The organism is Flavobacterium sp. CF136, from assembly GCF_000282055.1.
Classification (GTDB): Bacteria; Bacteroidota; Bacteroidia; order Flavobacteriales; family Flavobacteriaceae; genus Flavobacterium.
The window spans coordinates 57672-99251 of sequence record NZ_AKJZ01000107.1; the positions used below are offsets into that span (position 1 = coordinate 57672).

Annotated in this window: 33 protein-coding genes (1 of these 33 cut by a window edge); 16 read left to right on the top strand and 17 right to left on the bottom strand. The window is 31.5% G+C overall.

Annotated elements, in window-relative coordinates; all coding sequences use genetic code 11:
* The 3 genes from PMI10_RS20945 to PMI10_RS20955 all read left to right on the top strand — a co-directional run.
* Positions 1-1130: the 3' portion of a glucose-1-phosphate adenylyltransferase gene (locus PMI10_RS20945; RefSeq protein ID WP_007811578.1), read on the top strand. It extends 151 nt beyond the left edge of the window; only the last 1130 of its 1281 coding nucleotides appear in the window; its start codon lies beyond the left edge, outside the window; its stop codon occupies positions 1128-1130.
* Positions 1131-1271: 141 nt separating this feature from the next.
* Positions 1272-3179, top strand: a complete 1908-nt coding sequence (gene glgB, locus PMI10_RS20950; RefSeq protein WP_007811580.1) for a 1,4-alpha-glucan branching protein GlgB — start codon at positions 1272-1274, stop codon at positions 3177-3179.
* Positions 3180-3377: 198 nt separating this feature from the next.
* The gene (locus PMI10_RS20955; protein ID WP_007811582.1) at positions 3378-5777 is read left to right on the top strand and encodes a glycoside hydrolase family 31 protein; all 2400 of its coding nucleotides are present in this window, start codon (positions 3378-3380) and stop codon (positions 5775-5777) included.
* An 85-nt stretch (positions 5778-5862) separates the two neighbouring features.
* Here PMI10_RS20955 and PMI10_RS20960 read toward each other — a convergent pair whose 3' ends face one another.
* Positions 5863-6903, bottom strand: a complete 1041-nt coding sequence (locus PMI10_RS20960) for an agmatine deiminase family protein (protein WP_007811584.1) — start codon at positions 6901-6903, stop codon at positions 5863-5865.
* A gap of 343 nt (positions 6904-7246) precedes the next feature.
* On the opposite strand from PMI10_RS20960, the gene PMI10_RS20965 reads away from it, so the two are divergent.
* Entirely contained in the window at positions 7247-8509 is a 1263-nt protein-coding gene (locus PMI10_RS20965; RefSeq protein WP_007811587.1) for an OmpA family protein, read from the top strand.
* Between the two features lie 75 nt (positions 8510-8584).
* Here the strand turns inward: PMI10_RS20965 and PMI10_RS20970 are convergent, their stop codons facing one another.
* The 4 genes from PMI10_RS20970 to PMI10_RS20985 all read right to left on the bottom strand — a co-directional run bounded on the left by PMI10_RS20970 (position 8585) and on the right by PMI10_RS20985 (position 11856).
* Positions 8585-9472 (bottom strand): carbon-nitrogen hydrolase, encoded by an 888-nt coding sequence (locus PMI10_RS20970; protein WP_007811589.1) that lies wholly within the window; start codon positions 9470-9472, stop codon positions 8585-8587.
* Positions 9473-9629: 157 nt separating this feature from the next.
* Positions 9630-10691, bottom strand: a complete 1062-nt coding sequence (locus tag PMI10_RS20975; protein ID WP_007811591.1) for a hypothetical protein — start codon at positions 10689-10691, stop codon at positions 9630-9632.
* Complete coding sequence (locus PMI10_RS20980; RefSeq protein ID WP_007811594.1) at positions 10675-11211, bottom strand: hypothetical protein; 537 nt, start codon at positions 11209-11211, stop codon at positions 10675-10677. The genes PMI10_RS20975 and PMI10_RS20980 overlap by 17 nt, the downstream gene beginning before the upstream one ends.
* A 90-nt stretch (positions 11212-11301) precedes the next feature.
* The gene (locus PMI10_RS20985) at positions 11302-11856 is read right to left on the bottom strand and encodes an RNA polymerase sigma factor (RefSeq protein WP_007811596.1); all 555 of its coding nucleotides are present in this window, start codon (positions 11854-11856) and stop codon (positions 11302-11304) included.
* A gap of 269 nt (positions 11857-12125) precedes the next feature.
* Here PMI10_RS20985 and PMI10_RS20990 point away from each other — a divergent pair, with 269 nt between their 5' ends.
* The 4 genes from PMI10_RS20990 to PMI10_RS21005 all read left to right on the top strand — a co-directional run bounded on the left by PMI10_RS20990 (position 12126) and on the right by PMI10_RS21005 (position 17003).
* A complete protein-coding gene (locus PMI10_RS20990; RefSeq protein ID WP_007811598.1) occupies positions 12126-12818 on the top strand; it encodes a hypothetical protein in 693 nt (230 codons plus the stop codon).
* A 255-nt stretch (positions 12819-13073) separates the two neighbouring features.
* Positions 13074-15527 (top strand): endopeptidase La, encoded by a 2454-nt coding sequence (lon, locus tag PMI10_RS20995; RefSeq protein WP_007811600.1) that lies wholly within the window; start codon positions 13074-13076, stop codon positions 15525-15527.
* Between the two features lie 102 nt (positions 15528-15629).
* Positions 15630-16502 (top strand): helix-turn-helix domain-containing protein, encoded by an 873-nt coding sequence (locus PMI10_RS21000; protein WP_007811602.1) that lies wholly within the window; start codon positions 15630-15632, stop codon positions 16500-16502.
* Between the two features lie 78 nt (positions 16503-16580).
* Entirely contained in the window at positions 16581-17003 is a 423-nt protein-coding gene (locus PMI10_RS21005; RefSeq protein WP_007811604.1) for an SRPBCC family protein, read from the top strand.
* A 63-nt stretch (positions 17004-17066) separates the two neighbouring features.
* On the opposite strand, the gene recQ is transcribed toward PMI10_RS21005, so the two are convergent.
* The 5 genes from recQ to aroB form a co-directional block, all read right to left on the bottom strand.
* The gene (recQ, locus tag PMI10_RS21010) at positions 17067-19178 is read right to left on the bottom strand and encodes a DNA helicase RecQ (protein WP_007811605.1); all 2112 of its coding nucleotides are present in this window, start codon (positions 19176-19178) and stop codon (positions 17067-17069) included.
* Between the two features lie 154 nt (positions 19179-19332).
* Entirely contained in the window at positions 19333-19743 is a 411-nt protein-coding gene (locus tag PMI10_RS21015) for a hypothetical protein (RefSeq protein ID WP_007811607.1), read from the bottom strand.
* Positions 19744-19750: 7 nt separating this feature from the next.
* Positions 19751-20719 (bottom strand): deoxyhypusine synthase family protein, encoded by a 969-nt coding sequence (locus PMI10_RS21020; protein WP_007811609.1) that lies wholly within the window; start codon positions 20717-20719, stop codon positions 19751-19753.
* A gap of 109 nt (positions 20720-20828) precedes the next feature.
* Positions 20829-22232: a decarboxylase gene (locus PMI10_RS21025; protein WP_007811612.1), complete on the bottom strand. Its 1404-nt coding sequence runs from the start codon at positions 22230-22232 to the stop codon at positions 20829-20831.
* 296 nt (positions 22233-22528) lie between these two features.
* Positions 22529-23596, bottom strand: a complete 1068-nt coding sequence (gene aroB, locus PMI10_RS21035) for a 3-dehydroquinate synthase (RefSeq protein ID WP_007811614.1) — start codon at positions 23594-23596, stop codon at positions 22529-22531.
* 304 nt (positions 23597-23900) lie between these two features.
* On the opposite strand from aroB, the gene PMI10_RS21040 reads away from it, so the two are divergent.
* Positions 23901-25070 (top strand): proline dehydrogenase family protein, encoded by a 1170-nt coding sequence (locus tag PMI10_RS21040; protein ID WP_007811619.1) that lies wholly within the window; start codon positions 23901-23903, stop codon positions 25068-25070.
* Positions 25071-25191: 121 nt separating this feature from the next.
* Here PMI10_RS21040 and purU read toward each other — a convergent pair whose 3' ends face one another.
* The 4 genes from purU to PMI10_RS21060 form a co-directional block, all read right to left on the bottom strand.
* On the bottom strand, positions 25192-26046 hold the full coding sequence (gene purU / locus PMI10_RS21045) for a formyltetrahydrofolate deformylase (protein ID WP_007811620.1): 855 nt from the start codon (positions 26044-26046) through the stop codon (positions 25192-25194).
* Positions 26047-26072: 26 nt separating this feature from the next.
* Positions 26073-26792, bottom strand: coding sequence for a DUF4197 domain-containing protein (locus PMI10_RS21050; RefSeq protein ID WP_007811622.1), 720 nt, complete (start codon positions 26790-26792; stop codon positions 26073-26075).
* A 231-nt stretch (positions 26793-27023) separates the two neighbouring features.
* On the bottom strand, positions 27024-27647 hold the full coding sequence (locus PMI10_RS21055; protein ID WP_007811623.1) for a hypothetical protein: 624 nt from the start codon (positions 27645-27647) through the stop codon (positions 27024-27026).
* A gap of 169 nt (positions 27648-27816) precedes the next feature.
* Entirely contained in the window at positions 27817-28926 is a 1110-nt protein-coding gene (locus PMI10_RS21060) for a pectate lyase family protein (RefSeq protein ID WP_007811625.1), read from the bottom strand.
* Between the two features lie 222 nt (positions 28927-29148).
* Between PMI10_RS21060 and PMI10_RS21065 the strand changes: the two genes are divergently transcribed.
* From PMI10_RS21065 to PMI10_RS21095, 7 genes are all read left to right on the top strand, one after another.
* Entirely contained in the window at positions 29149-29718 is a 570-nt protein-coding gene (locus PMI10_RS21065) for a Crp/Fnr family transcriptional regulator (protein WP_007811626.1), read from the top strand.
* Positions 29719-30117: 399 nt separating this feature from the next.
* The gene (locus tag PMI10_RS21070) at positions 30118-33558 is read left to right on the top strand and encodes a methylmalonyl-CoA mutase family protein (RefSeq protein ID WP_007811628.1); all 3441 of its coding nucleotides are present in this window, start codon (positions 30118-30120) and stop codon (positions 33556-33558) included.
* A 215-nt stretch (positions 33559-33773) separates the two neighbouring features.
* Entirely contained in the window at positions 33774-35021 is a 1248-nt protein-coding gene (locus tag PMI10_RS21075; RefSeq protein ID WP_007811631.1) for a hypothetical protein, read from the top strand.
* Positions 35022-35023: 2 nt separating this feature from the next.
* Positions 35024-36040, top strand: coding sequence for a hypothetical protein (locus PMI10_RS21080; RefSeq protein ID WP_007811633.1), 1017 nt, complete (start codon positions 35024-35026; stop codon positions 36038-36040).
* Positions 36041-36043: 3 nt separating this feature from the next.
* Positions 36044-37942, top strand: a complete 1899-nt coding sequence (locus tag PMI10_RS21085) for a hypothetical protein (RefSeq protein ID WP_007811634.1) — start codon at positions 36044-36046, stop codon at positions 37940-37942.
* Positions 37943-37946: 4 nt separating this feature from the next.
* Positions 37947-38480: a CinA family protein gene (locus tag PMI10_RS21090; protein ID WP_007811636.1), complete on the top strand. Its 534-nt coding sequence runs from the start codon at positions 37947-37949 to the stop codon at positions 38478-38480.
* A 301-nt stretch (positions 38481-38781) separates the two neighbouring features.
* Positions 38782-39324: a type ISP restriction/modification enzyme gene (locus PMI10_RS21095; protein WP_007811637.1), complete on the top strand. Its 543-nt coding sequence runs from the start codon at positions 38782-38784 to the stop codon at positions 39322-39324.
* 79 nt (positions 39325-39403) lie between these two features.
* Here PMI10_RS21095 and PMI10_RS21100 read toward each other — a convergent pair whose 3' ends face one another.
* From PMI10_RS21100 to PMI10_RS21110, 3 genes are all read right to left on the bottom strand, one after another.
* Complete coding sequence (locus tag PMI10_RS21100) at positions 39404-39790, bottom strand: T9SS type A sorting domain-containing protein (protein WP_007811639.1); 387 nt, start codon at positions 39788-39790, stop codon at positions 39404-39406.
* 384 nt (positions 39791-40174) lie between these two features.
* On the bottom strand, positions 40175-40585 hold the full coding sequence (locus PMI10_RS21105; protein ID WP_007811642.1) for a T9SS type A sorting domain-containing protein: 411 nt from the start codon (positions 40583-40585) through the stop codon (positions 40175-40177).
* A 397-nt stretch (positions 40586-40982) separates the two neighbouring features.
* A complete protein-coding gene (locus PMI10_RS21110) occupies positions 40983-41393 on the bottom strand; it encodes a T9SS type A sorting domain-containing protein (protein WP_007811645.1) in 411 nt (136 codons plus the stop codon).
* Positions 41394-41580 lie beyond the last annotated feature (187 nt).

A 41580-nucleotide genomic window follows, 5' to 3' on the forward strand; every position in this document is an offset into this window, starting at 1 on the left:
ATTCGGATATTTTTAAAATATTTGTGCTTACCCAGTTTAACTCGGCTTCGTTAAATGCACACATTAAAAACACATTTAATTTCAGTATTTTTAGCCAGTCATTTGTCGATATCTTAGCAGCCGAACAAACTCCTGATAATCCAACATGGTTTCAGGGAACTGCGGATGCTGTTCGCCAATGTATGTCACATTTCTTAAAGCATGATTTTGAATATGCCTTAATTTTATCCGGTGATCAATTGTATCAAATGGATTTTAACGAAATGCTGGAAGCTCATATTGCGGCAGATGCAGCCATTTCTATAGCTACTTTACCTGTAAATGCAAAAGATGCCCCGGAATTTGGAATTCTTAAAACCAATCATGAAAACTGCATTGAAGCTTTTATAGAAAAACCGGATGCGTCGCTTTTACCTGAATGGGAATCTGAAGTAAGTGAACAAATGCAGGCCAAAGGAAAAAAATATCTGGCCTCAATGGGAATTTATATTTTCAATCGTCAATTATTGATAGATTTAATGGCTAATCCGGATACTAAGGATTTTGGAAAAGAAATTATTCCGCAAGCCGTTGGAAAACATAAAATTTTAAGTTACCAATATGAAGGATATTGGACAGATATTGGAAACATAGATTCCTTTTTCGAGGCAAATATTGGCTTGACAGCAGATATACCGGAATTTAATTTGTTTGATAATGAGAATAAGATTTTTACACGTCCGAGATTATTGCCTCCTTCAAAATTCAGAAACTCAAATATCAACCAATCTCTGATTTCTGAAGGCTGTATCATTAATGCCCAGGAAATTAAAAGTTCTGTAATTGGTATCCGATCGAGAATTGGTGAAGGAACAGTTATTCAGCATTCTTATGTCATGGGGAATGATTTTTATCAGGATCTGGATGAAATGAATCAGGATACCGCCAACAATAAAATACATGTTGGAATAGGAAATAATTGTTTTATAAAAAATGCTTTGGTTGATAAAAATGTACGAATAGGAAACAATGTTCATGTTAACGGAGGCAAACATTTGGAGAATTTTACCAATGATTTGTACACTATAAAAGACGGTATTGTTGTGATTAAAAAAGGAGCTGTGCTTCCGGATAATTTCAGAATAGATTAATGTTTTAGGCCCTAGTAATTAGTTTTTAGTGATTAGTAAAGAGTGTTACTTTGTACTAAATACTAACTACTAATAACTACGTATCAAAATCAAAAAAACTAATTACTAAGTACTAGGTACTAATTACTAAGAACTCAATATATGTCCAACGTTATTACGCATTCTCTATTTACTGATTTTGATATCGATTTATTCAAAGCAGGGAAACACTTTAAATTATACGAAAAGCTAGGTGCTCATTTGGTAGAAGTTAATGGAGTGAAAGGCGTTTATTTTGCCGTTTGGGCCCCCACAGCCCAATCTGTTTCGGTTGTTGGAGATTTTAATTACTGGACACAGGGAGAGCATTTGCTTCAGGTACGCTGGGATTCTTCCGGAATTTGGGAAGGATTTATTCCAAATTTAATCAAAGGAGCAATTTATAAATATAAAATTCAGTCCAATATCAACGGAATTGTAACTGAAAAGGCCGATCCCTTTTCTTTATATTGTGAAAAACCGCCTCATACAGCTTCTGTAGTCTGGGATTTGGATTATAATTGGAAAGACGATAAATGGATGCAATCACGTCAGGAAAACAATGCTTTGGATAAACCTTATTCGGTTTACGAAGTACATTTAGGTTCCTGGAAACGTGGCGATCACAATCGGTTTTTAACTTATTTGGAACTTGCGGATGATTTGGTGGCTTATGTTAAGGAAACAGGATTCACACACGTAGAGTTTATGCCCATTATGGAGTATCCTTACGATCCGTCATGGGGATATCAGCTGGTTGGATATTTTGCGCCTACTTCACGTTTTGGAAAACCGCAGGATTTTATGGTGCTGGTAGATAAATTGCATCAGGCAGGTATTGGTGTGATTTTAGACTGGGTTCCATCACATTTTCCTGACGATGCACATGGTTTAGGATTTTTTGACGGGTCACATTTATACGAACATCCTGATCGCAGAAAAGGATATCACCCGGATTGGAAAAGCCTTGTTTTTAATTACGCCCGTAATGAAGTCCGCGCTTTTTTAATTAGTAATGCCGTTTTTTGGCTGCAGCATTATCATGTTGATGGTTTACGGGTTGATGCAGTAGCTTCTATGCTGTATTTGGATTATTCTAGAAATGAAGGCGAATGGGAACCTAATATTTATGGTGGAAGAGAAAATTTGGACACCATTAGTTTTCTTAAAGAATTCAATGAAGTTATTTATGCTAATTTTGATGGTGTTCAGACAATTGCAGAAGAGAGTACCTCTTTTCCTATGGTCTCCAGTCCAACCTTTGCCGGTGGTTTAGGTTTTGGAATGAAATGGATGATGGGATGGATGCACGATACTTTAAAATATTTTCAGAAAGAAACTGTTTATAGAAAATACCATCAAAATGATTTGACTTTTTCAATGACTTATGCTTTTACCGAAAATTTCATGCTGCCTTTTTCGCATGATGAAGTGGTGTACGGAAAACAATCAGTTTTGAATAAAATGCCTGGTGATGAATGGCAGAAATTTGCAAACTTAAGGTTGCTTTATGGCTATATGTTTACCCATCCGGGAACCAAATTATTATTTATGGGTTCTGAATTTGGTCAAAGTTCCGAATGGAATTTCGAGAATAGCCTGGATTGGCATTTATTGCAATACGACTATCATGCAGGGATTAAAAAAGTGATTACTGATTTGAATCAATTATATAAATCACATCCGGCTTTGTATGAAAAACAATTTAGTGGAGAAGGTTTCGAATGGATTAATTATTCAGATCATCAGAATGCTGTTTTATCTTATATCAGAAAAGGAATTAAACCGCAGGAGAATTTAATAATTGTCTGTAATTTTACTCCCATTATTCGTGAAAATTACAGAATTGGAATTCCTCAAAAAGGAATATTAAAAGAAATTTTTAATAGTGATTCTCAGCTTTATGGCGGAAGCGGAGTTGGTAATTCAGGGGTATTAAAAATTGAACCTTCACCGTATGATGGCAGCCATTTTTCCATCGAATTGATTCTGCCTCCTTTAAGTGTTACGGTTTATTCATTTGTGCAGTAAAAATTATTTTTTCAGGCGCTGTGATTTTATGATTTTTTCAGATATAAATTACCGAATTGTTTATTTTTTGACATGTAATTTATCACTCAGTCAAAAAAAACGTTTTCGTGAATAAACCTAATATTCATACAGGCTTACTTAGTTTTTTTGTATGTTTGGAACAGAAGAAGAGTTGGTTTAATTAATTCGTTAGCAAATATGATCGTAAATACACAATTAGAATATAAAGGAGATTTGTATCCGTCAAAAATTGTGTCGCATGAACACCATGGAGACTCCATTTTTTTTCATACGGACAATAAGGTAATCTTAAAAGTAACAATTCTAAGAGATAGTTTAATTCGGTTTCGATTTACTACCAAAGGCTATTTTAGTAATGACTTTTCGTATGCTATCGACAAAAGCCAATTACATGGATATAACTTTCTTGAACTTACAGAAGAAGAAACTTTTTTTCTGATCAGAACCAGTAAGGTCAAATGTAAAATTCAAAAAATAGATCTTCGTTTGTCAATTTTTGATTTGAATGACCAACTGATTTTGGAAGATGAACTTGGATTTCATTGGGAAGAAAGCTATGAATATGGAGGGAATATTGTAAAAATGAGTAAATCTTCTAAAGACGGAGAATGTTTTTACGGTCTTGGAGATAAAGCTACCCAAATGAATTTAAAAGGCAAAAGAGTTGAAAATTTTGCTACCGATCAATATGCCTATCAAAAAGATCAGGAACCATTATATAAAGTAGTTCCGTTTTATATTGGCTTACAAAATAAACAATCATACGGTATATTCTTTGACAATACATTTAGGACTTTTTTTGATTTTTGTCAGGAAAGAAGAAATGTTACAAGCTTTTGGGCTGAAGGCGGCGAAATGAATTATTATTTTGTTTATGGTCCTCAGATGCAGGATGTAGTCACCACTTATACAGATTTGACCGGAAAACCGGAACTGCCACCGCTTTGGGTTTTAGGATATCATCAATGTAAATGGAGTTATTATCCGGAGAGCAAAGTAAAAGAAATTACATCTAAATTCAGGGAATTAAAAATCCCATGTGATGCAATTTATTTGGATATCGATTATATGGAAGGGTTTCGATGTTTTACCTGGAACAAAGAATATTTTCCGGATCCAAAGAAAATGGTTGCAGAATTAGCCGAAGATGGATTCAAAACAATTGTAATTATAGATCCGGGAATTAAAATTGATAAAGAATATTCGGTTTATAAAGAAGCTTTAGAAAAAGATTATTTTTGTAAAAGAGCTGATGGACCTTATATGAAAGGGAAAGTCTGGCCAGGCGAATGTAATTTTCCTGATTATACAAATCCTGTTGTTCGTGAATGGTGGGCAGGATTATTTAAAGAATTAATCTCGGATATTGGTGTAAAAGGCGTTTGGAACGATATGAACGAACCTGCTGTTATGGAAGTCCCAAATAAAACTTTCCCAATGGATGTTCGTCATGATTATGATGGAAACCCTTGCAGTCACAGAAAAGCACACAATATTTACGGTACTCAAATGGCAAGGGCAACCTATCATGGTGTGAAAAGATTTGCTTACCCGAAACGTCCATTTGTAATTACGCGTTCCGCTTATTCAGGAGCGCAGCGGTATACATCATCCTGGACAGGAGATAATGTAGCAACGTGGGAACATTTGTGGATTGCCAATATCCAGGTACAGCGTATGAGTATTTCCGGAATGGGTTTTACAGGCTCTGATATTGGTGGATTTGCAGAACAGCCAACAGGGGAATTATATGCACGCTGGATTCAGTTAGGTGTTTTTCACCCTTTTTGCAGAACACATTCTTCCGGAGATCATGGCAATCAGGAGCCTTGGGCTTTTGATGAAGAAGTGATTAATATTACACGTAAATTTATTAATTTGCGTTATCAATTATTGCCTTATCTGTATACCATGTTCTGGCAATATATTGAAGAAGGAATTCCAATGTTAAAACCTTTGGTGTATTATGATCAGGATGATACCCAGACACATTATAGAAATGACGAATTTATATTCGGAAACCAAATATTAGTATGCCCGATACTTGAACCTAATTCTTTAGGCAGAAGAATGTATATTCCAAGAGGGGAATGGTATAACTATTGGACAAATGAATTTGTAACAGGAGGCAGGGAAGTCTGGATTGATACTAAATTTGATGAAATTCCGGTTTTTGTAAAAGCAGGTGCTGTAATTCCAAAATATCCTGTACAGCAATTTGTTGGGGAACTTGAATTTGATGAATTGACACTTGATTTATATTATAAAAACGGTAAGGAGAAATCTGTAGTTTATGAAGATGCCCAGGATGGATACGATTATAAAAAAGGGCGTTACAGCTTTTTATCTTTCAGGACTATCGGGAAAGAAAAAGAACTAATTGTTCAGTTACATAAAGAGGGTAAATATGATACATCTTACACTAAATATAAGATAAACTTAATAGGATTACCGTTTAAAGTTACTGAAATAGAAATTGATAATGAAAAAATTGAGTTTGATTCAGTTACTTTAGAAGCAAATCATTTCTTAATTGTTGATAAAGAGTTTAATGAACTTCATATTAGTGGAGAATAAGTTATGAGACATTTTTGATAAATAAAAAAACTTGTTAGTTTCTAACAAGTTTTTTTTATGCCTATTAAGGTTTTATTACAAAAAACTAAGCAGGAATCTGCTGGCTCAAACAATGTAAAGTTCCAAATCCCCAAATAAAATCGATGCAACTAATTCCGATTACTTCACGATCCGGGAAACATTCAGATAGAATATTCAAAGCAACTCTGTCGTTACTATCATTAAACGTCGGAACTAAAACACAATTATTCAAAATCAGGAAATTAGCATAACTCGCTGGTAATCTTAAATCTTCAAAATCAACACGTTTTGGCATTGGCAATGCAACAATTATTGGTGATTTTCCATCTTCTAATTTTGCATTTTGTAAACGTTTCAAATTATCCTGTAACGGTTTGTAGTTTGAATCGTTTTTATCAGTTTCTACAATTGTTACAATCGTATCTTCATTTACAAATCGGCATAAATCATCAATATGACCGTGAGTATCATCACCTTCAATTCCGTCTCCTAGCCAAATTACATTGGTAACACCAAGATATTCTTTAAAAACAGCTTCATAATCTTCTTTGGTAAAACCCGCATTTCTAACCTGAATTGTCGGATGCATCAAACATTCTTCAGAAGTCAGTAAAGTTCCTTTTCCGTTTACATCAATTGCTCCGCCTTCAACAATTACTGGCTTTCCTTTATACATCACCTGCGTTAAGGGAACATCAATAAAGTCAGCTATTTTACCCGGAACAAATTTATCTAGCTGATAGTTTTTATATTTTGCCCAACCATTAAAATTAAAATTCAAAGCTTCTCTTTTTGAACCATTTTTTACAATAATGGGCCCGGAATCACGCATCCAGCTTCTGTTTGTTTTGTGAATGATAAAAGAAACATTCGCAATATTTACTCTTGCTCTTTCGAGTATTTCTGTTACTTTTTCTTTTAATTTTTCATCTGCTACGACCAAAAAAACAGTTTCAAAAGAGGCTACTTTTTTAATAAATTCTACGAAAGCCCATTGAACAGCTTCATATTTTCCTGGCCAGTCATTACCATTATGTGGAAAACACAATACAATTCCTTGTTGTTTTTCCCATTCTGCAGGGAATCTTCTATTATTTGTTGACATAAAATGGTTCTAAATTTAAAAAGAGTACAAAGGTAATGATTCGTAAGGATTATAAAAACAAAAAGGCTTTTCCTACTGTAAAAACAGATGGTAACCCTGGAAATATTCCTAAAGGTGAAAAACTATAAAAATCTATCAGTCAGGTTTAAAACAATATAAAATAAGAAAATCAAAAAAGGAGTGAATGCTAGTTTTTAATGAAGTATTAATAACTATTTAGTATATTTTATGAAATAAAATGTTAAATATGGGAATTATGTAACACTAAATGCAACATGTTGTGACGCATGTAATATAATTTTGACATAAATTTTAAATAAAACCAAACATAAATTTAAACATCATGAAAAAGAAATTATTATTAGTATCATTTTTGATCGTATCGTTTGCTACCAGTGCTCAAGATATGACAACAGCTTCGGCAAAACCTTCAATTGACAAACCTGATTATAACAGATGGTCGATTGAACTAAATGGCGGTGTTAACAAACCAATGAGAACGATGACGGCAAGTTACGCCACTGCAACCCTTAATCCGTTTCACGCTGATTTAGGAGTAAGATATATGATTGATCCAAAATTTGGTTTTAAACTGGATTTTGGATATGATAAATTTCAGGAACGCGATAATACAGCTCCGTTTGAAAGTACATATTTAAGAACAAGTCTGCAAGGAGTAATCAATATGGGAAGAGCTTTGAACTTTGAAAACTGGACCGATACTTTTGGGTTACTGGTTCATGGTGGAGTTGGAGTTTCTCAACTAACATCTAAGAATGGTTTTGATGGAGAAGATTATATGGGTAATGGAATTCTTGGCCTGACCGGCCAAATTAAATTAAGCAATAGAGCTGTTCTGACTGGTGATCTTACAGGAATAGTTAACGGAAAACAAAACTGGAACTTCGACGGAATGAGTGTGGCCAGAACCGGTCCTTTTGATGGTGTTATATTAAATGCATCTGTTGGTTTGACATTTTATTTAGGTAAAAATGAAAAACATGCTGACTGGGTTGGTGAAACTGATAAATATGGGGAACTGGAAAGAAGAGTGGAGTTAGTTGAAAAAGGCCTTTTAGACACTGATAAAGATGGTGTAGCTGATTTGTATGACTTAGAACCAAATTCTATTACCGGAGTTGCTGTAAATACAAAAGGACAATCTATTGACAATAATCAAAATGGTGTACCGGATGAATTAGAAAGCTATCTGGAAAAAACATACGGACAAAACGGTAAAGGCGTTACAGATAGTACTGTTGAGGAACTTATTAACGAAGGATATGTAAATGTTTATTTTGATTTTAACTCATCAAAACCAACGAACGCTTCTTTATCCGGTGTTGACTTTTTGGTAAAATATTTGAAAAACAATCCATCTAAAAAGGCCGATATTATAGGGTATGCTGATGAAATTGGAAGTACAAGTTATAACCAAACGTTATCACAAAAAAGAGCTGAAGCAGTTAAAAATATTGTAATCAATGCCGGAATTGATGCTTCAAGATTGAATGTTAGCGGTAATGGAGAAGATGCTTCTGTTAACAAAAATTCAAAAGAAGCCCGTCAGATTGTAAGAAGAGTTACTTTTAAAGTAGTAGACTAATATTTTAAATAAAACTTATAAAAAAGCGGTCTCAAAATATTTTGAAACCGCTTTTTTATGATTTAAAATCCATAATTAGTCAATTGCTCTTTTGGTTATATCTCCAAAAGCATCAATTCTTCTATCTCTGAAGAAAGGCCAGTTCTGACGTACATTTTCCTGAAGATCCAAGTCAACTTCGGCAATTAAAATTTCTTCCTGATCATGAGATGCCTGCGCTAAAATTTCACCTTGAGGACCAGCAATAAACGAAGCTCCCCAAAACTGAATTCCGTCAGTTCCATCAATATATTGTTCTAAACCAATTCGGTTTGCTGCGGCAACGAAAACACCATTTGCAACAGCATGTCCTTTCATAACATTCATCCACGCACCATATTGGTTTTCACCGTATTGTTCTTTTTCTTTTGGATGCCATCCAATTGCTGTAGGATAAAATAATACTTCTGCACCTTTTAAAGCTGTAATACGAGCTGCTTCAGGATACCATTGATCCCAACAAATAAGAGTTCCGACTTTTCCTTTTTTAGTCTGTATTGCCTGAAAACCTAAATCACCTGGAGTGAAATAGAATTTTTCGTAAAAATGTGGATCATCCGGAATATGCATTTTACGGTATAAACCTGCTTCTGTTCCGTCCGTATCAATAATATAGGCACTATTATGATAAATTCCAGCCATTCTTTTTTCGAAAAAAGGAACAATAATAACCACTCCTAATTCTTTTGCCAGTTCGCTAAAAGCAATAAATGAAGTGCTGTAAAGTGGTTCTGCCAATGCAAAATTATCTACATCTTCACTTTGGCAAAAATAATGACTGCTATATAATTCAGGTAATAGGATAACTTCTGCACCTTTATTGGCAGCATCTTTTACCCAACTAATACATTTTTTAAGATTATTTTCGGCAACGTCGTTAAGATTCAACTGAACAACGGCTATTTTATATTTTCTTTTCGGCATGACATAAAATTTAGTGTGCAAAAATAGTAATTTTTTAGCCGAATGGCAAAGACAGCCGAAAGGTCTTATGAAATATATCTTTAGATCTAAAAACAAAAAAACACCAGTACTACAAACTGGTGTTTTAACTATTAAAAAAAGTAATAAAGTAAAATATTTATTGTTTTTTGGTTAAAGTTACATTGCCATAATTAGAATTGACCATGATTTTATTTTGCCCTTTCTTCTTATTGAATCCGCTTACTCTTTTCTTATTGCTTTTGTTTTCTGAAACCGAAATATCCAAAGAACCGTCTTTTTTTATATTTCCATATTTGGTATTAATATCAAAATCAAAAGCATAATTTGTATCATAGCCCAAGGAAACATCAGAATAACCAGAATTAATATTGACATTATTAGCATTTTCCGTTAAGGCTGCAATATTTATTTTGCTGTAATTGGTATCTATATTTATATTATTTGAAATTTCGGCAATATTGACAGTCAGGTAATTACCGGACCCTGAAAATGAGTTTATTTTTTGAAATTTAAAATTTCCGTAATTACAATCGTATTTAATATTTTGTCCTTCAGAAATAACCAAATCTGTGTAATTTGTATCTAAATTCAAATTTCCGGAATCATTTATTTTTAAGCCAGAATATCGAGCTTCAATTGTTCCGTTTTTAATGTAATCAATATTTGAATTTTGACAATATTCAATTTGAATTCGATTGTTCGACCCATTTAGTTTTCCAAGGGTAACTTTGCCATATTTACATGCGATATCAGTTGTTGATTCTAAATTTATTGCTGCAATATTTCCGTATTTATTGTTTAGTTTTACGGTTCCGTTTTTTGGGATTTTAATCACATAATTAATCTCAAAACAGTTACTGCTTCCTTTGCTTTTCAAAGATGAATTCCCAATTTTAGTAATAGCCGTAACCATAGACTTAAGAGCAGTAATATCAACATCAATACTATTTAGTTTTTCGTTTACCCAATTTTCGTTTCCACCGGTAACTTTTATGGTAATTTCAAGATCGATTTTATCTTCATCCCATGTTGAGACAGTGATATTTCCATATTTATTGTCAATATCAATTCCCGCATTCGAATTGACGATATAGGTTTTTTTGATGCTTTTTTGTTTTGAGATAAAAGTATCATCATTTGAAAACCCTAAAAAGGGAATCAGGATAAATAGGATGAGTATGTTATAATGTTTTTTCATGTGTAGTATTTTTTAAATTTTCGTTTTCTTCAATTCGTTTTAAAACCGTTTGTAAAAATGAAATACGGGTTTGGAGATTGTTGATCATAGCATAAATAATCTGCTTGTTTTCACCATTTTTTTCTAGCTCATTTATGATTTTCTGATAATCGGTATCAAAAACTTTCATTTGTTTAAGAGCGTCCTTTATGATTTGCTCGTTTTCAGGAGAACTTTTCCCTTTTAATTTAACCAGTTCATTATCAATTAATATGCTAAAAATAGAATCTGTTCTTTTGGTTTCTTTGGATGCAAATTTGTATTCCTTAGGTTTTTCATTATTGTAAAAAACTGATATTCCCAGCAACAGGACAATCGAAGCGGCAATTCCCAAAACAGCGTAATAATTTTTCTTAGGTCTCTTTTTATTATTTAATTTATTTAAGAAGTCAAGCTGATGATCAGAATTCATTTCCTGTACATCCCACTGATTTTCAAATTTTTCAAATAATTGATCTAAATTGTCATTTTCCTTTTTCATATATCCAAAATTTATTTTTCAAAGGTGATATATGGTATCGTCTTTTATTTATTACTGTTTGTTTGCACAAACAGATTTTTAGTGACGATTTCATACTTCCTCTAATTTTTTTCGCAAACTTTCTTTAGCTCTGCTTAATGTAGTCCTGCAATTGGCATAACTGATATTTAAGATTTCGCTAATCTCTTCCTGATCATAACCTTCAATATAAAAGAGTGTTAAAACCATTCGGTAACTATCTTTTAAACCTGAAATAGTATCTAAAACCTGTTTCACTTTAAGTGAATTTAAATCGATATTCTCAGAAAAAAGAGTATCGTTTTCTTCAATTTTATAAAGTGTTTTGTTCAGGTCTTCCATCTGAAAAGCATTATTCTTTTTATAAAAATCAATACTATAATTAATGATGATTTTTTTAAGCCATGCTCCAAATGCAACTTCCTGTTTATAATCGTTGATTTTTGTAAAAGCTTTCAAAAAACCTTCCTGCATGACGTCTTGTGCAAAATGTTCATCTTTTACAATTCTGTAAGCCACATTGTACATAGCTTTACAATAACGATTGTAAACTTCAAATTGTGCTTTTTGATTGTTTTCTTTACAAAGTTTGATTAACTCTTCGATATTTTGATTGGTTATGTTCAAGTAATGATTGCTGGTTTTATATAAATGACCTTCCTTTTTTTGATTTGTTACAGTTTTGATAAAATTAATTGTAATTTTTGGAATTGCAGTTTTCTAAGTTGATTAACAAGTATGTATTTTATGCATGAAAAAGATATGGCTGCATTTTTAACTAGTTGAGTATTAATGCTTGCTGTTGTTTTAATTAATTGGTTATTAAATTTGTTAAAAAAAGCATAAAACAAATCATTTTTTGTAGTATTTTCGCACACGAAAAATAAATTTAAGCTATGAAAAAATTAAACAAATGTGTATTTGTCCTGTTTTTAATAACAGGTTTTATGCTAACATCATGTAGTAGTGATGATTCAAATGAAAACACTGCTGAGGAGTCTACAGGAGATTACTGGCCAACTGCTGTTGGTAATCAATGGGTTTTAGACCAAAATGGATCTGAATCTGTAATGAAAATTGTTAGTTCAGAAAAAATAAATGATGATACTTATTTTAAGTTTGATCAATTTGCCGGAGTAGGTGAAGAAGTTTCAGGGGGAGCAACAGTTTCAATCAAAAAAGTTAAAGGTGATTACTATATAAAGTTAAATGATATTGTTTTCAACAGTGAAGGAATTACAGGTAAAATCACAGGATATGAATTTATTCTATTAAAAGATTATCTGGAAGCCAACCAAACTTGGACAGGAAGTTTTAGCCAGGAAACCTCATATAATATTCCTAATTTTCCTAATATTAAAATGACGTCAAAATATACAGGGACAATTTTAGAAAAAGGTGTAACAGCTACAATTAAAGGAGTTTCTTATAAAGACGTTATTAAGTTTAAAATTCATCAGGAATCTAAAGTTGAAGGTGAAGGTGCAGTTTCTGTTGATACAGAATATTGGGTTGCAAAAGATGTTGGAATTATTAGATCAAAAACTGGTGATTCAGTAAGTGAATTAACTTCATACATAAAAAAATAAAGTTTTTAAAATTAAGATTATGAAAAACCCGAAATCAATTTCGGGTTTTTTGTTTTTATAAAAGTTGTTAATAAACTCACGGTTTTGAACTGAATAAAATAAACTTTAAGTTTGTTTTGGCATAATGATTGTCTATTTTTATGACCTAACTTTCAAAGACAATTTTTAGCCTGATTTTATTTAAAACACAGCTTTCATAGTTTGTATTTGAGATTAGAACAAACATTTTAATGACAAAACGACTTATATATTATTATGTCAAACCATAAAATACTTACTATTGACAATCTGTCACTTCAGGAATTTGACTCGGAAGCAGAATTAATTCCATTATTAACTCCCGAAGACGAAGAGGAAATGAACAATGAAGAGCTTCCGCTTTCGTTACCAATTTTACCTTTACGAAATACCGTTTTATTTCCGGGTGTTGTTATTCCGATTTCTGCAGGAAGGGATAAATCAATAAAATTAATTAATGATGCAAATGCCGGCGGAAAAATTATCGGAGTTGTTTCACAGATTAATGAAGAAGATGAAGATCCGTCAAAAGATGATATTCATAAAATAGGAACTGTAGCAAGAATTCTGCGTGTTTTAAAAATGCCTGACGGAAATGTTACGGTTATTTTACAAGGAAAAAAGCGTTTCGAAATTGACGAAGTAGTTTCAGAAGAGCCCTATATTACGGCAACTATCAAAGAAGTCTCGGAAGAACGTCCTGATGAAAATGATACTGAGTTTACAGCTATTTTAGATTCTGTAAAAGAATTGGCTATTCAAATTATTAAGGAAAGTCCAAATATTCCGTCAGAAGCAACTTTTGCAATTAAAAATATTGAAAGCCAATCATTTTTGATCAATTTTGTTTCATCGAATATGAATTTATCGGTAAAAGAAAAACAAGGTTTGCTATCGATAAACGGATTAAAAGACAGAGCACTTGAAACCTTACGTTATATGAACGTAGAGCTGCAAAAATTAGAATTGAAAAATGACATTCAGTCAAAAGTTCGTTTTGATTTAGACCAGCAACAACGTGAATATTTTCTTCACCAGCAAATGAAAACCATTCAGGAAGAACTGGGCGGCGTTTCGCAGGAAGAAGAAATGGACGAGATGGGGCAGAAGGCAAAAACCAAAAAATGGGACGAAAAAACGCAGAAGCATTTCGAAAAAGAATTGTCTAAAATGCGCAGAATGAATCCGCAATCACCTGATTTTGGAATTCAGCGTAACTATTTGGAGTTATTTTTAGAATTGCCCTGGGGCGAATATTCTAAAGATAAATTTGATTTAAAATTCGCTCAGAAAATATTAGATAAAGATCATTTTGGACTTGAAGAAGTTAAGAAAAGAATGATTGAACATCTGGCAGTATTGAAACTTCGTAACGATATGAAGTCGCCAATTATTTGTTTGACAGGACCTCCGGGAGTTGGAAAAACATCTATTGGCCGTTCTGTTGCTGAGGCTTTAGGCCGTGAGTATGTTCGTATTTCATTAGGTGGTTTACGTGACGAAGCAGAGATTCGCGGGCACAGAAAAACGTATATTGGAGCCATGCCGGGACGAATTATTCAGAGTTTAAAAAAAGCAGGAACATCAAACCCGGTTTTTATTTTAGATGAAATTGATAAATTGTCAAACGGAAATAGCGGTGATCCATCTTCAGCCTTATTGGAAGTTTTAGATCCGGAGCAAAACAGTTCTTTCTATGATAATTTCCTTGAAATGGGGTATGATTTGTCTAAAGTGATGTTTATTGCAACTTCAAACAATATGTCAGCCATTCAACCGGCTTTGCGTGACAGAATGGAAGTAATTAAAATGTCAGGTTATACTATCGAAGAAAAAGTAGAAATTGCCAAAAGACATCTTTTCCCAAAACAATTGGAAGCACACGGATTGACTGCCAAAGATTTAACAATTGGTAAGAAACAGTTAGAGAAAATCGTTGAAGGTTACACACGCGAATCCGGTGTTCGCAATTTAGAAACTAAAATTGCCCAGGTAATTCGTAATGCTGCAAAAGCCGTTGCGATGGAAGAGGAATACAACAAAAAAGTTACTGACGAAGATATTATTACTGTTCTGGGAGTGCCAAGATTAGAGCGTGACAAATACGAAAATAACGATGTTGCCGGAGTAGTTACAGGTTTGGCCTGGACAAGTGTTGGTGGAGATATTTTGTTTATAGAATCGTTAATTTCTGAAGGAAAAGGCGCTTTGACCATTACCGGAAATCTTGGAAATGTCATGAAAGAATCAGCGACTATTGCTTTGGAATACATTAAAGCTAATGCTAAAAAATTAGGCTTAAGTGTAGAATTATTCCAAAAATACAATATCCATTTACACGTTCCGGAAGGGGCAACACCAAAAGACGGACCAAGTGCGGGTATTGCAATGCTGACTTCATTAGTATCATTATTGACTCAAAAGAAAGTAAAGAAAAGCTTAGCCATGACTGGTGAAATTACGCTTCGTGGAAAAGTATTGCCTGTTGGCGGAATTAAAGAGAAAATCTTAGCTGCGAAAAGAGCAAATATTAAAGAAATCATTTTGTGTTATGAAAACAAAAGTGATATCGATGAGATCAAAGCAGAATACCTGGAAGGCCTGACTTTTCACTATGTAAAAGAAATGAGTGAAGTTTTGGCTTTGGCTTTGACAGATCAGAATGTAAAAAATGCAAAAACATTGAAATAAAGTTTCAATAAGACTCCTGGGGTCTTGAATGTTTCAAATATAAATTCCAAATTTCAATCTGAATTATCAGTTTTGGAATTTGGAATTTTAAATTATAACAGAATGAAGGTAGTTCCTCAGCTTTTATATCAGCACAAAAGTGTTAGAAAAATTATGGTTAACGGTTTATCTTGCATCGTGCATAAAACCATGGATACCATAGATATCAATACAGATCATTATGTTTCTTCTCATGTTTTATCCGTTGTTTTAAAAGGTGAATTAAATATTGAAACCTATTATGATGAAGAGCGGTTTTATGCAACTCAGAATCAGTTGGTTTTTATACCAAAAGGAAGATATATGATTTCGGATATATTACCTGAAGACGGGGAATTTGAAGCTGTTTTTTATTTTTTTGAAGAAGAAATCATCAATGAATTTTTAGGAGAAATTAAACCCGTAACTTCTTTAAATTCAAAACCTTCCTTGCTTTTAAATTATTCGGAAAATATTAGAGCATTTACAGAATCTATCCTTAAAGTATACACTGAAAATACAAATAAAGAAGTTACAAAACTGAAACTTTTAGAATTACTGTATTTAATTTATAATTCATCGCAACAGAATCATTTAATTCAAATTTTACTATCGTTAAATACTAAAAAGAAAAGAAACCTTGAAGAATTAATATTGGAAAATTTTGATAAACCTTTATCTATTGAAGATTATGCCTTTTTAGCAGGAAGAAGTATCTCTTCTTTTAATAGGGATTTCCAAAGAAAATTTGGAATGCCTCCTAAAAAATGGATCATAAAGAAACGTCTTGAAAAAGCTATTGAACTTTTAACGAATACAAATTTAAATATTGAACAAATTTCGTTTGAAGCTGGGTATGAAAATGTTTCCTATTTCATTAATTTATTTGGGAAGCAATTTGGTATTTCTCCAAAACAGTTTCTTATTAAAAGGAGAACTGATAAACTTTTGAACTAATACTGATACTTTCGATTATAATCTAAATTTAGTTCTTTTTTGCAGTTTTATTTTTGCTCAAATTATAAAATTATAAAAATGAGTAAAGTAAAAGTTAGTAAGATATCAGAAACGACTGTAAATCTTAATGCACAAAAAGTTTGGGAAAAATTAGTTGATTTTGGAGGTACAGAAAAATTTGTACCGGATCTTATTGAAAAAGTTATTGTAGAAGGAAGTGGAATAGGAGCTGTTCGAACAATTTATATAAAAGGTGGAGATGTGATTATTGAAAAGCTAACATCAATTGATCGAAGCAAATTAGAGATGAAATTTATTATTTTATCGACACCAATGCCTGTGTTTAATTATGAAGGTGTTTTTACAGTTATTTCACAAGAAGAAAATAAATGTAACGTAAGATTTGAATCAATATACGAAGTTTCGGTTGAGCAAAAAGAAGAAATGAATAGCATAATTAAAAATTTTCAGGAAACTTTTTTATCAAATTTAGATAAATAGTACAATTATGAAAAACCCAAATTCCAATCTGAATTTTTAGATTGGAATTTGGATTTTTATTATCTATTGTTTCTGTTTCTCAAGTACAGTAAGACCAAACCGAATTTTATCATAACCCATTTTTTCCTCAAAATGATCAAAATAAGGTTTTAATGCATTTGGATTTTCAAGCTCTATTTGGGCTTTTTGCAATAGAGTCACTTCTTCATCAGAAATAAATTGACTGACATCTATATCAACTCCATCCAGATATAATTTTGCCAAATGCGAAATAACAGTTGAAAGACCAAGATTTCTTTTTGCTGCTATTTCTTCGATTGTATCTCCTTTTTCAAAAAGCTCTAAAGTAGTTTTATAAGTACTGCTTTCTTTTTTTGCTTTTGTATTTGTTTTTTTGCTTTTTTGAAATTCAATAATGGCATTTATAAATTCTGAACCATATTTTTCAAGCTTAGCTTTTCCAACTCCGTCAATAGCCAGAAATTCTTCATCGCTCATTGGTCGTAAAGTTTCCATTTGTCTTAAAGCGGCATCACTAAAAATCACATAGGCAGGAACTTCATCTTCCAGAGCAATTTCGTAGCGTAATTTTCGAAGGGTTTCAAAAAGAGAGTTTTTAGTGGCTTTAGCTTTTGCTTCTTTGATTTCGTTTTTATCAATTACTTTTTTAATAACGGTTGTTAATTTTACTTTTTCACCTTCAAACAAAACTTTTTTTGCAAAAGGAGTTAATAAAATTTTGTTGTGTTGATGAAAAGCAATTTCGCAATATCCTAAATTTATTAATTGAATAAGATATTGATTCCAGTCATACCATGAAATATCAGCACCAATTCCGTAGGTTTTTAGGTCTTGATAATTTTTTTCGTAGATATATGCGTTTTTTGAGCCTCTTAAAAAATCAACAATTACTGCCAGAGGTTCTGATTCCTGTAAACGAGTAATGGCAGACAATGCTTTTTGTGCCAAAATAGTCCCGTCAAAAAAGACTGGCGGTTTTTTGCAAATATCACAATTGCCACAATTTTCGGTCACCAACTCACCAAAATACGAGAGCAGGATTTTTCTTCGGCAACTCAGGGCATCGGCGTATTGTTTCATTCGGTCTAATTTTGCCAGCTGTACATCAGAGTTTAATCCTTCTGAAGCAAATTTCTGAAGCTGAATTACATCGGCATAACTTTCAAACAAAACAGTTTCTGCAGGTAAACCGTCACGTCCGGCACGGCCAATTTCCTGATAATAGCCTTCAATATTTTTTGGTAAATTATAATGGATAACCCAGCGAACGTTAGATTTATCGATTCCCATTCCGAAAGCAATTGTAGCACAAACTACCTGACAATCATCATTTATAAATTCATCTTGCGTTTTTGCACGAAGTTTATTTTCCAGACCAGCGTGATATGCTTTTGCTGTAATACCGCTTTTTTGTAATTTTTCAGCCAGTTCTTCAGTAGTTTTTCGACTTAAACAATAAATAATACCGGATTCATTGGGTTTGTTTTCTACAAAATCAATAATTTGTTTTACGCGATCGAGTGCCGGACGGACTTCTAAACTTAAGTTTTTACGATCGAATGAAGCTACAAATGTCTTTGGATTTTTTAAGTTTAATTGTTTTGTAATATCGGTACGTGTTGCTTTATCTGCCGTTGCGGTTAAAGCCAAAATAGGAGTAGAAGGAAAGCGGCTTTTTAAATATCCTAAATTGGTATAAGCCGGACGAAAATCGTGTCCCCACGAAGAAATACAATGTGCTTCGTCAATTGCAATCAGGCTGATTGTCAATTCATTGAAAATAACATCCAGATAAGATAAACTTTCAGGTGCAATATAAACGAGTTTAAAAGTATTCGATTTTAAATTCTCAATATAAAATTGTTGTTCTTCGCTGGATTGGCTGCTATTGATATAACATGCTGATATTCCATTAGCTTTTAAACTATCTACCTGATCTTTCATCAGAGCGATTAAGGGCGAAATAACAATTGTAATTCCCGGTAAAACCAATGCCGGCAACTGAAAACATATTGATTTTCCGCCTCCCGTTGGCATAATGGCCAATGTATCCTGACCAGAAAGAATTGTATTAATAATAGTCTCCTGATTGGGTCTGAATTTTTCAAACCCAAAATTTTCTTTTAGTTTGGCGTGTAGTATTTCTGAAGTCATTTGGCTTATATTTTTGTTTGCAAATGTAGAATAAATTATAATATTTTTCTTATAAATAAAAATTTATTTTTGAGTTTAACGCAGTAATGTATTTTGACTAATAAAAAAAAGGAACCCGAATAGAGTTCCTTTAGTATATTAAAAAGATGATAAATTAATCTTCGTCATCTTCATCGTCATCTTCGTCAGAAATATCATTTTTTTCATCATCGTCATCATCGTCTCCACCATCAACATCAGGTTTGTCCAGATTTTCGTCTTCCTCATCATCATCAATATCATCATCGATATCAAGACCTTTAACGGGTTCGATTGTATCAACATCAACGTCTACGTCGATATCATCATCTTCATCATAATTTTCAATTCTATCAGCAAGTTTAGTACTGATTTTTACTAAATAAATAGTGTCTTCAGTTTTTACTTCAACAGCTTCTATTAATTCGTTTTTAGCATTTCTAAAACGGATTACATCCGAATCATCATAACCATCAGGAAATTTTTCAACCAAAAGGTTCAAAATTTCATTGGTAAGTTTAGCGTAGTCTACTATAACTCTTTTCATAAATATTCTATAAATCTAATAAATAGGCAAAAATTAACGGAGCAACAATGGTAGCATCCGACTCAATAATAAATTTGGGAGTTTTTATATCTAATTTACCCCAGGTAATTTTTTCGTTTGGAACTGCTCCGGAATACGAACCATAACTGGTTGTTGAATCTGAAATTTGGCAGAAATAGCTCCAAAACGGAATATCATGCATTTCCATATCCTGATATAACATAGGTACGACACATATTGGAAAATCTCCTGCAATACCACCACCAATTTGGAAAAATCCAATACCGTTAGTGCTGTTTTTTGGGTACCAGTCGGCCAGAAATGTCATGTATTCAATTCCTGATTTCATAGTAGATGCTTTTAAATCTCCTTTGATTACATAGGAGGCAAAAATATTTCCCATAGTACTGTCTTCCCATCCCGGTACAATAATAGGTAAATTTTTCTCAGCAGCTGCATACATCCAGCTGTCTTTTAAATCAATTTCGTAATATTCTTCTAAAACACCTGATAATAGCATTTTATACATGAATTCATGAGGAAAATAACGTTCTCCTTTATCATCTGCATCCTTCCAGATTTTATAAATGTGTTTTTGTAAACGGCGAAATGCTTCATGTTCAGGAATACAGGTGTCGGTAACACGATTTAAACCTCTTTCAAGTAATGCCCATTCATCTTCCGGTGTTAAATCACGGTAATTTGGCACTCTCTCATAATGTGAGTGTGCTACTAAATTCATGATATCCTCTTCTAAATTAGCTCCTGTACATGAAATAATCTGTACTTTATCCTGTCTGATTATTTCAGCAAAAATTTTACCAATTTCTGCCGTACTCATTGCGCCAGCCATACTTACCATCATTTTAGCACCATTTGCTAATTGTTGTTCGTATGCTTTTGCAGCGTCAACCAGAGAAGCAGAATTAAAATGTAAATAATGTTTTTCAATAAACTGACTGATTGGTCCTTTCATTTTGTTTTTTTTGTTTTTTGTTTTTTTTTGAATTAAAAGTTTAACCTTTTAGATGTTACTGCAAATTAATGATTTTATAAATATTAAGTTTTTAATTTGCACTTTTTTTTTATGTTTTTTTTGTGTATCCTAAAATCTTTAATACGTCCTCAGATGTTTGTTGTTCTGAAAAAACTTCAGTTCCCAAAATTCCATTTTCATCACGATCAATCAAAATATGTTTAGGCTGTGGAATCAAACAGTGATGTAAACCTCCATATCCTCCAATTGTTTCCTGATAAGCTCCTGTATTAAAGAAACCAATATACAAAGGCTTTTCTTTGTTGTATTTAGGCAGATAAATGGCGTTCATATTTTGTTCCGAGTTGTAATAATCATCACTGTCACAAGTTAGTCCTCCTAATAAAACCCGTTCGTAAGTATCATTCCAACGGTTTACAGCCAGCATAATAAAGCGTTTGTTGATAGCCCAGGTATCCGGCAAAGTGGTAATGAATGAAGAATCAATCATGTTCCATTTTTCTCTGTCATTTTGTTGCTTTTGATACAAAATCTGATAGATAGCACCACCGCTTTCACCTACAGTAAATGATCCGAATTCAGTAAAAATATTTGGAACATCAACTTCAGCTTCGTCACATGCAATTTTAATCTGATTGATAATTTCATCAATCATATATTGGTAATCATATTCAAAAGCCAATGAATTTTTAATCGGGAATCCACCGCCAATGTTCAAACCATCAAGGGTTGGGCATTCTCTTTTAAGCGCAATGTATACTTTAATACATTTCACCAGCTCATTCCAATAATAGGCTGTATCATTAATTCCGGTATTGATAAAGAAGTGAAGCATTTTCAATTCTAATTTATCATTTTCCTGAATTTGTTTTTTGTAAAACGAAACGATGTTTTTATATCCAATACCTAATCTGGAGGTATAAAATTCAAATTTAGGTTCTTCCTCAGCAGCAATACGGATTCCAATTTTGAATTTTCCTTTAATTTCAGCCTGAAGCAGATCAAGTTCTTCGTAATTATCAATAATCGGAATTGTATTTTTATGTCCGTTATTGATTAATCTGGCAATATTGGTAATGTATTCATCTCTTTTAAAACCATTACAAATTACATAAGTACTTTTGTTGATTTTATCATTTTCGAGTAAATTCTCTACAATATTGATATCAAAAGCTGATGATGTTTCAACGTGAATATTATTTTTAAAAGCTTCATTCATAATGTATTCAAAATGAGAGCTTTTTGTGCAATAGCAATAGTAATATTTTGCTTCGTATTTGTTTTTTTCCATCGATTTTCTGAACCAGGCTTTTGCCTTGTTGATATTTTCAGAAATCTGTGGTAAATAGGTAAATTTTAATGGCGTACCATATTGTTCAACCAATTTCATCAAATCGATATTGTGAAACTGTAAGTTGTCTTTATTTAATTTAAATTCCTCTTGTGGAAAATAATATGTTTGATTGATTAGGTCAGAATATTTTGTATTCATTTAGTTTCAATATTTAGAGTTGTAATTTTTAATTTAGTAAACGCTGCTAAATCTTTAATTCAAACCCTGATATTGGCAAATACAATTTCCAGTTTTTCGTTTTCTGCCTTTAAACATAAAAAAACATCTAAACAAAATGGACTTTTACTATTATAAAAACGGTTCAGTATCCTTAATAGGGAACTATTGAGACGGTTTCTATAAGAACTGAAATGTCTTTGTTTGTTGTTTGTTTTCATTGTGGCAAATGTAAAAAATAATATATACCTAATGCAATGCTTTTAATTAAAAAAAGTTTAAGATTTATAATCCTGAAACGCATCCAGAATCAATTTATTTTCAACCAATTGGTTTATTTTTATTTTTCCGATGCCTTCAATCAATGCAAACTGAATCAAACCGTATTCGTTTTTTTTGTCGTGAACAAGTAATTCAAGGATAGGTTCAATGTCATTTTCTTCGAATTTCACATCATCATAAATACCCTGAATTGCAGTTTTAATTTCAGAATATTCTGCAGGCGTAATTAAGTTTTTGTGTAAAGAAATATAACTTTCCAGAATCATTCCGACAGCAATAGCTTCACCGTGTAACAAGGTTTTTTTAGACTCGCTTTCTAAAAAATAACTTTCAATGGCATGACCTAAAGTATGTCCGAAATTTAACGCTTTACGAATGTTTTTCTCCGTTGGGTCCTGTATAACAATCTCATTTTTGATTTCAACAGAACGATAAATCAATTCATCAAAATCAGCGTAATCAATAGATTCTAAATTTAAAAACTGTCTCCAATACGGAGCGTCATAAATTAAACCGTGTTTTAGCATCTCGGCAAGACCTGAACGCATTTCGCTTTGTGGTAAAGTTTCAAGATATTGAGTGTCAATTAAAACCATTTGAGGTACATTAATAACACCAATCTGGTTTTTAAGATTTCCTAAATCTACTCCGGTTTTTCCACCTACAGAAGCATCTACCATAGACAATAGAGTAGTAGGAATGTGAATAAAATCGACACCGCGTTTAAATGTTGAAGCGACAAATCCGCCAAGATCTGTTACTACGCCACCGCCAAGATTAATAACCAATGATTTTCTGTCGGCACCAAGTTCTGTAAGCACATTCCAGATTTGAATACAGGTTTCTATATTTTTATTGACTTCACCGGATTCAAATTCTATAATTTCAATAGTTAAATCGGTTTCCAGTAAAGGCAAAAATTTTGGTAAGCAATGCTCATTTGTTTCATTATCAACTATAATAAATATATTGGAATATTTGTTTTCTTTTAAATGATTGTTTAAAGCTTCGTATGCATTTTGGTTAAAATGTACTAGATAATTATTTGCTTGAATAGATTGCATAATTCTTCGGTTAATTGAATGCGCAAAATAAGGCATTTTTAACTAAATAATATTCAAATCCTGATTCTAATTTGTTTTAAAAATGAGTTTTTATAATCATTAAAAATAAATTTTGTTGATTAACTTTTAAGTGATTTGGTTTCTCTTTGAAGTTGTGAATTCTTCGTTTAATAATTTTCAGGCTGAGAGAATTCACTTAATTAATTTTGAATTGATATAATGATGTTATGAATTTTTAAAAATATCCTTCTTTTGTTAAATAATATTCAAAACACTCTTTATCTTTGCCCAAAAATTAAATTTAATGGAAAAAATATTCGACAACACTCAGGTTGCATTTTCGTTAAAAAGCGATACGGAACTTGACAGAGCTTATTTTCTTTTTAAAATGATTGACAGCCAACCCTTGGTGAGGATAGGAACAGCTGTTACAAATTTTGCTATAAAAGCAAATCTTCCTGTTGAAGGATTAATTCGTGCAACCGTTTTTGACCATTTTTGTGGTGGAGTAAACGAAGACGATTGTATTACAGTAGTTGACAAAATGTTTACTAAAGGTGTTTCATCTGTTTTGGATTATTCAGTTGAAGGAAAAGAAGAAGAAGAACAGTTTGATGCGGCTTTGGAAATGACATTAAAAACCATCGAATTTGCCAAAGAACGTCTGGCAATTCCGTTTGCAGTTTTTAAGCCAACCGGTTTTGGTCGTTTTGAATTGTATGAAAAATTAGGAGAAAAACAGACCTTAACTCCGGCAGAGCAAGAAGAGTGGGATAGAGTAGTAGCTCGTTTTGATCATGTTTGTAATGAAGCACATAAAAAAGATGTTGCTTTACTGATTGATGGTGAAGAAAGCTGGATGCAGGACGCAGCCGATGATTTGGTTATTGACATGATGCGTAAATACAATAAGGAAAAAGCGATTGTTTTCAATACATTGCAAATGTATCGTTGGGATCGTCTGGATTATCTTAAGAATCTTCATGAGGTTGCTAAAAATGAAGGCTTTTTCATCGGAATGAAATTGGTTCGTGGTGCCTACATGGAAAAAGAAAACAAAAGAGCAGAAGAGAAAAATTATGTTTCGCCAATTTGTGTTTCTAAAGAAGCTACTGATGAAAATTACGATGCAGCTGTACATTATATGTTAGAGCATTTGGATACGATGTCAATTTTTGCAGGAACTCACAACGAATTGAGTTCTTATAAATTGATGGAAATGATGGAGGAAAAAGGAATTGCCAAAAATAATAACAAGATTTGGTTTGGACAATTATATGGTATGAGTGATAATATTAGTTACAACTTGGCCGCAAACGGTTATAATGTAGCTAAATATTTGCCATTTGGCCCAGTAAAAGATGTGATGCCGTACCTGATTCGACGCGCTGAAGAAAATACTTCGGTTGCAGGACAAACCAGTCGCGAATTATCAATGATTAAAGCTGAACGCAAAAGAAGAAAAGGAAAATAATTTTTTTGGATGTGTGTCCTATAATAATGGATACAGATATCATTATAAAAATAATAATTAATAAGCCGTCTCATGATTTGAGACGGCTTATTTGATTTTGTAATTTTATTATTAGAATGACTTAAGAAAAAACTACTGTTTTATTGCTGTAAACCATTGTTTTACGTTCTGCATGAAGTTTGATTGCCCTTGCCAGAACGATGCGTTCCAAATCACGTCCTTTCATTATAAAGTCTTCAACGGAGTGAATATGGGAAACACGTGCAATATCCTGCTCAATAATCGGTCCTTCATCTAATTCTTCCGTAACATAATGACTTGTTGCACCAATAATTTTAACACCTCTTTTAAAAGCCGAATGGTACGGTTTTGCACCGGGAAAAGCAGGTAAAAAAGAATGATGGATATTGATAATTTTATTTTCGTAAAGCGAAATTAAACCAGGTGTGATAATTTGCATGTAACGCGCCAGAACTATAAAATTGATTTGAAATTTTTTCAGCAATTCAATTTGTTTGGCTTCACCTTCTTCTTTATTGTCTTTCGTAAAAGGGACACAATGAAACGGAATGTCAAAACGTTCTGCGATTGATCTTAAATCATTATGATTACTGATAATAACCGGAATCTCAACATTTAATTCCCCTGCGCTGTATCTTCCTAAAATATCAAAAAGACAATGATCATATTTAGAAACAAACAATGCCATTTTTGGTTTTTGTTCCTGATTGTATAAATCCCAGGACATATCAAAATCCGTTGCAATTGTCTGGTCAAAATCAGCTTTTAAACCTTCAATAGTAATTTTGTAATTTGTTAATTCACATTCTAATCGCATAAAAAATACATTTTGCTCCACATCAACATGCTGATCAATGTATGTGATATTTCCTTCTACTTTTGCGATAAAAGTGGTCACTGCGGCAATAATTCCTTTTTGGTCTTTGCAGTGAATAAGAATGGTTATTTTTTGCATTATAATATTTATAGTTTTGGTTGGTTTTATTTAGCGTCCTGCATTGCAAAAACACTTTTTAATAAAGGAGTTGTTCTGGCGCTAATATTGTTACGGATCTCTTTTTCTTCAACAGCAATCATTTTAAAAACGCCCAGCAAAGCCTGGTTGGTCGTATAATCAGTCAAATCCGGATTTACTTTTTTTACTAACGGAATCGTATTGTATTTGCCGATGATTTTTGTCCAGATCACATCAGCACCCACTTTTGAAAATGAATTTTTGATGACAGGATTAAATTTTCCGTATAAAGCAGTCGTAGTACTGTTTTGCAAATAACTCGTTGCAGCGCTGTCGTTTCCTAACAAAATATTTTTGGCATCTGTAAATGACATATTTTTAACAGCCGAAACAAAAATCGGAGTTGCTTCTTTTACTGCATCTTCAGCGGCACGGTTCAGCACTTTTATTCCTTCATCCGCAAGAGAACTCAAACCTATTTTTCTTAAAGTAGCATCTACTTTTTGTAATTCTGCCGGCATTAAAATTTTTACTGCTTCATTTTTATAAAAGCCGTCAACAGCAGTCAATTTACTTACTTGTTGCGTAATTCCTTTATTTAAAGCTTCTTTTAATCCAGAGGCAATATCAACACCGCCAAGACTTGGAATTTGCGAAGATAATTGTGGCAATTGATTTAGTGTTTGTTGTACCTGTGCACATGATGTAAGCGAAAATGTAACGGCTAATAGTAAAATCTTTTTCATTCGTTGGGGGTTTTTATAAGTTTCAAAAATACTACTTATTCAAAAATAAAGCCACAATTTTATTTCAGGAGCACAAACATTTTGTTTCATAATTAACTTTTGTCCCGCTGTTCATTAAATCTGCGCAGAAAAAGCGCAGGATATCATTGCCATCGGGGCTATTCTGGAAATTTCATTTTTTTTAAGATGCGAAGTTTTTTAGAAAAAAAATAAAGTTACTATTATGTAAAACTATTGGAAACTGCCTTCAATATTTTCTCTGTCAGTTTGTTTGATTTCAGTTTTTGTAAACGAATAAGTTGATTCTTCTGTCCATTTCCATTTTTTCGAATGTATCATATCTATACCAATTGCGCTATAAATAATTTTAATGGTGTTTTTATTAGTCGCCATTTTTAATTCAATAAACTGATCTCTAATTTTTGCTGAAGATTCGTTTTTTTTACAATCCTGTAAATCTTCCAGGACTTTTTTATCTTCTTTGAACCATTCTTTCAAAAACGACAAGTGCGTGTCAGAACATTGATAACCAAGGTTAAGAGCGGTAAGAAGTTTACACTTTAAATTGCTTTCATCAGTTTTTTTATCTCCATCCCAATAACACTCATTACCAATAAAAGTAACAATATAGCCTAACGCTGCACGCTGTTGATTTGTTAATGTTTTAATATAATTTTCATTCAGCTGAATAGTATTGTTTTTGTCCAGCCAAAGTATTTTAATGTAAGTGTTTTGTGTTGCTTTACTTTGATGTTCCTCATTTATTAATGTAGTTTTTTGATTATTTAAAGTTTGTGAGAAAAATGGAATGCTGAAACTTAGAAAAATTAATAGAAAAAGGAGTCGTAAATTCATGAGTGGATATGTAAAATTATAATGATAAAAGTACTTGTTATATTTTATTTTCTACATAGTTAATTTATTTATTGCGTAATTCTTTTCTTAAAGCATCATTTATAAATTGGCAGATAACAAAAAAGCTATCCAAATTAGGATAGCTTTTCTGTAAAATAATATTTTTTAATTAAAAAGAGCCACAAGTATTACCTGCAAATGTAGCACCTGCTCCAGCAGAAACGTCTGCCTTAACAGCTGATTTATCAAGTGTTACAATAGTGTATGGAGGTGTAAATGCAGTGTTTTTCCCAACCTGATTACCTGAAGTACCTGAAAAAAGATTGTCTATAGCTGATACAGCTGTTAAACCAGTCATTAAATCAATAGGGGTTTTTACATTTTCAAATGAATTTTTTTCTACACGGATATTAGCTTCAAAACCTGCTGCAATACATTTATTACTCACAGTACTGTTGAAATAACAGTTTATGATATGTACTTTTCCAAATCTAACTCTTGGCATTCTTTCTCTACAGCCAGGAGCCCACCAGCAACGTGCAAATGTAATTCTGAATGTTCCGCGATCTGCTGTAGCGCTGTCACTTGAACCAATTAAATTTGAAAATCTATGATCATCCGTACCTCCGGAACCTCCGGCTTTTGGAGTTTTCAAATAGCTGAATTTAGTATAAGAAAAAGTAATATAATCTGATTTGTTTTTTACATCAAAATTTCCATCAACACCATCTCTTGATTCACAGTGATCAACCCATACATTTTGGCAGTCATCTAAAGTTGCGTTATCCCAACCATCAGTATCATAGGCCCCCGGTCCTTCAAAAATCAGGTTTCTAATGATGATATTTTTACATCTTTTTACATATATAATACCTGAGTTTGCTTTAGTCTGATCATTAGATACTAATTTTGCACCACTGGTACCATATATTGTTTTTCCGGTTTGATCCTGAAAAGATATTCTTCCGCCTGAAGGTATAGTAATAGTACCGGAAACTTTAACAACTTTTACTGAAGTGTTTTCAATAGCTGCTTTTAATTGAGCATAAGTAGTTACAGCTGTTTCTGCAGACGTTCCTCCTCCGGTTGTTCCTCCGTTTTGTGATGCCCATCCCGGAACTTCAGAGCAAACCCCTACTCTTGAAGTAGAAACATTTTCAGTTGCTGAGAGAACAGCATTTTCAGCATTTTGTTCAGAAGCAACATCATCTGTATTGCAGCTTGAAAAGCCTAAAATAATTGTAAATAAAAAAATAGTTAGTTTGGTTTTAAAATTCATTAGTTAGTTTTTTTGTGGTTAATACTAAATTTTATAGCATTGCAAAGATGTTTGTTAATTTTCATAAAATTATTGAACTTGTTCAATAATAGTGCAATTAATTTGAATATTTAATTTTTTATGTTTATTTATTTTAAACATAACATAATTTTCATATTTTTGCGTAATCGATTACATTATTTAAATTGTTCAGAAAATCTTATTTTAGAAAATTAAAAAAACATGTACGAAGCACTAAGACAAAACATAGAAAGAAAAATTTCCCTGACTGATGAAGAGTGGGGGTGTATTCTTAGCAAAACAGAATTTATTAAATTAAAGAAAAATGAATTTTTGCAAATCCAGGATTCTAATAATTCTTATGAAGGTTTTATTTTGAAAGGAGCTTTTAAAACATATATTTTAAATGAAAATGGAACTGAAAGCGTTATTTTTTTTTCATTTGAGAATCAGTGGTTGTGTGATTTAGAAAGTTTTTATTATCAAAAGCTAACAAAATATAATATAAAAGCAATTGAGGACAGTGAAATATTAGTGATTAATAAATCAAAGAAAATGTTGTTATTCAAACAAGTTCCCAAATTGATTCACTTTCATATTTTAATGGTCGAAAGAGCTAATATTGCAATACAGGAAAGACTTTTAGATGTCTTAAACAAAACTTCTAAACAAAGGTATATTGAATTTGTAAAAAAATATCCTCAGAAAACTCAAAAAATAAACAATAAAAATTTATCTTCTTATCTGGGAGTATCCCATGAATTTTTATCAAAAATCAAAAAAAGCTTTTAAAACTTTCAAGACTAAAAGTTTGAATTAAAAAAGAGCTATTAATTTTCTTTTAATTATGTTTCATTAAGTATAAAAAACTTCTTTCCATACTTAAAATAACCCGTTGGGTGTAATTAGTTTTTTTCGTCAATTCGAGTGCGAAACGTATAGAGAAGTTTGTTCCGTTTTTCTCTACAAAAAACACTCGAATTGACGTTTTTAATAATTACACCTAATCGGTTTAAAACAGAATATTTTATTATAAACTCCTTTTAATCTTATCATCAAAAAAATATTTTGAATGATAGGAATCAGTGTGTTTGCAAAAACAATTCTTTTTTTGTTAACATAAAGCTATAGTTATGATCAAATATTAAAATATTTTGTAAATTGCCCCTTTAAAATTATCATATTCATAAAATGGAACAACAAAAACCATATATTCCTAAAAATAAAGTAAGAATTGTTACTGCTGCTTCACTCTTTGACGGGCACGATGCAGCCATTAATATTATGCGCCGTATTATTCAGTCAACAGGGGTCGAAGTGATTCATTTGGGTCACGATCGCAGTGTTGAAGAAGTAGTGAATACCGCTATTCAGGAAGACGCAAATGCGATTGCCATGACATCGTATCAGGGAGGGCACAATGAATACTTTAAATATATGTATGATTTGCTCCATGAAAAAGGGGCGGGGCATATCAAGATTTTCGGCGGCGGCGGGGGAGTGATTCTGCCAAGCGAAATTTCAGAATTACAGGAATATGGCATTACCCGGATTTATTCGCCGGATGATGGGCGTTCTTTAGGTTTACAAGGAATGATTAACGATTTGGTAGAACAATCTGATTACCCGATTGGTGATAAACTAAACGGAGAAATCGATCATATAGAAAATAAAAATCCAACAGCAATTGCGCGTTTGATTTCCGCGGCAGAAAACTTTCCTGAGATTGCAAAACCTGTTTTCGATCAGATTCATAAAAATAATAATGATTCTAAAATTCCGGTTTTGGGAATCACCGGAACGGGCGGAGCCGGAAAATCATCTTTGGTAGATGAATTGGTTCGTCGTTTTTTAATTGATTTCCCGGAAAAAACAATCGGATTAATTTCTGTCGATCCTTCGAAAAGAAAAACCGGAGGAGCACTTTTGGGTGACAGAATCCGAATGAATGCTATTAATAATCCTCGGGTTTATATGCGTTCGCTGGCGACACGTCAGTCGAATTTGGCATTGTCAAAATATGTAGCAGAGGCGATTCAGGTTCTAAAAGCGGCAAAATACGATTTGATTATTTTGGAGACTTCCGGAATCGGACAATCAGATACCGAAATTATGGATCATTCTGATGTTTCTCTATATGTAATGACGCCTGAATTTGGTGCGGCAACACAATTGGAGAAAATTGATATGCTTGATTTTGCAGATTTAGTGGCTTTAAATAAATTTGATAAAAGAGGTGCTTTGGATGCAATTCGCGATGTAAAAAAACAATATCAGCGCAATCATAATTTATGGGACAAAAATCCTGATGAAATGCCTGTTTTCGGAACAATCGCTTCGCAGTTTAACGATCCGGGAATGAATACGCTTTACAAAGCAATTATGGATAAAATTGTCGAAAAAACAGATTCAAACCTGAATTCGACTTTTGAAATTACACGTGAAATGAGCGAGAAAATCTTCGTGATTCCACCACACAGAACACGTTATTTATCTGAAATTGCCGAGAATAACAGAAGTTATGATGAAAGCGCACTTTCACAGCAAAAAGTAGCGCAAAAATTATACGGAATTTTTAAAACCATCGAATCGGTTTCAGGTAAAATTCCACAGATTAATAAAGCAGGAATCGATGATGCAACTGTCCTCCCAAGCGGAATTCAGGAACATGACGAAAACAGAATCTTCTTAAACCTTTTACTGAATCAGTTTGATAAAGTAAAAATGGACTTAGATCCGTACAATTGGGAAATTATCCTGAATTGGGACGAAAAAGTAAATAAATACAAAAATCCGGTTTATACTTTTAAAGTTCGTGATAAAGAAATTAAAATTGCGACACATACCGAGAGTCTGTCACATATACAGATTCCGAAAATTGCTTTACCTAAATATGAGGCCTGGGGAGATATTTTACGTTGGAACCTGCAGGAAAATGTTCCGGGAGAATTTCCTTTTGCTTCGGGATTATATCCGTTTAAGCGTGAAGGCGAAGATCCGTCAAGAATGTTTGCTGGAGAAGGGGGACCGGAAAGAACCAACAAGCGTTTTCATTATGTGAGCGCTGGGTTGCCGGCAAAACGACTTTCAACCGCTTTTGACAGTGTGACTTTATACGGAAATGACCCGGATATTCGTCCGGATATTTATGGGAAAATTGGAAACGCAGGGGTTTCGATCTGTTGTTTGGACGATGCCAAAAAACTGTATTCAGGTTTTGATTTGGTTCATGCTTTAACTTCGGTAAGTATGACGATTAATGGACCGGCGCCAATGTTGTTGGGCTTTTTTATGAATGCAGCGATCGATCAGCAATGCGAATATTACATCAAAGCCAATGATTTAGAAAAAGAAGTTGAAGCTAAAATCAACAAAATATATACTGCAAAAGGTACTGAACGCCCTAAATACCAGGGCGATTTACCGGAAGGAAACAATGGCTTGGGGTTAATGCTTTTGGGAGTTACCGGTGAACAGGTTTTGCCTTTGGAAGTATATAATGATATAAAAGCCAAAACGTTATCGCAGGTACGCGGAACGGTTCAGGCCGATATTTTAAAAGAAGATCAGGCGCAAAATACCTGTATTTTCTCTACCGAATTTGCCTTGAGGCTGATGGGTGACGTTCAGGAATATTTTATTACCAAAAACGTTCGTAATTTTTATTCCGTTTCGATTTCAGGATACCATATTGCCGAGGCGGGGGCGAACCCAATTACGCAGTTGGCTTTCACACTTTCAAATGGTTTTACTTATGTGGAATATTACTTAAGCCGTGGAATGAGCATCAACGATTTTGGACCAAATTTATCGTTCTTTTTCTCTAATGGAGTAGATCCGGAATATTCGGTAATTGGTCGTGTGGCGCGTAAAATCTGGGCGAAAGCTATGAAAAACAAATACGGAGCCAACGAAAGAGCGCAAATGCTGAAATATCATATTCAGACTTCAGGGCGTTCGTTACATGCTCAGGAAATTGATTTTAATGATATCAGAACGACTTTGCAGGCTTTGTATGCGATTTATGACAACTGTAATTCATTGCACACGAATGCGTATGATGAAGCGATTACAACACCAACAGAAGAATCGGTACGTCGCGCGATGGCGATTCAGTTGATTATCAATAAAGAATTAGGTTTGGCGAAAAACGAAAATCCAATTCAGGGATCATTTATCATCGAAGAGTTAACTGATTTGGTAGAAGCAGCCGTTTTACAGGAATTTGACCGAATCACAGAACGTGGAGGCGTTTTGGGTACAATGGAAACGATGTACCAGCGTTCTAAAATCCAGGAAGAAAGCTTGTATTATGAAACCTTAAAACACAACGGAGATTTCCCGATTGTAGGTGTAAATACTTTTCTGAGTTCAAAAGGTTCTCCAACGGTAATTCCGGCTGAAGTTATTCGCGCTACCGAAGAAGAAAAACAATATCAGATTACGATGCTGGATAATTTACACCAATTCCATGAAGAAAAAGTGAACGAGCATTTAAACAAACTACAGGAAGCCGCCATTAACAACGAAAACTTATTCGAACATTTGATGGAAGCTACAAAAGTTTGTTCGCTGGGTCAGATTACTTCGGCATTGTTTGAAGTTGGTGGGCAATATAGAAGGAATATGTAGAAATTTTTTAGATTTTTATTTTTATTGAAAAAGCCTCTCAGAAATGAGAGGCTTTTTTGTGATATTTAAAAAAAAAATTAAATTTAAATTCATTTTTATTGTATGTTTGATAATATTAAGGGTGTAATGAAAACGAATTCTGTTTTGATCGTAGTAACTTTATTTATGATAATTTTAATAAATGATTGGAGTTGTTTTTTTAAATTATAGTAATTATGAATGAACCAATTGCATTAATAAAGGACGGTAAAAATTTTTCTTCATATTATTTTTATAATAATTTTTTGAAAAGTGTTTCTCAATACTATAGAGAAGATAAGAATCAAAATACAATTCAATTTAGTTTAATTGTTGAAGAAGATAATGAGATTGTAGGAAACAAATATTTCATTGATCCGATTACGTTACCTCTTTTAGTAAGCTTAGCAGAACAATTAAAAAAATACCATCGTTCAAGTTTACCTTTACTACTTTCTAATAATAAAGCAACTAAAAGTGTATTGTCATTTTTAGACAAAGCAGATTTTTTTCATTTAGTGGGAGAAAATTACAATCCAACTTATCCTATAGGTAAAGAAATATTTTCATTTGATAAAAGATATTTAGGAGACTTAAAAGTTAATAATCAAAGAGCTGAACATAAATTAAGAGGTTACTCAATTAATGAAGAGGATTTATCTAATAAAATTAAGGAATTTGATTCTTCAGAAAGACAAAGAGATTATTTAGTTGAATATTATACATATAAAGTTAAAGATCATTTCGGGATTCTACTTTTTTCCAATAATCAAACTCAAATATTGACTTTTGAATTTATAGATATTTTAGCAGAGCTTATAACTAACGGAGTTTTACATTCTGGCTCAGATGCATATACTTTAATGTTTTCCAATAAATTTAAAACTAGTTTTTCTATTTCAGATAGTGGTATAGGTCTTTATGCTTCATTAAGTAATAAAGATACATCTAATAACAACTATTATATTAAGTTTGAAATTTTCAAAGAATTAAAAAAATTGAATAAATTAAAAATTTCAGAACAAATTGAGAATTCATTATTAGCAATTTTTGAAACATTATACTATTCAATGTTAAAGGACAGAAAAGGACTTTTTGACTTGATGTGTAATGTAGTTATTAATTGTGAGGGATATTTTAGGTTGCATAATGAGAATGCTCAAATTATTATTTCTAATAGAATGTTAGAAGAATTAATTATTTTATTTGAGTCAAGAAAAAAAATTATTCAATTGCATGATAATTTATTATTTAAAAGAATCACTAAGGAAAATTTTGAAGAAGAGATCAAAAAAAACGCAATTGAAGTAAAAACTAAATTTATAAAACTAGCAGTTTCAATTTTTGAAAGATATCATATAGATACAAGATTTTCTTCGATAAGATTATTTGAAGTTAAATTTAGAGGTGTACATGTCGAAGTTGAAATTCCTAATGTAAAGTAGTTATGATAATATCTAAAATTGAAAAAGATGTGTTTTTGTACTATAATCTTCATGCTGAGCAAACTATTACCGGTACTTTTTTTAATGATTCTATATGTTCAGGAATTTTTGATGAACAATTAACTATATCTACACTTGAAGTCATAGATAAAGATTTAGATAAAATGGTGGGCATAGATTCTAAAATTGTAGTTTTAGATTTGATAAGATTAAAAGATGCTTCCAACAATTTAAAAGTGCTTTTATTTAATATTTCAACCAAATGTCAAGATTTAATATTCACAAATATTAAGTCGAATGTTTTTTCAAAATTAGATCTAGAATTGTCTAATAAGCACAATGTAAAGAATGGTAATGATTATTCGATATTATATTATTCACCAGAAACTAAAGAATATACAATAGAAAAAACAGATGATTTATTTGATTCTGAGTTTAAAAAAATTATAATAAAATACAATAAAGATAATATTCCAGAATATCATGAGTCTTCATCAGTATATCTTACTAAATATATAGATATAAAAGAAATGATATCTGTAGATAAGGCATTCTTTATATATGCATTATATCAATTAGCTTTAAAAATTAAAAGTAACTGGTTAGATCATTTAGCTATAGAAAGTGAGAGGCCAACTTTGATTTGTCAAAATCTTAACAGTTCATATATTGCATCAGTACTGTCTAGTTTTTTAAGACTTGATATTTTAATTTTAGATCATTTAGGTCCGGTAAATACAATGTATAGTAGTTTAAATAATAAAATAGAAGAAGAGAAGAGCTACATTATTGTTTCCGATGTTGTTTGTTTGGGTACAGAAGTAAAAATCGCAAAAAATATCATTACATTTTTAAAAGGTAAGGTCTTCGGTAATATAGCTATTGTTAAAATTAATACATTATTAGAAGATCATATGAAGAAAGAAGAAAAGAAAATGAAAACTTTATCCGTTTTTAATATTTCAAAAGATAATAACGATGGAATTGATTTTGAAATTAAAACAGCTTTTACATTGTAATTTATGAATAAAAAGGCTATAATACATTTATCAGATTTGCATATTTCTATTCATGAAACTTTGAAGGGAGTTCCTATAGATTGTAATTCTATATTAACAACTGACAAATTTAATGAATCTGTCAATAATTTTATTAAGGAGTTTTGTAAAACCATAAATGAAAAATTTAATGGCACTGAATTAATACTTGTAATATCAGGAGATATTACTGATAAATCAATTGTTGAAGAATATAGTACTGCTAAATATATAATAGAAGAAATTACCTCAAAATTAAATATACCAGAACATAAAATATTGATAGTTCCTGGTGATCATGATATTAATAGAGATGACTGTAGAAAAGCACATGAAAACGGCAAGCGAAATGAAGATAATAAGAAATCATTTGAGTATTTCGATGAGAAATTTGAAAAGTTCAAAAGTTTTTATGATAGTTTTTACAAAAGCGGCTTGACCATTTTTGATTCAAAAAAAAGTATTATTAATTATATTAAACTTGATGATGAAAAATTATTATTGATTGGATTGAATTCAAATTTTAAAATAGATTATGATGGGGGAAATGGTTTTTTTAATACCATTCAACTTGAATCTGAATTAGATGAAATTAATAAAACTTATTCAGAATATTCTAAAATTGCTGTTTTTCACCATAATATTTTTGCTTCTTATGAAAATAAAATGAAAGGTCAATGGGATGATGAACACAATAATAGGTTAGCAGTTTTTCGCGTTTTTGAAAAATATCCAATTAATTGTCTTTTTTATGGCAATGAGCATACTAGAAGTTCAGCAATATCAATAAGTCATAGAATAGCATATAGTGATTCTGGTACTTTTGCTAATTCAAAAAAAAACCCGATTTCTTCTTTTAAAGTCTATGAAATTTTATTTGACAAAAAGAGTTTAAAATTGAAAAATAACCTCTTTTTGTTGTTAGAAGGTGGGTTATCGGATTTAGAATTTAAATTTGGTAAATGGACTTTACAACTTCAATCAGAATTAGATGGTGAGTTAGATGAAATTTCTATACGGATTCCAGAAGAATCGGAAGAAGTAAAAGAAGACTTATCATTAGATAAAACTTTTGAAGAACCAAAATTAATAGTAGAAGCAAAAAAGCCAATTCCAGTAAATTATTTACCATTTAGTAATGAAAACGAAGACCATAAAAAACTTTTAAAAATTATTAAAACTAAAAATTTATTTCATTCAGGACATTTTCATTGGAGTGAAACTTCAAGAGCTCATAATTGGATAGATATTTCTCAAATATTGAATGATAGGAATAATTTATTAGATTCAAAAAAAATGATCTTAAATATTATTTCTAAAAACAAACTCGAATTTGATTTTATTATTGGTTTAGGTATTGAGGGAAATATTTTAGCAACCAGAACCTCTGTAATATATAATAAACCCTATACATTTCTACCATATTCATATCGATATGATGATCATTCTAAATTTGAAAAAAAATTAAATTTTCAAAATAATGGAATATATGATACTATATTAATTGTTACTGATGTGGTTCATGATGGCAGAACGATTCGAAAATTATTGCACAAAAAAAGAGAGGATGAAACTTATAAGTTTTTCCAAAAAGCAAAAAAAATTATTGTTGTTTCTTTATTTTTTACTGGAGAATTATCACTTGATAATACTGAATACCATATTTTATTAAATAGATCTGACAATAATGAATTTGATTCAGTAAATGACCATGTTGAAGATCGAATTCAATTCCACTTTGTCTCTCACATTAAGGTAGAAACTTGTCCATATACTAAAGAAAATTATAAGACTGATTGTATCATAGTTAGAGAAGGATTATCATGTATTCATAAATTTTATACTGAAAAACAAGAACCTGAAGAAATATTAAAAAGTAATTAAAAAAATGGAAATAGATTCAGCAGAAATTTTTAATCAAAAACTTAAAGAAAAAAAACTTACTATAGTTTGTGCAGAGAGTATAACAGCAGGTTTACTAGCGAGTACAATCGCTTCAATTCCTGGAGCTTCTGATGTTTTAAAAGGAAGTATTGTGACTTACAGCCGTGAATTAAAAACTAGTATTCTAAATGTTGATCCGAGAATAATAGACGATAATACTGCTGAGTCAATTCAAACTACTATTGAAATGGCTTATGGACTAACCAAAATATATCCAAGTGCGGATATTTTTGTTGCCGTAACTGGAGTAGCTTCTGCACCAAAGAATGGTTATAAACTTGATAAAGAAGTTGGTCAAATATACATTGCTGTTTATCATAAGAACAAAATGAATGAACTTGGTAAAATTATAGACCAAAACGATATAAAAAGAATTAGCGATATTGCAAAACAAAATAATGTCGAAAAAACAAAAAGAAATATTATAAGAGAACTAACTGTTCAAAGCATTTTTGACTTTATTCTTAGCGTTATTTAAAATCATTGCAGCCAATTTCTATTTTGTAAGAATAATTTTTTTAGAGAAAGATATTTAGTAGTCAACTATAGAAACTATTCAAGAAAAAAGCTACAATAAGAAAGTATTAATTGATTTTCAAACCGGAACAGGTGGAAACGGTTTAAAATATAAATATCACCAATCTTTTTTGATATACACAAGCGGTAAGCTCGATCTAGCAAAAGCTTTAAATTTAATCAACCAGACAAGAATCGCCAACATGAATCAAAAACTCAAATTACTCTAAAAGGAAACAACTGAAGAACTGTTTCTAAAATAATTGATAATTAAGACTTTGTTTGAAGTAGGAGGATATATAGAAGAAATAGTAGCATATATGACAATCCAACAATACCTAGAAAATATAAAAGGTTTAAATGTCACAAAAAACATAAGCAAAAATTCTAATCATACCGATTTAGATAACCCTGCTATGAAAATTTCATTAGAAAATAATAAATTCTATTTTAACCTTTCTGATTTAGAATTCACAAATGATCAGCAAAAAGCAGATAGAGGGGAAGCTATATTAAATTCAGAAATTATAAATCAAGTTGCAGATTGTTTAGGTTTACTATTTATAAATGAAAAAGAAACAGAAGGAAATGTTTGTTTTGTCAATAGTAATGAATTGCGTCCCGAATTCAGACAAAATTTTACAAGTATAGATTTATTAGATTATTGTTATGCAGTTTTGCATTCTACAATTAATGAATTTTCAGAAATTAATTCTGCCAGGATTCCAATTACATCAGATACTTCAGTTTTTTGGAAATTAGTGAATTACGGAAGTGAATTACGAAATAAAAATTCATTAAAATAAATCATATCCTTGGATTATAGCACAAAAAAAAGCAGCTCAATTAAAAGCTGCTTTTTATAATGGTGGCAAAATCAAATAATTAACGGCGAAACGCTGGACTTTCGTTTACTGAATCATCAATTTTAACTGTTTTTGATTTTTTGTTTGAAACAATAATTTCATGTTTTACAACTTTGTTGTTCTCCTGTACTTCTAAATAGTAAGTTCCGGCAGGATAAGCTTCTAAACTTAAAGTTTTTGAAGTTTCCGATTCGTTTACAGCAGATTCTCCTGTGTAAAGTAAATTATGGTTTTCGTCAAAAATTGAAAAATTTGATTTTTCAATGGTGTTTAATGTAAAACTCACTACTTTTCCATTTCCGGTTTTTATATACAAAATATAATCTCCTTTTTTGTTACTTGCATAAGTACTGATTGCTGTTAAAAATACAGCTGCAACTAAGACTAATTTAAAAATTTGTTTCATGTTTTTAATTTTAATTTTTAATTTCTGATACGTGGTGCGGCAAAACTACAAATACTTCGCAGAATTCAAAATTTTTCCGATACTAATTATTAACACTAAGTTGTTGAATTAAAAGGGTTTCAGTCATTTTTCCAGTATATATGCAGATTTATTGATGTGTTAGGTTAATTTTTCTGATATATTTTTAAAGTTTTAACAATCAGGTACTTATATTTTGTTAAGTATTGATTTGTTAATTTTTTTACAGCTCAATTTTTAGGCAATCAAAGTATAAAATAAAAAAACAGCTCAAGAACCACCAAGAGCTGTTTTTAAAACAATTAAGTTTTAAACTTTACTAACTATCTAACCTCATTTATACTGTATGATAACAATATAACTTTTTTAGCGTACTGCTACGCTTGAACTTTTTGCAGAACCTGCTTTATAAACTGATGAAATTGCTTTTGATGATAAAACAGTTGTATCATCAGTAATAGTAATTTCATGTCTTACTTTTTTAAGATTGTCTTCAACTTCTAATATGTAAGTTCCTGCAGGAAATTCTTCAAAGCTGAAAGTTTTTAAAATTCCGTCTTTACCTGAAGCATTTTCAGAATAAATTACAGTACCGTCTGTAGAATAGATAGTTAAGTAAGCTTTTTTTACATTGTTTAATGCGAAAGTTACTTCTTTATCTTTATTTTTTCCTTTCATTACATGAAGCGTAAAATCTTCATTCCCGTCAATTGCATATGTACTCATTCCTGTGAAAAGTACTGCACATACTAAACTTAATTTTAACGTCTTTTTCATAATTATAGTTTTAAATTTCTTATCTATTTCTATACTGCTAAATTACTTCAATAATAGACTCAGGGACACAACCCTATTTTCTAATTTATATGCTATATTCTCATTTACGAAACCGTTATAGGTTAAAATTTGAATTATACTAGGTGTTTTTGTTAATTTGATTATTATTTTTCAATGTTTTTGATCGTATTGAGAATATGAAAACCAATCAAAAGATTTTATTGATTACTCGTAATTTTTGTCAGAAAAAAAATAATTAATAATAATTAATCTGTAAAAAGCAGAAAACAAAAAAAACAGCTCGAGAACCACCAAGAGCTGTTTTGAAAACATTTAAGTTTTTAAACTTTACTAACTATCTAACCTCATTTTATACTGTATGCGAGTATAAACTTTTTTAGCGTACTGCTACGCTTGTATTTTTAGCAGAAGAACCTGCTTTGTAAACTAATGAAACTGTTTTTGGTGATAAAATTATATTGTCACCTTTAACAGTGATTTCATATTTTGTTGTTTTTACGCTATCTTCTATTTTTAAGAAATAAGTTCCTTCCGGAAATTGTTCAAATCTAAAAGTTTTTAGGATTCCATCTTTGCCTGAAGCATTTTCAGAATAAATTTGAGTTCCTTCATTATCATAGATCGATAAGGTTGCTTTTGTTACATTATTTAATGCAAAAGTAACTTCGTTACCACCATTTCCATTAATTACATGAAGAAATGAATCTCCATTACCTTCAATTGCATATGTATTGATTCCTGCAAAAAGCACTGCTACTACTAAACTTAATTTTAACATCTTTTTCATGGCTTTATTTTTTTAAATTATTGTTCTAATTCTATACTGCTAAATTACTTCAACAGGGGAGTAAAACACACAACTCTATTTTCTGATATATATGCTATATTCTCATTTACGAAACCGTTATAGGTTAAAATTTGAATTATATTAGGTGTTTTTGTTAATTTGATTATTATTTTTTAATGTTTTTAAT

What these genes read in the sequence shown, in the direction of transcription:
- PMI10_RS21075 (WP_007811631.1), top strand. Translation starts at nt 33,774, where the DNA reads ATGAATGAACCAATTGCATTAATAAAGGACGGTAAAAATTTTTCTTCA.
- PMI10_RS20980 (WP_007811594.1), bottom strand. Translation starts at nt 11,211, where the DNA reads ATGAAAAAGGAAAATGACAATTTAGATCAATTATTTGAAAAATTTGAA.
- PMI10_RS21085 (WP_007811634.1), top strand. Translation starts at nt 36,044, where the DNA reads ATGAATAAAAAGGCTATAATACATTTATCAGATTTGCATATTTCTATT.
- aroB (WP_007811614.1), bottom strand. Translation starts at nt 23,596, where the DNA reads ATGCAATCTATTCAAGCAAATAATTATCTAGTACATTTTAACCAAAAT.
- PMI10_RS20990 (WP_007811598.1), top strand. Translation starts at nt 12,126, where the DNA reads ATGAAAAAATTAAACAAATGTGTATTTGTCCTGTTTTTAATAACAGGT.
- PMI10_RS21015 (WP_007811607.1), bottom strand. Translation starts at nt 19,743, where the DNA reads ATGAAAAGAGTTATAGTAGACTACGCTAAACTTACCAATGAAATTTTG.
- glgB (WP_007811580.1), top strand. Translation starts at nt 1,272, where the DNA reads ATGTCCAACGTTATTACGCATTCTCTATTTACTGATTTTGATATCGAT.
- lon (WP_007811600.1), top strand. Translation starts at nt 13,074, where the DNA reads ATGTCAAACCATAAAATACTTACTATTGACAATCTGTCACTTCAGGAA.
- PMI10_RS20965 (WP_007811587.1), top strand. Translation starts at nt 7,247, where the DNA reads ATGAAAAAGAAATTATTATTAGTATCATTTTTGATCGTATCGTTTGCT.
- purU (WP_007811620.1), bottom strand. Translation starts at nt 26,046, where the DNA reads ATGCAAAAAATAACCATTCTTATTCACTGCAAAGACCAAAAAGGAATT.
- PMI10_RS20975 (WP_007811591.1), bottom strand. Translation starts at nt 10,691, where the DNA reads ATGAAAAAACATTATAACATACTCATCCTATTTATCCTGATTCCCTTT.
- PMI10_RS21110 (WP_007811645.1), bottom strand. Translation starts at nt 41,393, where the DNA reads ATGAAAAAGATGTTAAAATTAAGTTTAGTAGTAGCAGTGCTTTTTGCA.
- recQ (WP_007811605.1), bottom strand. Translation starts at nt 19,178, where the DNA reads ATGACTTCAGAAATACTACACGCCAAACTAAAAGAAAATTTTGGGTTT.
- PMI10_RS21090 (WP_007811636.1), top strand. Translation starts at nt 37,947, where the DNA reads ATGGAAATAGATTCAGCAGAAATTTTTAATCAAAAACTTAAAGAAAAA.
- PMI10_RS21020 (WP_007811609.1), bottom strand. Translation starts at nt 20,719, where the DNA reads ATGAAAGGACCAATCAGTCAGTTTATTGAAAAACATTATTTACATTTT.
- PMI10_RS21025 (WP_007811612.1), bottom strand. Translation starts at nt 22,232, where the DNA reads ATGAATACAAAATATTCTGACCTAATCAATCAAACATATTATTTTCCA.
- PMI10_RS20970 (WP_007811589.1), bottom strand. Translation starts at nt 9,472, where the DNA reads ATGCCGAAAAGAAAATATAAAATAGCCGTTGTTCAGTTGAATCTTAAC.
- PMI10_RS21080 (WP_007811633.1), top strand. Translation starts at nt 35,024, where the DNA reads ATGATAATATCTAAAATTGAAAAAGATGTGTTTTTGTACTATAATCTT.
- PMI10_RS21105 (WP_007811642.1), bottom strand. Translation starts at nt 40,585, where the DNA reads ATGAAAAAGACGTTAAAATTAAGTTTAGTATGTGCAGTACTTTTCACA.
- PMI10_RS20960 (WP_007811584.1), bottom strand. Translation starts at nt 6,903, where the DNA reads ATGTCAACAAATAATAGAAGATTCCCTGCAGAATGGGAAAAACAACAA.
- PMI10_RS21060 (WP_007811625.1), bottom strand. Translation starts at nt 28,926, where the DNA reads ATGAATTTTAAAACCAAACTAACTATTTTTTTATTTACAATTATTTTA.
- PMI10_RS21070 (WP_007811628.1), top strand. Translation starts at nt 30,118, where the DNA reads ATGGAACAACAAAAACCATATATTCCTAAAAATAAAGTAAGAATTGTT.
- PMI10_RS21005 (WP_007811604.1), top strand. Translation starts at nt 16,581, where the DNA reads ATGAGTAAAGTAAAAGTTAGTAAGATATCAGAAACGACTGTAAATCTT.
- PMI10_RS21050 (WP_007811622.1), bottom strand. Translation starts at nt 26,792, where the DNA reads ATGAAAAAGATTTTACTATTAGCCGTTACATTTTCGCTTACATCATGT.
- PMI10_RS21000 (WP_007811602.1), top strand. Translation starts at nt 15,630, where the DNA reads ATGAAGGTAGTTCCTCAGCTTTTATATCAGCACAAAAGTGTTAGAAAA.
- PMI10_RS21055 (WP_007811623.1), bottom strand. Translation starts at nt 27,647, where the DNA reads ATGAATTTACGACTCCTTTTTCTATTAATTTTTCTAAGTTTCAGCATT.
- PMI10_RS21040 (WP_007811619.1), top strand. Translation starts at nt 23,901, where the DNA reads ATGGAAAAAATATTCGACAACACTCAGGTTGCATTTTCGTTAAAAAGC.
- PMI10_RS21100 (WP_007811639.1), bottom strand. Translation starts at nt 39,790, where the DNA reads ATGAAACAAATTTTTAAATTAGTCTTAGTTGCAGCTGTATTTTTAACA.
- PMI10_RS21065 (WP_007811626.1), top strand. Translation starts at nt 29,149, where the DNA reads ATGTACGAAGCACTAAGACAAAACATAGAAAGAAAAATTTCCCTGACT.
- PMI10_RS20955 (WP_007811582.1), top strand. Translation starts at nt 3,378, where the DNA reads ATGATCGTAAATACACAATTAGAATATAAAGGAGATTTGTATCCGTCA.